The organism is Desulfocurvus thunnarius (assembly GCF_055390965.1).
In genome coordinates this window covers 451,083-507,678 of the sequence record NZ_AP042411.1, presented here as the reverse complement: position 1 = coordinate 507,678, position 56,596 = coordinate 451,083, and the positions used below count along the sequence as shown (strand labels likewise).

Below are 56,596 nucleotides of genomic sequence, written 5' to 3'. Positions count from 1 at the left end.
TGGGCGAAAGCCCCTTCGACATCGCCTGCAACCGCGAGAGCCTGGCCGGAGCGGTGAGCCAGCGGGCCTGCGTGTTCTGCGGCTCGCGTGTGGTGCTCTATCCCATTGCCGACGCCCTGCACCTGGTCCACGGGCCCATCGGTTGCGCGGCCTACACCTGGGACATTCGCGGCGCCCTGTCCTCCGGCCCGGAGCTGCACCGGCTGTCGTTTTCCACGGACATTCAGGAGCGCGACGTGATCTTCGGCGGCGAGCCCCGGCTGACCAGGGCGCTGACCGAACTCATCGACCTGCACCGGCCCAAGGCCGCCTTCGTCTACTCGACCTGCATCGTGGGCATCATCGGCGACGACATCCAGGCCGTGTGCCGCAAGGTGGAGCAGGAAAAGGGCATCCCGGTGATCCCGGTCATGTCCGAAGGCTTCAAGGGCAACAAGCGCGCGGGCTACGAGGCCGCCTGCAAGGCCATGATGCACCTGGTGGGCACCGCCGACGTGTCCGGCGTGTCCCCGGTGTCCGTGAACCTGTTCGGCGATTTCAACCTGGCCGGGGAGATCTGGATCATCCGCGACTATCTGGCGCGCATGGGCGTGGAGGTGGTGGCCAACGTCACCGGCGACGGCCGCGTGGCCGACCTGCGCCGGGCCCACGGCGCGGCCCTGAACCTCGTGCAGTGCTCCGGCGCGACCATGGACCTGGCCAGGATGATCAAGGAGCGTTACGGCAAGCCGTTCATTCGCGTCTCCTGGCTGGGCATCGAGGACATGGCCGACTCCCTCTACGCCGTGGCCGAGCATTTCAAGGACATCGACCCCCAGATCGTGACCCGGACCAAGGCCCTGGTGCGCGAGGAACTGGAAGTGCTGCTGCCCCGGTTGCGCGAAATCCGCCGCGACCTGGAGGGCAAGCGCGCCGCCGTTTACGTGGGCGGCGCCTTCAAGGCCTTCTCGCTCATCAAGGCTTTCCGGCACCTGGGCATGCGGGTGGTGGTCGTCGGCTCGCAGACCGGCACCCGCGAGGATTACGAGGAGCTGGCGACCATCACCGATCCCGGCACCATCATCGTGGACGACGCCAACCCCCTGGAACTGTCCCAGTTCATCAAGGAGAAGGACGTGGACGTGTTCGTGGGCGGCGTCAAGGAACGGCCCATCGCCTACAAGCTCGGGGTGGGCTTTTGCGACCACAACCATGAGCGCAAGGAAGCCCTGGAAGGCTTCACGGGCATGCTGAACTTCGCGCGCGAGGTCCACGCCTCGGTCATGAGCCCGGTGTGGCATTTCGTGCCCAGGCGACGCGGCGGGCCGGAGCCTTCGGGTTCCCGGCAACCGACGACCCCCACACCCCCGAACATGGACGGCACCCCGGCCCGCCGCACCGCAGGAGAGAAGTGATGAAGGACTCGCCCTACGTTTCGACGACCAACGCGTGCAAGCTGTGCACCCCCCTGGGCGCGACCCTGGCCTTCAAGGGCGTGGAGGGCTGCGTGCCCTTCCTGCACGGCTCCCAGGGCTGCGCGACCTACATGCGCCGCTACGTCATCAGCCACTACCGCGAGCCGGTGGACATCGCCTCCTCGGCTTTGGGGGAAAAGAACGCCGTGTACGGCGGCGGCCCGAACCTCAAGAAGGGCCTGCTCAACGTCATGCGCAAGTACGAACCCCAGGTCATCGGCGTGGCCACCACCTGCCTGACCGAGACCATCGGCGACGACGTGCCCATGATTCTCAAGGAATTCCGAGCCGAGTTCGGCGACCTGGACCTGCCTGACGTGGTCCAGGTGTCCACGCCGAGCTATTCGGGCACGCATATGGACGGTTTCCACGGCGCGGTGCGCGCCCTGGTGGAGCAACTGGCCGTGGAGCCCGCTCCGGCCTCGCGCACGGTGAACGTCATGCCCGGTTTCGTTTCGGCGGCGGACCTGCGCCACCTGCGCGCCCTGGTGCGCGCCTTCGGCGTGGAGCCCGTGCTGTTGCCCGACTACGCCGACACGTTGGACGGCCCGGCCCTGGAGGACTACCAGACCATCCCCTCGGGCGGCACGCCCGTGGCGGCCATCCGGACCATGGGCGGCGCCCTGGGCAGCATCGAATGCGGCCGCGTGCTGGCCGGGGCCAAGACCACGGCGGGCACGGCCCTGGCCCAGCGTTTCGGCGTGCCCCTGGCGCGGGTCGGCCTGCCCATCGGCCTGCGCGAAACCGACGCCTTCATGGCCGCCCTGGAGGCCGCCACGGGCACGCCCATGCCCAGGGAGCTGGAACTGGAGCGCGGCCGACTGGTGGACGCCTACGTGGACGGGCACAAGTACGTGTTCGGCAAGCGGGCCGTGGTCTACGGCGAGGAGGACCTCGTGATCGGCCTGACGGCGCTTTTGGCCGAGATGGGCGTGCGCCCGGTGCTGTGCGCCACGGGGGCGCGCGGCGAGGGCTTCGGCCGGGCCATCGCCGAGGTCTGCGAGGGGCTGATGCCCGAGCTGCCCCAGGTGCGCACGGGTGCGGACTTCTGGGAGATCGAGGGCGACGCCCGGGCCCTGGCGCCGGACCTGCTGGTCGGCCACTCCAAGGGCTACCGCGCCTCGGGCCGCCTGGACGCGCCCCTGGTGCGCGTGGGCTTCCCCATCCACGACCGCTTCGGCGGCCAGCGCCTGCGCCACCTGGGTTACGGCGGCACGCAGGAACTGTTCGACCGCATCGTCAACACCGTCATCGAACGCAAGCAGAGCACTTCCGACATCGGCTACGGATACATCTAGGAGCGCAGCGTCATGAGAGAACTGAACATCACCCCGCGCACCGAGCGCAACAGGGTCATGCACCCGTGTTTCAACAAGGACGTGAAGGGCGAGTGCGGGCGCGTGCATCTGCCCGTGGCCCCGCGCTGCAACGTGCTGTGCAATTTCTGCAACCGCAAGTTCGACTGCGTGAACGAGTCCCGCCCGGGGGTGACCTCGGCCGTGCTCGGCCCGGCCCAGGCCGCGCGCTACATGGAGCAGGTGCTGGAAAAGGAGCCGCGCATTACCGTGGCGGGCATCGCCGGGCCCGGTGATCCCTTCGCCAACGCCGCCGAAACCCTGGAAACCATGCGTCTCATCCGCGAGCGTTTCCCGCAGTTGCTGTTCTGCGTGTCCACCAACGGGCTGGCCCTGCCGCCGTATCTGGACGCCGTGGCCGAACTGGGCGTGACGCATATGACCGTGACGGTCAACGCGGTGGACCCGGCCATCGCCGGGGCGGTCTACAAGTGGGTGCGCGACGGCAAGGTCGTCTACCGGGGCCTGGAGGCGGGCCGTCTGATCCTGGCGCGGCAGATGGAATCCGTGCGCGGGCTCAAGGCGCGCGGCATCACCGTCAAGGTCAATACCATCGTCCTGCCCGGGGTCAACGACCACCACGTGGCCGAGATCGCGCGGGTCATGGCCGCCGAGGGGGTGGACCTGCACAACCTGATTCCCCTGCATCCCAACCCGGGCACGGCCTTCGGCCACCTGCCCGAGCCCACGGCCGCCGAAATCCGTACCCTGCGCAAGGCCGCCGGGGAGCATCTGGCCCAAATGACCCACTGCAAGCGCTGCCGCGCCGACGCCGTGGGCCTGCTCGACGACGACCGCTCGGGCGAGATGGCGGGCTGCCTGTCGGCCTGCTCGCGCCTGGAACTGCCCGCCGGGGAAACGCGGCCCTACGTGGCCGTGGCCACCCGCGAAGGCATGCTGGTCAACCAGCACCTGGGCGAGGCCCGGGAGTTCCAGGTCTGGGGCCTGCGCGGCGGGGCGCCGGTGCTGGTGGAAACGCGCCAGGCGCCGCCCGCCGGGGGCGGCCCCCGGCGCTGGGAGGCCCTGGCCGCCACCCTGCGCGACTGCCGCGCGGTGCTGTGCGCCGCCGCCGGGCCCATCCCCGCCCAGCTTCTGGCGGAATACGGCCTGACCGTGGAGGTCTGCTCCGGGTTCATCGACGACATGCTTCCGGCGGCCCTGGGCGGCGGCAGCCTCGCGCCCTTCAAGGCCCGGCGGGCCGGGGTCGGCGGCGGCTGCTGCGGCGGGCGCAGCGGCGAGGGCTGCGGCTGATCCGGGCGGTCCGGACGGCCGGGAGCGAAAAACACGATCCAAACCATGCGCCGCAAGGCGGGGAGAGCGCAATGAACAAGGCGACCCTGGAAAAAGTCTTCGAGTACGCATCCAAGCCCGTGCACGGCACCCTGTCGCGCAAGCTGCGCGGCGACATCGCCATCCAGGTCAACGAGGGCGAGGTCTACAACGACGCGACCCTGTTCATCGGCGAAGAGTTCGTCCGCGTGACCTGCGTGAAGGACGGCAAGACCACGAACACTTATTATGACTGGGACAAGATCGTCTCCGTGCGCACCATCGGCCCGGAGGGCTGATCCGCCGCGCGACGGCGGACAATCAAGCACGCCCCGCCGGAGGATCCGGCGGGGCGTGCGTCGTTTGGCGGGGTGCGGGGGAATGGTGTTCCCGTTGCCCGAAGTCCGGCCCTAGAAGCGGTATTCCAGCGTGGTCACCACGCGGTCCTGGTCGCGCCAGCGGCCGTAGTAGCTGGTGCCGGGGCCGTCGAAGATTTCCATGGCCGTGTGCCAGGTCAGGTTGTCGGTCATGCGCCAGGTGGTGCCCACGCGGTGCATGCGCGCGGAGTTGGAGAGCAGGATGTCGGCCAGGTAGTGCAGGCTCACGTCCTCGGTCAGGAACAGTTCGGCGCGCAGCACGGCGTCGTTGCGGCCCAGGCGCGCGTCGCGCGAGGAGATGAAGTAGCCGTCGGCGTTCTGGTGGTGGGTGATGCTCTCGCCCACGTATTCGGCCGTGAGGTCGAAGCGGTGCAGGCCCAGGCGCGCGGGCCAGGACTGGTTGGACCACGTGGAGCCGCCCACGTAGTGCAGGTAGCTGTCGTCCTTGCCGTCCTCGGTGTGGGAGTAGAGGGCCTCGCCGTGGAATTCCAGCTCCTTCCAGGTGGTGGAAAAGCCGCTGGCCAACTGGTCGGCCACGGGGTGCTCCACGGTGATGGCCACCTTGGAGGCGGTCTGGTTCAGGTCCGCGCGCATGACGGGGTAGATGCTCGGGCCCCGGAAGGCCGAGGCGAACAGGTCCCAGCCGCCCATGGTCGTCTTCACGCGGCCCAGGTAGCTCCACTGGTCGGGGTCGTCGGCGTCGGGAAGGTCGTAGCGGGTGGTGATGTCCGGCGTGGTGCCGCCGAAGCTGATGCCGAAGAAGTTCTCGAACAGGGTCACCAGATCGACCTGGGTCAGGCTGGAGAAGAAGTGCAGCCATTCCAGGAAGTCGTCGAACTGGCCCTGGCTGTTGCCGAAGTAGGCCGGGATGCCGCCCCAGGCGTCGCCGGAAACCCAGCGTGACTCGGGGCTGGGCGTCTTGGGCGGGGTGAAGAAGGGCATCAGGGCCACGGTCCAGGTGGTGTCGCCGTCGGGCACGTCCAGGGCCGCCTGCCACACGCCCAGGCGGCGCGGGTCCAACGGATCGTTGAAGTCCACTGGGCTGTAGCGGTTGGCCGGGGAGACCAGGGTCGAGATGCCGTTTTGCAGCACCTTGCGGCCCAGGGTCAGGTCTGCGGCGTCCAGGTCCACCACGGCGTAGAGTTCGTTGATTTCCCAGGCGTTGCGGCGGCGGTTGTCGTCCTGGAAAAAGCGGCTCACGCCCGCGTAGGTGTCCTGCTGGTTGCCCGCCTCGATCCAGCCCGAGGTCACCAGCCGCACGCGTTCCACCGTGGCGCTGGTGGCGTATTCCAGGCGGACTTCGCCGAGGTTGTCCTGGGTGTCCTTGGGCAGGCCGTCGTCGCCCGCCGTTTGCAGGAAGTGGGCCCCGCGCAGGCGCACGGTGAGGTCCAGGTTGTCGGCGAACTGGGCGGCGGCGCCCTGGGCCTGCGGGGCGGCCTGTTCCTTCTCGGCGCTGGCGGCCATGGCCGCGTCCAGGTCCTGAAGCAGGTCCACTTCGTCGGCGGCGGCGGGCAGGGCCGTCAGGGCCAGGGCCAGCAGCCATGCCGCCAGGGGCAGGGCGTGCGCGGGGCGGCGGATCGCGGGGTGTTTCATGGCCTCATCCTTGGTGTTGCAGGGATTTCTGGTAGTACATGACGTTGGCGATGGCCAGCCGGTGGCCGAGGATGCGCGCCAGGTTGCGGTGGGCCATGCTGGCCAGGCGCGGGTACAGCCGGTGCAGGCGCAGGAAGTCGGCGTGGCTGATCTCCACCAGGTGCAGGTCCGAGAAGGCGCGGGCGGAGTAGGAGCGCGGCCCGGGGTCGAGCATGGCCGTCTGGCCGAACACGTCGCCCACGCCGAACAGGGCGTAGGGCACCTCGCGCCCGGTGTCCTCCTGGATGGAGAAGGCCCGGACCTCGCCGTCCAGGATGATGTACATGGAATCGCCCTGGTCCCATTCGTTGAAGATCGTTTCCCCGGCACGGCGTTCCTGGATGCGGCCCATGAGGATGAGCTTCTTGATGTGCCACAGGCGCAGGTCGCGGAAGAACTCCGACTGGCGGATGAGCTGCGGGTCCACGTGCAGGGAGAGCATGTCCCACAGGGTGAGCAGCTTGGTGTTGGTCAGCAGCGGCCCGGTGAGCAGCAGGTCGCCCGCCAGGGCGGCGATCATCACCAGGGCCGAGAGGGCGCCGAACTGGATGATGGTCACGAACTCCGAGGCCAGCAGCACCGAGAAGCCCAGGGCCAGGGCCAGGGAGGTGGCCGTCACCGGCCGGATTTCGGCGTGGATGCAGACCTCCATGGCCCGGTGCTGGTCCTTCAGGCGCAGCATTTCCTTGTTGTAGCGGGTCATGAAGTGGATGGTGTCGTCCACGGCGATGCCGATGGCGATGGCCGCGACCATGGCCGTGCCGATGTTCAGCGGGATGCCCAGGATGCCCATGGTGCCGAACATGATGAGCACCGGGAAGATGTTGGGCAGCAGGGAGAGCAGCCCGGCCTTCATGTTCACGAACAGCACGGACATGATGAGGAAGATGATGCCCAGCAAAAGGGCGATGGACAGGGCCTGGCCCTCGGCGATGCTGTCCGCGCCGCCCAGGATGAGCATGCTTTCGCCGGTGAAGTCGCTCGTGTAGTGCGGGCCGAGGGTCTGGTCCATGAAGGTGCGCAGCCCGGCCAGGGCCTGCTTCTGGTCGTAGGACGATTGCAGGCTGTGGCGGACCAGGATGTGGAACTGGCTGAAGTCGGGGCTCACGCTGCGGCGCAGGTCCGAGTCGTGGATGAACAGCAGGTACTGGGCGACCTGGGCCTCGGTGTCGGGGATGGTGTAGTAGGCCGGGTCGCCGCCGTGCATCTCGCGGTTGATGAGCCGCAGGGAGTCGGCCAGGGAGAAGGACGTGTCGAAGTCCGGGCTGGCGGCGATGTAGTCCTGGATGGCCGCCATGGCGCGCAGGGCGTCGGGCTTCTTGAACATGCCCTCCACGCCGCTGGCCACGGCGATGGAGAAGGTCTGCACGCCGGGCAGGTGTGCGCCCATGGCCTCGGTGCGCTGGCGGATGGGCGAGGATTTCTTGAACACGCCCAGGATGTCGTTGTTCAGCCGCACGTTGACCGCGAACAGGGAAATGCCCACGGCGAACAGCAGCAGCCCGGCCACGAGCTTGCGGTCGTGGCGGTTGGCGGCGGCGCTGGCGGCGCGGCCGAGCACGTCGAAGAGGCTCAGGCTCTTCTTCCAGGGCTGGGGCTCGGCGTCCTCGTCGTCGTCGGGCCGGGCGGGCCCGGCCGGGGCCTGGGGCGAGGCGCCGCGCCCGCCCGTCAGGCGCAGGTAGGCCGGGATGAGCGCCACGGTGATCACGGGGTTGACCAGCAGCCCGAAGGCGGCGGCCATGCCGAACTGGCGCAGGATTTCGATCTTGTTCACCGTGATGGAGGCAAAGCCCAGGAAGGTCGTCAGGCTGGTGATGAGGATGACCACGCCCATCTTGGAGACCATGTAGTCGAAGGCCAGCTTGCCCGGGCCGCGCTTGTGCAGCCCCTCGCGGTATTCCGAGATCAGGTGGATGTCCTCGGTGGAGCCGATGACGATGACCAGCGAGGGCACGATGATGGTCAGGATGTTCAGCGGGATGTCGGCCAGGACCATGAAGGCCGCCATCCAGCAGATGCTCGTGCCCGCCGTGAGCAGCGGCAGGATGGCGCTGGCGGGCGAGCGGGTCATGAGCACCAGGGTCAGGATGAGCACGGCCACGGACAGCGGCACGAGGCGCATCTGGTCGTGGATCATGGTCTGGGAGATGACCGTGCGGAAGTACGGGTTGCCGAGCTGGAAGGCCTCCTCGAAACGGCCCTGGCAGGGTTCGAGGAGCTTTTCGATGGCGGCGGCCAGGGTGTCGTAGAACTGCGGGTCGTCCGGGTCGGGCTCCACGAAGACGTTGACCGAGGTGGTCGTGCCGTCGCGCGAGAGCAGGTTGCCCGCCACCAGCGTGTTTTCCAGGGCGCGGGCCCTGGCGGCCAGGGCTTCCTCGCGGTCCGCCGGGGGCTGGCGCATGAGCGGGCCGGAGCGCAGGGTGCCCGCGTCGTTGCGGAAGTCGGCCACGGAGAACAGGCTCTCCACGCGCACCACCCCGGGCAGGCTCTCCAACTGGTAGGCCAGCTCCTCGATGAGCGCCAGGCGTTCGGGGTCGAACAGGTCGGGGTCGCGCAGGCAGACGACGGTGACCTGGTCGGTGCCGAAGGTCTCCACCGTGCGCTCGTACATGGCCCGCGCCCGGGGGTCGTCGGTCATCATCCCGTCCACGGACGGGTCCAGGCGCAGGTCCTTGGCGATGAAAAGCGAGGCCGCGGTGACGACGGCCAGGGTCAGCACGACCGCCCAGGGGTGGGCGTAGGCAAAACGCATGAATCGCTGCACGGGCAAACTCCGGCTGGGCTGGCGGGGCGCTGGGGGCTATTGCAGGGCGCGGCCCTGGGTCACGTACAGCTCGGTGAACACCTCGTCGTCGATGGACGCATCCACCGCGAAGGCGGCCAGGCCCATGAGCGTCTGGTGCTTGGCGCGCAGGTTGTTCATCAGCGTCTTGCGCGCGATCCACATGTCGCCGCGCACGTTCTCCAGGTCGTGGGCGGTCTGGACCTTGACGAGCCTGCCGCGCGGGTCGTGGTATTCGATCTTGACGGTGAAGGTGATGTCCTTGCGCACGTAGAACACGCGCTTGCCGTAGCCCGACTCCCTGGCCTTGGTCTCGTTGGCGGGAACGACCTCGATGACGTGGCAGTCCTGGCCGTCCACGTCCGCCGAGCCGGTGAGGGTCATGGTGTACTGTTCCAGGTCGTCGGGCTCCATGTCCTCGTAGGTGAAGTCGGTGCCCATGAAGAAGTCGGCCTTGGAGCTGGAGGCCACGCGCTGCATCTTGCCCGTGGAGGGCATGTACAGCCATTGGCTGGCCAGCGCATCTTCGGTCTCCCAACTGAGCAGCGCCGTTCCGGCCAGGTCCGCCGGGGCGCTGAAGACCATGAGCGTGCGCGCCAGTCCATCAGTCATGGTTTTTTTCCAGGTCTTGAACTCGCGCTGCTTCTTGTTGCCCGTGTTGTCGGCCAGGATCATGACCACGGTGGACGTGGCGCTGGACGTTTCGTGCAGGTCGCGCTGGCGTTCCAGGATGGCCCGGCCGTCGGCCGCGGCGTCGGCGCGGGCCTCGGTGCAGGGCAGGGCGAACAGGAGGCAGATGAGAAGCGGGACGATGGACGCCAGGGGCATAGGCAACTCCTTGTTTTGGGGAGCCGCAGCATAAGTCAAAGACACCACGTTTTCCATCGGAAATATTGGTGCGCGGGGGATGCCCGGCCGGGGCGGTCCGGTGCGGAGGCGACGGCGGCGGGGCGTGCGGTCAGCGCGCGTTGCGCAGGCGCATGCGCTCGGCGGCCACGCGGTCTTCGAGGTCGAACTTGCGGATGCGGTAGCCGATCTGACGTTCAGTGAGGCCCAGGGTCTCGGCGGCGCGGCGCTTGATCCAGCCCGCCTCGCGCAGGGCGGAGATGATCTCGGCGCGCTCCATTTCCTTGAGGGAGGGCTTGCGCTGCTGCGGGCCGTCGTCGTGGGGCAGGGTGGCCCGGGCGGCGGGGCCCGCGTGTCCGGCCGGGGCGCCCGCGCCGGTGTCCAGGGCCAGGCGGACCAGGGTCTCGTCGATGCGGTCGCCTTCGGCCATGATCACCAGCCGTTCGACCAGGTGTTCCAGCTCGCGCACGTTGCCCGGCCAGTCGCTGGCGGTGAGGAAATCCAGCGCCCCGGGGGTCAGGAAGAGGTTGCGCCCGTACTCGTGGGCCATCTTGCGCAGGAAGTGGTTGAGCAGGCCGGGCACGTCCTCCTTGCGGCGGCGCAGGGGCGGCACGGTGATGGGGAACACGTTCAGGCGGTAGTAGAGGTCCAGGCGGAACTCGCCCTGGTCGACCAGTTCGCGCAGGTCGCGGTTGGTGGCGGCCAGGATGCGCACGTCTACGGTCTGGGTGCGGTTGCCGCCGATGCGCTCGAACTCGCGCTCCTGGATCACGCGCAGCAGCTTGGATTGCAGCGGCAGGGGCAACTCGCCGATTTCGTCCAGGAAGATGCTGCCCCGGTGGGCGTCCTCGAAACGGCCGGGCTTGGAGGACGTGGCGCCGGTAAAGGCGCCTTTTTCGTAACCGAACAACTCGGATTCCAGGAGATTTTCGGGGATGGAGGCGCAGTTGACCTTGACGAAGGGGTGGGCCTTGCGTTCGGAGAGATCGTGGATGATGCGCGCGATGAGGGTCTTGCCCGTGCCGGACTCGCCGAGCAGCAGCACGGTGGCCTTGGTGGGCGCGACCTTCTCGATCTGGCGCTCGACCTCCTGCATGGGCGTGCTGGCGCCGACGATGTACAGCCCGCGCGTCTCCTTGGAAATCTGGTACTTGAGGGTCACGTTCTCGCGGCGCAGCTCCTCCTCGCGCCGCCGCACCGTCTCGCTGATGCGGAACATCTGGGCCAGCAGGGTGGCCACCACGTTGAGGAAGTCGATGTCCTCGCGCACGTCCACGCCCTCGCCGAAAAGCCGGTCCACGCTGAGCACGCCGATGGTCTCGTTGCCCAGGATGATGGGCACGCCGGTGTAGGACACGGGGCGCGCCCCGCCGTCGCGGGCGCGGGTCTTGTTCAGGAACAGCGGCTCGTTGCAGACGTTGGGGATGTGCAGCGGGGTGGCGGTGCGGAAGATTTTCCCCGTGGCGCCCTCGTTGGTCTTGTAGACGCCCCGGCGGCGCTCCTCCTCGGTCAGCCCGTGGGAGGCCATGATGACCAGTTCGCCGGTGTCGCGGTCGAGCATGGTCACGGTGGCGCGCTCCATGGCCAGGGATGCCGACAGGATGCGCAGGGCCTCCTTGAGGGCCTGGCCGAGGTCCAGGGCCTTGTGGATGATGGTGCTGATCTCGGAGAGCACTTGCAGCTTGAGCTGGGTCAGGGACGGCGGCATGGAGCGGGCTATGCAACCGCAGTGCCGGAGTGCGCGGCGGCGGCGTCTCCCAGGAATCGGCAGCCATTATATTGATTTTATTTGTTTTATGTTGAGGCGAGGAAGCGAGGAGTTCGGGGCGGGCACTGTCCTGTGTTGACAAAAAAGGAAAACACACCTGCAGTTTAAGCAAAATTGTCGAAGCTTCTGGCTGGAATTGTCAATTTCAGCAGATGCCCGCGCCGCCCGTGACGCGCGGGGCGGCACGGGCGGCCTTTCCGGGGCGGGCGGTCAGTATTCCTGGGCCTCCAGGTCCACGCCCAGGCGTTCCCACTGGGCCTGGGCCTCGGCCCGGGCCCGCTCGGCCTCGGCCTCGGTCCAGGGGTCGAGCACCAGGGTCTCGGCCACGAGCTGCCAGATGTACTTCACCTCGTACCTGGCCTCGGGGTAGAACTTGGGGATGCGCTTCATGATCTGGTCGCGGCAGTTGGAGCAGCCGACCACCACCACGTCGGCCCCGGTGCGCCGGATCTGGTTGAACTTGTGGCGCGCCTGCCAGGCGGATTCCTTTTCGTAGGGCATGGGCCACATGCCGCCCCCGGCGCCGCAGCAGTAGTTCAGCTCGCGGTTGGGGGTCATCTCGGCGAAATCGTCCACGCACTGGCGCAGTATCCAGCGCGGCTCCTCGAAGAACCCGCGCCCGAAGTGGCGCAGCAGTTCGCGCCCGTGCTTACACGAGTCGTGCCAGGTGAAGCGCCGCCCGGCGTTGACCGACGGGTCCAGGCGGATGCGCCCGTCGCGGATGAGCTCCACCAGATAGTCGTAGAGGTAGAGGTAGCCCACGCGGTTGTTGGGGTCCTCGACCACGCAGCGTTCCATGCCCTTGCGGCAGCCGTAGGAGCCCCCGCCGCAGTCGGGCATGATCATGCGTTCGATGCCCATGCGCTGCATGTAGTCGATCTTGCGCTTGGCCAGCAGGCGGTTGGCGTCGTAGTTGCCGGTGAACAGCGCCCAGTCCACGGCCTCCCAGCCCTCGCTGGGCACGGTCCAGTTCTCGCGCGCGGCGTAGAAGATGCGCCACCACCAGAGCTGGTCCTCGAAGTCGCCGTAGACCTCCTTGGAGTTGGGGAAGAACAGTATCTTGGCCTCCTGCCGGTCCACGGGCACATAGAAGCCCGGGCAGTCGTCGTCGGCCATTTCCTGGCCCAGTTCGGCCATGCCGGTCAGGTAGTCCTCGCGGGCGATGGCCAGGTTGTTGCCGGTCTCGACGTTGTTGGCCATGCCTTTGTGCAGGCTGCCGGGCACCTTGTCGCGCTCGCGCAGGTGCTTCATGTGGCCCATGACCCCGGGGATGTCCACGCCCTGGGGGCAGGCCTGGGCGCAGCGGCCGCAGCCCGTGCACAGCCAGGGGAAGGCCGAGTCCACGACCTCGTCCACCAGGCCCAGGGCCAGCATGCGCATGACGCGGCGGGTGTCCCAGCCTTCCATGCCCGGGGTCCCGGTCACGGGGCAGCCGTTGGAGCAGGTGCCGCAGGCCGTGCAGGCGTTGAAATCGAACTTGGCCAGATAGTCGCGGACATCGGCGGGCATCGCCCGGGGAATCACGGGCGGCGGGGCCTGGGGCGCGGCGGTTTGGGGCGCTGTATCCATGGCAAGCTCCTTGGGCGCTTGGAGCCGCCGGAGGCGCGGAAGCGCTCCCCCGGCGGGCGGTTGCGGCCCGGGGGCGGCGGGTGCCCCCGGGCCGTCGGGCTAGGCCGTGGTCGGTTCGGCGGCCCGCTCCGGCTGCACGGCGGCGCCGGACTGGTCGTAGAACATGCCGCAGCGCAGGTCGAAGTGGCGGTTGATGCTCATGGTCGGGCAGCTCGCGTTCAGGGCCACCTGGGCCACCGTGGAGCCGAGGTAGGCCTCCTCGGGGTCCTTCTCCTGGCTGTGGTGGGCCATGAGAATCAGGTCGGCCCCGCGCATCCGGGCGTACTTGAGGATTTCCATGGACGGCACGCCCTCCCAGCTCTCGTAGGACACTTCGCGGATGCCTTCCAGGCGCGGTGCGAATTCCTTGAGCATCCGCTGGCGGGCTTCGGCGATGCCGGTTTCGATCTGGCGCTGGTCGGGCGCCTCCATGCCGTGGCCCACGTCCAGCGCGTGGAAGACGTGCAGGGCCGCGCCGTACTGGCGGGCGAGCTGCCCGCCGTAGCCCACGGCGCATTCGGCCTGGAAGGAGAAGTCCGTGGCCACCACGATGCTGGCGAACTGCATCCGGCCTTCGGGCACCTCGCGGGCCACGATCATCACCGGGCAGCGCGCCTTCTGGCTCACGCGCTCGATGTTCGAGCCCGCGATGCCCCACATGCGCGAGCGGCGTTGCAGGTCGTCTTCGGTGCTGCATCCCATGACGATGAGGTCCGCGTTCTTCTTGCGCGCCAGACGCAGGATTTCGGCGTGCGGGATGCCGGGCACCACGAGCACGTCGCAGCCCGGGCAGTCCGCGAGCTGGGGGGCGTAGACCTGCTCGATGGTCGCCTTGATGCGCTCCACTTCGCCCGACGGCATGAGGTGCTCGATGGCGCCCCAGCCGGGGGACGGCAGGCCGCAGACGTGAAGCAGGGTCATGTTCGCCTCGTGCTTGCGGGCGAAGGCGAAGGCGGCGTTGGCCGCGCTGCGGCAGACCTCGGACGGTGTCACAGCCAGGATGATGTCCTTGAACATGATGTTACCCCCTGTTGCAGGGTTGATCCTCGGCCTTGGCGCCCGGCGGGCCGGGCCTTGGCCGGGGGGCGGGGGTGCCTCCGCCCCCCGGCGGCCCCTTGCGGGGCGCGGTGGAGGGCCGGCCGGCCTAGCCGGCCTCCGCCGCCTGGGTCGCGGGCTGCGGCGCGGGCGGGCCGTGCCGCAGCCGGGCGAGGAATCCGGGCGGCACGGCCAGGTTCTTGCCAAGTCGCACCTGCCCGGCGTCCAGGCCCATGGCCAGACCCAGGATCTGGGGCAGATACAGCACGGCCACCGGCGCGGTCAGCCCGGCTTGCCTCTGGAACGCTTCGAGATTCATCTGACACATGGGGCAGACGGTGACCACGGCGTCGGCCCCGGCGGCGGCGCGCAGAATCTCCGCGATGCGCGGCAGGGCCGCCTCGCGGCAGGTGGTGGACAGCGAGGCCCCGCAGCAGCGGGCGCCCTTGTCCCAGGCCAGGACTTCGGCCCCCGCGGCCCGCAGCACGGCGTCCATGCTCACGGGGTGCTCGGGGTCGTCGAACGCGGCATAGGGCCGCAGGGTCTGGCAGCCGTAGTACGGGGCCAGCACCAGCCCGGCCAGCGGGCGTTCCGTCGCCCCGGCGATGCGTCCGGGCCCGATGTCGTTGGCCAGCACGTCCAGCAGGTGGCGGACCTCGACGCCGTTCTCCCAGGGCAGGTGTTCGGCGGTCAGGGCGTCCTGCACGCGGGCGTACAGCTTGTGGTCGCGCCGGGCCTCCCGGCGCGCGGCCAGCAGGTTCAGGTAGCAGGCGCTGCACGGGGCCAGCACGTCGCATCCGGGCAGGTCGCGCTCGGCCAGGGCCAGGTTGCGCGCGGGCAGGGCCATGGCCAGCAGGGCGCTCACGGCGGGGGCCGCGCTGGCGCCGCAGCAGGTCCAGCCCGGAATCTCGGCCACCCGGGCGCCCAGGCGCTCGAGCACCAGGCGGGTGGACACGTCGTACTCCATCGCGGTGCCCGTCAGGGAGCAGCCGGGGTAGTAGGCGTACTTCAGGTCCGTTGCGGTCGTCATGGGCGGGCCTCCTTGGCTTCCAGGCGGGCGGCGCGCTCGAACAGCGGGCCCAGGACGCCGTCCCACGGGCCGGAGCCCAGCTCCAGGCGCACCTTGCCCCGGCGCATGAGCCGCAGCCCCAGGGGGGTGAAGCGCAGGGCCTCGCCCGGGCCCGCCGCGCTGAAGTAGCGCATCATCATTTCCGTTTCGCGCACGCGGCCCCTGCGGTGCACGTTGCCCAGGAAGGCGCGGTAGAAGGCGCCGTGCCGGGCCAGGGCCGGGTGCCCCGAGGCCCCGGCGATGCGCTTGAGGGCGTTCATGGCCGAGGTGAGCGGCAGGCCGCGCGGGCAGCGCAGGGTGCAGGCGTAGCAGTTGGAGCACATCCAGAACGCGCCGCTGGAGAACACCGCGTCGGCGCGGCCCATGAGCACCAGCCGCCACATGCGGCGCGGGGTCATGTCCATGCTCTCGGCGTTGGGGCACGATGCGCTGCACGTGCCGCACTGCATGCAGGCCGCCAGCATGGCGCGGACCTCGCCCATGGCGCCCGCCAGGGCCGGGTCGGCCGCCTGGGTCAGGGGGATGCGGGTCATGGCGTCGCCTCCGTGGGCTGCGGGGTTTCGGCCAGGGCGGCGTCGATGACGGACAGGACCTGCCCGTCCTTGAAGCCCGCCAGCACGCTGGCGCTGTTGGGGCACACGGCGGCGCAGGAGCCGCAGCCCTGGCAGAGCAGTTCGTCGATCTCCACGCGCCCGCGCTCGAGGTCGATGCGTCGGGCCCCGTAGGCGCAGGCCGACACGCAGCGCCCGCACAGCGAGCACAGGCTGTGGCGCACCTGGGCCGTGACGCGCCCGCCGACCACGTCCTTGTGAGCCAGGATGCGCGCCGCCTTCTGCGCGGCGGCCTCGGCGGAGGCGATGGTTTCGTTCATGTTGCGCGGGCTGTGGGCCACCCCGCAGACGAAGATGCCCTGGCGCAGGAACTCCACGGGCCGCCACTTGCTTTCGGCCTCGCGGAAGAACCCGTCGGGCCCGGTCTGCAGGCTGAAGACCTCGGCCAGCTCCTCGTTGTCGCCGGGCTCCAGGCCCACGGACAGGGCCAGCAGATCGACGCTGACGCGCAGCTCGCGGCCCAGCACGGGGTCGGTGGCGGCGATGGTCGGCCTGTGGTCCTGGTCGAAGGTCACGCGCGGCTTGTCGGCGGGGGCGTAGCGGATGAACAGCACCCCCCTGGCCCGGGCCTCGGTGTAGAAGCGTTCGGTGAAGCCGTAGCTCATGATGTCGCGGTAGAACACGTAGACCGGCAGGTCGCGGTTGCGTTCCTTGAGGGTCAGGGCGTTCTTCAGGGCCGCGGCGCAGCAGATGCGCGAGCAGTAGTTGCGCGGCTCCTCGCGCGACTCCACGCACTGGATCATGGCCACCCCGGTCAGGGCGCCGGTGTCCAGGGAACCGTCGGCCAGGCGGGCTTCGAGCTCGCTTTGGCGCAGCACGGTCTTGTGGACGCGGTAGCCGTAGGAGTCGGGCACCACTTCGCGGCCGCCGGTGGCGATGATGGTCGCCCCGTGTTCGACGGTCAGGGCCGGGCCCTCGGCGGTGGCCAGGGCGGTCATGAAGCGCCCGGCGCGGCCCATGGAGAGCATGATCCGCGACTGGGTGAAGACCTTGATGTTGGGGTGGCGCATGACCTGCTCGGCCAGATCCTCCATGGTCCGGCGCGGGTCGCCGCCGCCCAGCATGGTGTGGTGCGCGGCGGCCATGCCGCCCAGGCGCGGGGCCTTTTCGCTCAGGCACACGCCGTGGCCCATGTCGGCCAGGGCCAGGGCGGCGGTCATGCCCGCCAGCCCGCCGCCGACCACCAGCGCGCGCGGGGTCACGGGCAGCCTGCCCAGCAGGGGCGAAGGCTCGGCCCCGGCGAGCTTGACGGCGGCCATGGCCAGGGCGGTGTAGATTTCGGTCTCCAGGGCCGGGCCCGGCTCCATGGCCCCGGGGAATGTCGGGGTGTAGATGTCGGTCACGTCCATGAAGGCCGGGTCCAGCCCGATCTGCGCGCCCAGCTCGCGCAGCCGGGGCACGTAGGCGTAAGGCATGCAGGCGCCGACGAGGATGCGGTTGGGCCGCAGCTCGGCCGCCAGATCCTGCACGGCCTGCCAGCCCGGGGCGGAGCAGGCGCCCTGGACGCGCGCCACGCGGATCACCGTGGACAGCCCGGCCAGACGCGCGGCCAGGGTTTCCATGTCCACCTTGGTCTCCAGGGTCGGGCACGAGTCGCACAGCACGACGAGGGTGCGCGGGGCCTCGCGGGTCACGTCGCGGTATTCGGGCACGGGCTCGGGCTCCTCCTCGCGCGGCGGGGAGTGGACCTTGAAGGTGCGCGCGGCGTTGAGGGCCGCGGCCCCGGCCTGGATGACCGAGTCGGCGATGTCGCGCGGCTCGTTGAAGGCCCCGGCGGCATACACGCCCAGGCGCGAGGTGCGCGCGGGCTGCAGGGGCGGGGCGACGGCGAAACCGTTGTCGTCCAGGGCGATGCCCGCGGCCTCGGCCAGCCGGTCGCTGCCCGCGGGCGGGCGCGCGCCCGTTGCCAGCACCGCCAGGTCGAAGACCTCGCGGCGCAGGGTGCCGTCGTCGTCCATCCAGGCGATGGGCACGCCGTCGGCCTCGGGGTCGGGCTCGATGGAATGGATGCGCGTGCGCACGAACCGCACGCCGTCGCGGGCTTCGGCCTCGTCGCGGTAGCGCTGGAAGTCCTTGCCGTAGGTGCGCACGTCCATGGCGAAGATCGTCGCCCGCGCGGCGGGGTCGAGCCTGCGGGCCAGGCGGGCCTCCTTGATGGCGAACATGCAGCAGATGCCCGAGCAGTAGTCCGCGCCGTGGGCCGGGTCGCGCGAGCCCACGCATTGCAGCCAGGCGACGTTTCGGGCCGGGCGGCCGTCGGGGCGCAGCAGGCGGCCGCCGGTGGGCCCGGTGCCCGAGCACATGCGCTCGAATTCCAGGGCCGTGACCACGCCGGGCACGAGGCCGTAGCCCCAAAGCTGCCCGGCCTGGGCGGGGTCGTAGCAGTCGAACCCGCAGGCCAGCACCACCGCGCCGACCTCCAGCTCGTGGCGCAGGTCGGACACGGCGCGGATGTAGTAGTGGTCCAGCCAGCGGACCACGGTGCGCTCCAGGGGCCGGGCCAGCCACTGGCGGGCCCCGGCCTGGACGAGCGCCTCGGCGCGGTCCTGGTCGTCCGGCCCGGCCACGAGGATCACATGCAGGTCGGGATACAGCTCCAGGCCGCGGCGCATGATCTTTTCCGGGTCCACGTCCGTCACGGCCAGGTCCAGCAGCAGGAGCGCCGTGCGTTCCTGCTCCAGGGCCTGCTGGGCCGCGGCGCCGCTTTCGGCCAGGGCCAGGGGGAAGTTCTGGTCCGCCAGCCAGGCGGCCAGGCCGGTGCGCGCGGCCTCGTCGGGCAGGGCCGCCACCACGCGGAAGTCCTTGCGCTCGGCGTACTTGAAGTCGATGGCATCGGTCGGGCAGGCCTCGAAGCACGACCAGCAGCGCGTGCAGCGGTCCAGGTCCACCACGTAGTGGTTGGGGATGGCGTGGGGCACGGGCAGGTAGATGGCCCCGCGCGAGGCCAGCCCGGAGTTGAACTCGCTCGGCACATGCACCGGGCAGACCCTGGCGCACTCGCCGCAACTGATGCAGCGGGTGGGGTCCACGAAGGTGGACCGCTGGCGCAGGGTGGCCCGGAACTTGCCGGGGTCGCCTTCCAGGGCGGCCAGCTCGGTATGCAGCAGTATGTCGATGTTCTTGTGGAACAGCCCCTTGCGGATGCAGAACTGGCTGGACGAGTCGCGGCTGGTCAGGGGCAGCATCTTGCACATGCCGCAGGCATCGGTGGGAAACTGGTGGTCGAGCTGGGCCAGGATGCCGCCGATGTTGGGCCGCCTGTCGACGAGCGCGACCTTGAGGCCGGATTCGGCCAGATCCAGGGCCGAGCGGATGCCCGCTATACCCGCGCCCACGACCAGCGCCGCGTAGTGCTTCCTCTTCATGGCGTCCTCCGTCGCGCTAGTGCGCCTCGCCCGTCATCTCGCTGAATTCGTCCTCGCGGAACACGGTCATCGGCGGCGCCTCGTCGGGGCTGCGGCCCGGCTGGTAGCCGAAGGCCCGCTGGGTCCGCTCGGCCACGGTGCGGAACAGCTCCATCACCGGCACGTCGTTGGGGCAGGCGTTGGAGCACTGCCCGCAGCCCACGCAGGCCGTGCTCATGTGCGCCAGGCGCGTGAGGTGGAAAAACACCGTGTCGGTGGGCAGCTTGACGGCCCCGCGCTTGTGGGCCCAGCCCAGGTACTGGTCGGGCTTGTAGTCGAACACGTCGGTGAGGAACACGCACTCCTTGCAGTAGCAGACCGGGCAGGCCACGCGGCAGTTGTAGCAGTTCACGCAGCCCGAGAGGTATTCGGCCAGCCCGGCCAGGGAGGCCGTGCGGGCGCGCGTGGCCTCGAACATGGCGTCGCGCGCGGCGGTGCGCCGGGCGGTCAGGGCCTCGACGGCCTCGCGGCGGCCCGGGGCGCCGAGGGCGTCGGGCAGGCCCAGGCGGGCCAGCACGCCCTCGCCGCGCGCGGTGTTGCCCAGCACGGGGATGGCCTGGTCCAGGTCGGCGCCGTGCAGGCCGAGGATGAGGTCCGCGCCCTCGGGGGTCGGGTGCTCGCAGACGAGGCAGGCCTTGGCCACGCCATGGCCGCCGGCCCGAGGCTCGCCCCCGGCCGCCGCGCGCAGGAAGTCGCCGGTCCGCTCCAGGAGGTTGCCCTCCAGGCCGAACGCCCGGAAGTCGGCGTTGGTCATCGCTCCGGGGCAGTCCACGCCCACCAGGAGCACGTTGTCCAGCCCGCCCTGGTTGAGCTTGACCAACTCGATGAAGGCGCGGATTTCGCAGGGCCGCAGCACGGCGGCCACGTGGCGGCCCGAGGTGGAGCCGCGCGTGAGCCGCGACACCAGGCGCGCCGCGTTGAGCGGAAAGGCCGGGGACAGGGGGTCGGCCTGGTCCAGGGCGGCGGGGTCGTTGATCAGGGTCGGCATGACGGTGCCCCCCGGGGCCAGGTGGGCCGGGGTCAGCACGGCGTCCACGCCGCCGCTGGCCAGCAGGGTCTTCAGGAAGCCCTGCACGGCGCGCACGGGGCCGCCCTCGCCGATGTCGATGCGTGCGATGGTTGCCATGGCGTTCTCCTTTGCGGCCTTACAGGGCCGTTACCGCGCGGGCTTCGCTGGGGCCCAGGGCCCGGATTTCCTCCACCAGTTCGGCCACGGTGCGCGCGAAGTCGTTGCCTTCGCTGGCGCCGATCCAGGTCAGCTTCAGGCGGCGCTGGTCAATGCCGAACTGGGCCAGCATCTCCTGGAGCAGCTTGACCCTCCTGCGGGCCTTGTAGTTGCCGTTGATGTAGTGGCAGTCGCCGGGGTGGCAGCCGCTGACCAGCACGGCGTCCGCTCCGGAGAGCAGGGCGCGGATGATGTATTTCGGATCGACCATGCCGGTGCACATCATGCGGATGAGCTTGACGTTGTATGGCTGGATCATGCGCGATGTGCCGGCCAGGTCGGCGGCCGTGTAGGTACACCAGTTGCAGACGAAGGCTACGATGGTCGGTTCGAATTGGCTCATGGCTCCTCCCTTGCGGTGCCGGTCTACGCCTGTGCGGCGGGGGTTTCGGGGGCGGCCTGCGCCTGGGGCGCGGGGACCGGAGGCAGGGCGTCCAGCAGGCCCTCCAGTTCGGCGAAAACCTGGCGGCCGTTGAAATGCCGGACCCGGGCCGCGCCGCTGGGGCAGTGCCCGGCGCAACTGCCGCAGCCCTTGCACATGGCCTCGTTGACCACGGCCACGCCCCGGCGGGCGTCGAACTCGATGGCCGAATAGGCGCACAGGCCCACGCAGGCCCGGCAGCCGGTGCAGATATCGGGGTCGATGCTGGAGACCGTGGGCGAGATTTCCACCGTGCCGCGCGCGGCCATGGCCAGGGCCTGGGCCGCCGCGCCCGAGGCGTGGGCCACGGCGTCGGGAATGTCGCGCGGGGCCTGGCACGTTCCGGCCAGGAAGATGCCGTCGGTGGCCGTGGACACCGGGCCGAGCTTGGGGTGCTCTTCCAGGAAAAAGCCGTCCTGGCCCTGGCTGATGCCGAAGACGCGCGCGGTTTCGGCGGCGTCGGCGCGCGGCTGCATGGCCGTGCAGAGCACCACCATGTCCACCGGCACGCGGACCAGCGTGGCCGACAGCGTGTCCTCGGCGACGACCACCAGCTTGCCGTCCTGTTCGACGACTTCCGCCGGGCGCCCCCGGATGAAGGTCACGTCCTCCTCCTGCACGCGGCGCAGGAATTCCTCGTAGCCCTTTCCGAAGCAGCGCAGGTCGATGTAGAAATTATAGACCTTGGCCTTGTGGCCGATCTTGTCCTTGATGAGATGGTCGTACTTGAGGGCGTACATGCAGCACACCCGGGAGCAGTACTCGTGGTGGTTCGCGTCGCGGCTGCCGACGCAGTGCAGGATCGCCACGCTTTGCGGCGGCTGCCCGTTCTTCATCAAAATGCGCCCGCCGGTGGGGCCGACGGCGTTGTTCATGCGCTCGAATTGCAGCGAGGTGTACACCTCCGGATAGCGTCCGTAGCCGTATTGCGTCATGGGCGTGGGGTCCAGGGTGTCGAAACCCGTGGCCAGGATGATGGAGCCGACTTCCAGCTCGAAGTCCTGGGCGGTCTGCTCGTAGTCGATGGCTCCCGAAGGGCAGATCTTCTGGCAGGCGCCGCACTTCTTGCCGGTCAGCGTGCGGCAGTGGTCGGGGTCGATGACCGGGAAGCTCGGCACGCTCTGGGGCGAATTGCGGTAGATGGCCCGGCGCGTGGTCAGGCCTTCCTCGAACTCCGAAACGACCTTGGTCGGGCACTTTTCCAGGCACATTCCGCAGCCGGTGCAGCGGTCCTCGTCCACATAGCGCGGCTTCTTGTGCACGGTGACGGTGTAGTTGCCCACGAAGCCCTCGACCTTGGTCACTTCCGACCAGGTCAGCAGGTGGATGTCGGGGTCCTGGGCCACGGCGACCATCTTCGGCGTGGAGATGCAGGCCGCGCAGTCCAGGGTCGGGAAGGTCTTGTCGAACTGGGCCATGTGCCCGCCGATGGACGGCGCGCGCTCCACAAGGTGGACCCGGTGGCCCGAGCGGGCCACGTCCAGGGCGGCCTGGATGCCCGCGATACCGCCGCCCACGACCATGACATCGGGGTGGACGCGCTCCTTGCGCGAGTAGAGATCCTCGTGCCAGTGGACGCGGGCCACGGCGGCGGCCACCAGGTGCTTGGCCTTGCGCGTGGCCTCCTGCGGGTCGCGGGTGACCCACGAGACGTGCTCGCGGATGCAGGTCATCTGGAAATGGAAGGGGTTCAGCCCGGCCCGCGCGCAGGCCTTCTGGAAGGTCTTCTCGTGCAGCCGGGGCGAGCAGGAGGCCACCACCACGCGGTTGATCCCGTGGTTCTTGATGTCCTCGATGATCATCTCCTGCCCGGGGTCGGAGCACATGAACTTGTAGTCGCGCGAAACCATCACGCCCGGCAGGCTCTTGGCGAATTCGGCCACCCCGTGGGAATCGACCTTGCCCGCGATGTTGGTGCCGCAATGGCAGACGTAGACGCCGATGCGGTTCGGCATGGCTCTTCTCCTTGCGCGCCGCCGGCGCGCCTGGACGTGTCGCTTCTGCCCACCGAAGAACAAGAAGCATACCTGCATGGGAAAGACGTTGTTTTTCAAGCTGTTGGGCTGGTGTTCCCAGGGAGGGGCGGCCCGCACCCGGCTCCTGGGCCGGGTTTGTCTTGCGCCGCAAGACGAACCCGGAGGGCGGAAAACCTGCCGGGAATGTATGGAGATACTGTTTACCCTTTATTTTCATTATGTTACGTTTAGACTGGTGGTCGGCCCGCGGCGTCTCGCGCGGCGAGACGGCGTAAAAAAGCAATGGGTCTTCGCAGGCTAGGGCGCGCGTTGCGGGGTGTCTCGCCCGGCAAGACATTGCGGGCAGACGGGGTGGGGCATCCGGAAAATCCTAGCGTCGTTCTTGCATTTGGAGCGATTTGACAATTTGCGTCAAAGCGGCCCATAGTCAGCATCGGGTTGCTCCGCCTGGCCTGTAACGGGGGGTGAGTGCCATGCAGGACGCGACGCGCCGGGCTCCGGACTGGTTCCTGCCCGCCGACGGCATTACGGCGGTTCCCACCCTGGACCCGGCCTCCAACTACGCCATGCTGATCGACCCCGACGGCACCGTGCTGGCCGCCGACGCGGCCCTGGCATCGCGGTTGGGGCTGGCCCACGGCGAACTGGTGGGCCGTTGCATCTTCGACCTGTTCGCGCCCGGGGCGGCGACCCTGCGCCGGGCCGTGGCCGAGGACGTGGCCCGCCTCGGGCTGCCGCGCTCCTACCAGGACAGGTCGTCCTCGGGGCATGTGCTCGACGTGTTGGTGCAGCCGGTGCTCGGCGCGGGCGGAGCCGTGCGGGCCCTGGCGGTGTTCGTGTGCGACGTGACCGGGCACTGGCGGCTGGCCCACGACCGGGTGCGCCTGTCCGCCGCCCTGGAACAGGCCGTGGAGGCCGTGATCCTCATCGAGAACGACTTCACCATCGGCTACGTGAACCAGGCCTTCGAGGCCATGACCGGCTATTCGTTCCGCGAGGTCCGGGGCAAACCCGTGGCCCTGCTTTACCAGGGGAGCCACCAGCAGGCGGCCTATACCGAGATTCGCGCCGCCCTGGACGAAGGCGACGCCTGGACCGGGCGGACCTTCCACACCGTCAAGGACGGGCGGATGATCCGCGTGGAGAAGACCGTTTCGCCCATCCGGGGCCGGGGCGGGGTGGTGCTCGGCTTCGTCAGCGTGTGGCGCGACGTGACCCGCGTGGTCGAGCTGGAGCGCCAGCTCCGCCAGGCCCAGAAGATGGAGGCCATCGCCACCCTGGCCGGAGGCATCGCCCACGACTTCAACAACATTCTGGGCCCGATCATCCTGCATGCCGAGCTGGGCCTGGCCCGGCTGCCCGAGGGCGACCCCGTGCGCGCCGGGCTGGGCGAGATCCTGGGCGCGGCCCACCGCGCCGGGGCCCTGGTCGGGCAGATTCTGGCCCTGTCGCGCCGGGGGGAGGCCGAGGAGCCCAGCGTGTTCGGCCTCGCGGGCATCCTGCGCGAGTGCGAGAACTTCCTGCGGCCCTCGCTGCCCGCGACCATCGCGATCCGGCTCGACCTGCGCACCCCCGACGACGCCGTGCTGGCCGACCCGACCCAGATCCACCAGGTGGTCATGAACCTGGCCACCAACGCGGCCTATGCCATGCGCCGGGCCGGAGGCACCCTGACCCTGGCCCTGGAGGCCGCCGACCGGGGCGCGCCCTGCCGGGCCATGTTCCCCGAGGCGGAAATGGAGCTCGCGGTGATGCTTACCGTGCGCGACACCGGCGAGGGCATCCCCCCCGAGCGCCTGGAGCGCATCTTCGATCCCTTCTTCACCACGCGCCAGCGCGGCGGCACGGGCCTGGGGCTGACGGTGGTCCACGGCATCGTGGTCGGGCGGCTGGGCGGGGCCGTGCAGGTGCGCAGCAGTCCCGGGGCCGGGGCGGCCTTCCATGTGCTGCTGCCGCGCGCCGAGACCCGGCGGGACGCGGCCCGCGCCGGGGCCGCCGAAACTCCGGTGGGCGGCGGCGAACTGATTCTGCTGGTGGAGGACGAGGCGCCGCTGCGCCAGAGCACGGCCATGGTGCTCCAGGGCCTGGGCTACCGGGTGGAGGCCTGCGCCGGGCCCGCCGAAGCCCTGGAATGCTTCGCCGCCGGTGGGGCGGGCTTCGCCCTGGTCCTGGCCGACGTGACCATGCCCGGCATGACCGGAACGGCCCTGATCCGCCGCCTGCGCCAGGACGACCCGGGCCTCCCGGCGCTGCTCGTTTCGGGTTACAGCGAGATCGTGACTCCCGAGCTGCTGCGCGAGCTGGGCGCGGACTACCTGCGCAAGCCCTTCACCACCCGGAGCCTGGGCACCGCCGTGCGCCGGACCCTGGGCCGCTCCCGGAGCCGCCGGGAGGGCGGCGGCGATGGCTGAAATCCTCATCGTGGACGACGACCCCATGCTCTGCGCGGCCCTGGCGGAGGTGCTGCGTTCCCTGGGCCACGCCCCCGACAGCGCGCGGACCCTGGCCCGGGGACTGGAAATGGCCGAGGCCGGAAGCTACGAGGTCGTCATTCTCGACGTGCGCCTGCCCGACGGCGACGGGCTGGAGGCCCTGCCGCGCTTCCGCTCCGCGCCCGCGGCCCCGGAGGTCATCATCCTCACCGGGGCGGGCGACGCCGACGGGGCCGAACTGGCCATCCGGGGCGGCGCCTGGAGCTACATCACCAAGCCGCCGACCCTGGGCGGCATCCGCCTGCCCGTGGAGCGCGCCATCGCCTACCGGCACACCCGCGAGGCCTCGGGCCCCGTGCCGCCCCTCAAGGACACGGGCATCCTTTCCGCCAGCCGGGCCATGGCCGCCTGCCTGGAGCGCGCCGCCCGCGCCGCGCGCACCGACGCCGGGGTGCTGCTCACCGGCGCCACGGGCACGGGCAAGGAGCTGTTCGCCCGGGCCATCCACGCCAATAGCGCGCGCGGCAGGGGGCCTTTCGTGGTCCTGGACTGCGCGGCCATTCCCGAGCACCTGGCCGAGTCCACGCTGTTCGGGCACGAGCGCGGGGCCTTCACCGGCGCGGACCGCAGGCACGAGGGGCTCATCCGTCAGGCCGACAGGGGCACGCTGTTCCTGGACGAGGTGGGCGAACTGCCCCTGGCGATCCAGAAGGCGCTGTTGCGGGTGCTCCAGGAGCGGCGCTTTCTGCCCGTGGGCGGTTCGGCCCTGGTGGAGAGCGACTTCCGGCTGGTGGCGGCCACCAACCGCGATCTGGAGGCCATGACCCGCCAGGGCGAGTTCCGCGAGGACCTGCTCTTCCGGCTGCGGACCATCTCCATCGTCCTGCCGCCGCTGCGCGAGCGCGAAGGCGACGCCCTGCTGCTGGCCGGGTGCTTCCTGGAGCGCTTCTGCCGCCGCCTGGGCATCGTGGTCAAGGGCATGGCCACGGATTTCATGGACGCCGTGGGCCGCTACCACTGGCCGGGCAACGTGCGCGAGCTGATGGGGGCTGTGGAAAACGCCCTGGCCTCGGCGGAGGGCGAGCCCAACCTGCTGGCCCGCCACCTGCCGACCAACATCCGCGCGGCCCTGGCCCGGGCCACCCTGGGCGAGGGCGCCCCGGGCGCAGCGGGCGGCCCCCCGGGCCTGGGCGGCGCGGAGCTGCCGACCCTGGCGGCGTTTCGCCAGAGCCGGCTGGACGAGGCCGAACGTTTCTACCTGGTGGAACTGCTGCGCGTCACCGGCGGGGACGTGCGCCGGGCCTGTGCCGTGGCGGACCTGTCGCGCGCCCGGCTGTACGCGCTGCTCAAGCGGTACGGCCTGCGGCGGCGCCCGGGCTGAGGCCGGGCCGCGGCGCCGGAAAGCTTCGGGGTTGACGAAAACCGTTTCCTATATCAGAAGCTATACTGACCGAGCCTCTCCGCCCGGTTCGGCGCCCTTTCGCCAGGGGCGCCACGTCTGCGTCCGGCCGCAAGGCCGCTTGTCCGTAACAAGGGAGGTTGCATGTCCACCACGCGTCTTTCGTTTTCGCGTTCCCGCCCGGCTTCGGCACGGTGCGCCCCGCGCCGCCGGGCGTGGCTGTCCGCCGTCGTGTTCCTGGCCTTGCTGGCCCTGGGGCTGCCCGCTCCGGCTCCGGCGGCCCATCCGTCCCGCCCCGCGCCGACCAAGGCGGAACTGGCCGCCGGAGCCACGCTGTTCACGGCCCATTGCGGCCCGTGCCACAGCGTGGGCGAGGGCGGCATCGACATCATGCCGCTCACCGCGCACCTGACCCGCCTGGGCCTGGAGGCCTACATCGAGGGCCAGGGCCTGGTCTTCGACCACATGCCCGCGTTCACGGGCACCCGCGAGGAGCGCGACGCCATCGCCGCCTACGTGGTGGCCGGGCTGCACGGGCGGGTCGAGCCCGCCGAGGCGGCCGCGTCCCTGCCCCAGCTTCCCGTGACCATCCCGCCCTTCGACCCCGCCAAGGACGAATACGTCCTGCTGACCTGGAATACCCTGGGCATGAAGTGCATCACCGACTGCGACGCGATGTACTCCTACCTGCCGCCCGGCAACGCCCTGGGCGCGGTGGTCATCCGGCGCGGGGCCAAGCCGCGGATGCTGGGCGACGACGCCGTGGCCCTGAGCTACGAGGCCCCCGAGGGTTTCCGCCAGCCCTCGCGCCACGTGCGCTACTGGGACTTCGCGGCATCCATCTCCGGCAAGGCGCTGCCCGCCGACACCTCCACCGCCGGGGCCACCCTGCAGGGGCCCATGAAGTGGAACGCCAAGACCAAGGTCTTCGACGCCGTGGGCATTCCGGTGGTGCCGTATTCCGACGACGGCTCCGTGAACCCGTACCCGCTGTTCACCGTGCGCGCGACCGACAAGGCCACGGGCAAGGAACTGGCCGCCACCCAGGCGGTGGTTCCCGTGGGCACGGAGATGAGTTGCTGGCGCTGCCACGGCGGCACCTGGGGCCGCTCCGAAGGCACCGGCGTCTCGCTGGAGACGGCCCGCGCCATCCTCACCGTGCACGACAAGCGCAACGGCACGGAGCTGCTGGCCGGGGCCGATGCGGGCAAGCCCGTGCTCTGCCAGAGCTGCCACCCCGACCCGCTGTTCAATGCCAACGTCCGGCCGGAACTGCTCAGCCTGCCCGCCGCCTTGCACGGCTTCCACGTCAATTACCTGAAGGGCCGGGGCGCGGAGACGTGCTCCTACTGCCACCCCGACAGCACCGCCGGGCTGACCCGCTGCCTGCGCGACAGCCACGGCAAGGCCGGGATGACCTGCACGCCCTGCCACGGCTACCTTGAGGACCACGCCCTCTCGCTGCTCAAGAAGGAAAACGAAAAGGGCAACGCGCGCGCACCGCTGCTCATGCGCGCCGTGAGCCCGCGCCTGCTGCCCGACGTGGCGGCCATCAACGCGCGCACCCCGTGGCTTCAGGAGCCCGACTGCCTGACTTGTCACACCGACGGCTACACCCGCCCCGGCGCGGACGCAGTGGCCTTCAACACCTGGACCGCCGACTCCGGAGGCCTGTACCGCGCGCGCAAGGAGCACACGGGCAACGTGCCGTGCATCGCCTGCCACAACAGCCCCCACGCCACGCACCCCTCGGCCAACCCGCTGGGGGCCGACCGCGACGCGGTGCAGCCCCTGCAATACCAGAAGCTCAACGCCGCCATCGGCGCCCGGGGCAACTGCGTGGTCTGCCACGGGCCGGATGCCGGGCTGACCCCGGAGATGTCGCCGCACCACCCCATGCGCTGATCGCCCGGAAGGCGCGGGAACCGAAGCGCCCCGTCGCCGCAAGGCGGCGGGGCGCTCTCGTTTTCGCTTGCGGGGAACAGCGGGCGGGAAGCGCGAAGGAGGGCGGCGCGGCTCAGGGCGCGGGAGCCAGCAGCCCCAGGGCCCGGGCGGCGGCGCCCAGTTCGGCGTTGGAGCCCAGGTGCAGCTTGGCCAGGGCCCGCGCGCGGTAGGTGCCGACCGTCTTGACGCTGACGCCCATGGCCCGGGCGATGTCCGTCAACCGGGCGCCCCGGGCCAGGGCCCGGGCGGTGTCCAGCTCGCGGGGCGAAAGCAGGGCGCGGGCCGGCTGGGGGCGCGGCACGGCCAGCCGCGCGGCCAGCACGTTGCCCAGCCCGGGGCTGACGTAGCGCCTGCCCGCGAGCACGGCGCGCACGGCATCCAGGAAATCCTTCTCGCTTGCGCCCTTGGAGACGAATCCGCGCGCGCCGCCGCGCAGGGCGCGCGGCGCGTGGGCCTGCTCGGGCAACAGGCTGAAGGCCAGCACCGGCACCCGGGAATGCCGCGTGACGATGCCGCGCAGCATTTCATCGCCTCCGGCCAGCCCCGGCTCCAGGATCACCAGGTCCGGCGGGTTCAGGGTCAGGCGCGTTTCGGCCTCGCTCAGGGTGCCCGTCACCGTGCAGGAGCAGCCGGGAAACCCTTCGGCCAGCACGGCGGCGGCGCCCCGGAAAACGATGGGCTGGTCGTCGATGAACAGGATGTCCATGGGCTTGTTCACCTGTGGAAAAGATTACCGTGCCGGGCCCCGGGCGCTTCCGGTTCCAGCAAACGGAAGTGATGTCGGTCTGTTTTCTCCGGTTGGGGCTTTCCCCCACGCTGCCAGAATATTCTTACATAGTCTAGGGGAATGTCCTGGTCGGCTTGGGCGCATTTGAGCGGAAGACCCTATTGACCCCCCAACCCCTCTTCCTCTAGGTAGAATCTGGCGTTTTTCACGGCATCTAGAAAATCTCTAGAAGTGTCTCGAAAACGTCTCCGGCTTGTGCTTCTGTAAGCGCTTCGGAGCGGAGACACCCGCGACGGGAGAGGGAAGGAGACATCATGGCCGCACGGGGCGGAAATTCCACGGACAAGCTGCTGCGCATCATTCGCGGTGCGGAGGGGGCCGGTGCGTCCGGAGCCGGGGCTTCGGGCCGGACCGGGAAGGGGGGGGCGCCCGCCGCCTCCGCCGGGCCCGGCCGCCGGAGCCGCGCCGTGCTGCGCCAGTTGACGGCGCCGCGCAGCGCGGCGCGCAAGGGGGGCGTCGTGGGCGTGGACATCGCGCCCACCGGCCTGCGGCTGGCCAAGATGGCCCACGGGGCCGACGGGCCGCGCCTGCTGGGTTGCCGCGAGGTGCCCTTCGGGCCGAAGATGGGGCCGGACAGCCCGGATTTCCCGGCCTTCCTCGGCCGCCAGTTGAACGAATTCCTCCAGGGCGACAAGGGCCTGGAGCTGTGGTCCCTGGCCTCCAGCGCCCAGGCCGAGCTGCTGCACGTGAACATCCCCCGCGTGCCGCCGTCGCGGGTGTCCGACACCGTGTACTGGACGGCGCAGAAGGAGCGGCCCTTCGACCCCGCCCAGTTCGTCATGGACTACGAGATCCAGGGCGACGTGGACGACAAGGGCATCGCCAAGCGCCGGGCCCTGGTGTACCTCGTGCCCGCCGCCGAGGTGGCCCGGGTCACCGCCCTGTTCGCCTCGGCCGGGCACAGGCTCGCGGGGCTGACCATCTCGCCCCTGGCGTTGCAGACCATCTTCCGCCGCAACTGGACCCCCGGGGCCGACCGGCCCTGCGCCAACGTGTTCATCGGCCGCAACTGGTCGCGGATCGACATTTTCACCGGGGGCGAGTTGGTCCTGAGCCGCGGCGTGAACACCGGCCTGAGCAGCCTGGCCGACGCCCTGGCCGAGGGCTACAACGAGCGCCTGCGCCTGCGGGCCGAGGCGGCGGCCCGCCCCGCGCCGCCCGCGCCTTCCGGGCCCCTTGCGCCCGAGTCGGCCATGGAGTTGGACCTCGACCTGGAAATCCTTCCGGAGCAGGACCGGCCCGCCGGAACTCCGACTCTGGAGCTGGAACTGGAGCCCGCCCCGGCCATGCCCCTGCCCGAACCTGCCGCGCCCCCGGCGCGCATGGACGCCGAGACCGCGCGTCAGGTGCTCTCCGCGCGACTCCTGGGCGGTGAACCGGATCCGGCCCTGCCCGGGGCCGAACTGGACGAGGCCGAGGTCGTGGAACTGGCGGGTTCCGCCGTGCACCGCCTGGGCCGCCAGCTCGACCGGACCTTCCACCATTTTTCCGAGCTGCACGGCGGCGCGGTGGTGGAGCACATGCTCTTTTCAGGCGTGGTTTCTTCCAGCCAGGCCCTGCTGGACGCCCTGGCCCGCGACCTGGGCATTCCGGCGGAACTGCTGGACCCCCTGGCCTCGGACGCCTGCCGCGTCGGCGCCGCCGGGTTGCCAGGGGCCCGGGCCGACCGCCTGGCCCTGAACCTGGTCACCGGGCTGGCCCTGTCCGATTCCACCGACACGCCCAACCTGCTGCACACCTACAAGGCCAAGGACCGCGCGCTCCAGGTCGTGCGGCAGGGCAATGCGGTTTACGCCGTGTTCCTGGCGCTGGTGCTGGCCCTGGCGGGGGTCTGGTTCTGGCAGGACGGCGTGGCCCGGGGCAAGCGGGCCGAACTGGGCCAGTTGCGCGGGCGCATCGCGGCCTTCCAGCCGGTGGTGGACCAGAACCTGCTGCTGAATCTGGCAGGCGACCTGGGCCGCAAGCGCCTGCGCCTGAAGGACCTCTCCCGGCGCTATGAGGGGCTGGCCCTGTTCAATGAGCTTTCGGCCCTGCTGCCCGAGTCCGTCCTGTTGCGCAACGTGAGCGTCGAGCTGCCCGGCCCGGCCGCCGCGCAGGCCAAGGCCCCGGCGGCCAAGGGCGCCCCGGCCCCGGCCCAGGCGGGCTTCGTGGTCCTCGACGGGCAGGTGGCGGGCGATCCGGAGATGTACGACGCCCGGCTGGCGGCGTTTCTGATCAGGCTCGAGGGCTCCCCGCTGTTCGAGGGGGCGGTGATCCACGAACGCCAGGTGCTGCGGCCCGCCGCCGGCGGCGAGGTGCTGCGTTTCGTGGTCCACGTGCGGGTGCGCAAGGAGGGGGCGGCATGAGCGGGAAACCCGTGCGCCTGGATGGCCAGGTGGCCGTGAAGATCGCCATCTGTCTGGCCGCGCTGGGGGTCTTCTTCTGGCTGCTGGTGCAGCCGAAGATGGCCGAGGTCACGCGGCTGGACGCCGAAATCGTCGAGGCCCGGGAGGTCATTTCCCGGCAGGGCAAGCTGTTCCCGCTCTATGCGGCCATTTACGCCGACCTGGCCCAGGCGGACCTGACGCCCTTCCCCGAGTTGCGAGGCGGGCTGCTGGGGCTGGAGGACATCCCGCGCATTCCGGACCTGCTGGGCTCCCTGGCCCGGGCCCATGGCCTGGAGGTGCGCTCGGTGACCCCGGCTCCCGAGTCGCTGGACGTGGAGGCGGGCACCCTGCGCACCCAGTGCGTGCTGCTGGGCGACCTGGACGGCATGCGCCGCTTCTTGGCCGAGCTCGGCGGGGTGGAGTGGGTGCAGGGCATGCAGGCCCTGCGCTTCGAAGATTCCGGCGGCCGGACCCTGGCCACCTTGACGACGGTGGTCCGGCTGGCCGGACAGCGCGCCACCGTGGCCGGGAGGAACTAGCCCATGCCCAAGCGTCAAGTTGTGCTGCTCGCGGTCATGGCCCTGGCCCTGGCCTATGCGGGCTATGACTACCTGCTGGCCGACAAGGGCGAGGACCTTCAGGCCCGCGCCGCCGAGCACGCCCGGCGCGTGGACGCCGTGGCCGCCTCGGTGCGCGACGTGGTCGCCAAGGACCGGCTGACGCCCATCGAGGCCTACCGCCTGACCCTGGTCGCCGCCGGGCAGAGCATCGACCCGCTGGTGCGCGCGCGCCCCGGCGCGGGCGGACCCGAAAAGGTGGACGAGGTGCTCGAAGCCGGAGGCCGCTTCCTGTACAGCGGCATGGTGGCCCTGGGCGCCCAGCGTCTGGCCGTGGTCAACGACTCCGAATACCGCACCGGCGAACTGGTCGGGGAAACCGGGTTCACCCTGCTGGACATCCGCCCCGAGTCCGTGGTGCTCCAGGGCCGCAATCCGCAGACGGGTGTGCTGGAGAACGTGGTCGTGCCCATCGAGGAAGACATCATCAAGTTCGTCGAGGAAGGCGATGCGAAACAATAAGCGTATTTTCGGCGGGTTCTCCGCAGTGGCGGCCCTGGCCCTGGCTTTGGCCCTGGCCCTGGGCGGCTGCTCGAACAAGACCAAGCCCCAGGACGATCCCTTCTTCGAGAAATGGCGCGCCATGGCCGAGCAGTCCCAGGGCCACACGCCCACCCAGCAGCCCCTGGACGTGACCGAGGAACAGGCCGCCCAGACCTCCGAGGCCCGGCCCGAGCGCGACCTGCCCGACATGGTGGTCGGCAGTCTGGACATGCGCAACGCCAATATCGTGGCCGTGCTGCGGGCGCTGGGGCGCATCGCCGGGCAGAGCATCATGGTCAGCCCCAAGGTCGAGGGGCTCATCAACGTGAGCGTCAAGGACGTGCCCTGGAGCCAGGTTTTCCGGGGCATCGTGCGCACCCACGGGCTGACCTACGAGTGGGAAGGCGACATCCTGCGCGTCATGACCCTGGCGGACATGGAGGAATCCGTGCGCCTGGATGAACTGCGCAACCGTCAGGCCCTGAACAGCGCCACGGTCAGAATCCGCTACGCCGACGCCGCCAAGCTGCGCGAAACCCTGGCCCAGTTGCTGACCAAGGATTCCGACGGCAAGGCCCGGGGCTCCGTCGAACTGGTGGAGCACACCAATTCCCTGGTCATCAACGCCGTGCCCGGCGACCTGCGCAAGATGAGCCAGCTTATCGAGCAGACGGACAAGCCCAGCAAGCAGATCCGCATCAAGGCCTTCATCGTGGAAACCACGGGCGAGACCGCGCGCAGCCTGGGCGTCTTGTGGGGCGGCGCGTACAAGCGCGCCTCCGTGGGCGGCGATGGCGACTCGCTGTGGGTCACCCCCGGCGGCACCGGCGGCACCGGCGACCCCATCTCCGGCTCCACCGGCACCACCTCCGGCTACACCCCGACGGTGGGCGGCACCACGGGCCTGTCCAACCAGGGCGCCTTCTCCAACATGCTGCCCGACCTGGGCGAGAGCGGGCGCGGCGGCTCCCTGGCGCTCATGTTCGGCACCCTGGGCGGCAATATCCTCGAAGCCCAGCTTGCCGCCCTCCAGGAGGACAACAAGCTGAACATCCTGTCCAGCCCGTCCATTACCACTCTGGACAACCAGACCGCCGTGACCGAGAACGGCGAGGAAGTGCCCTTCATCACCCTGGACGAAGCGGGCAACACCGACGTGGAGTGGAAGGAGGCGCTGATGCGCCTGGAGATCACCCCGCACCTCATCGACACCCAGCACATGCGCCTGAACATCCTGGTCAACAAGGACGAGGTGGACTTCACGCGCAGCGTCTCCGGCAACCCGTTGATCATCAAGAAGAAAACAGAGACTTCGCTCATCTCGCGCGACGGCGAGACCATCGTCATCTCCGGGCTGACGCGCAAGCGCCTCTCGGCGGACGACGCGGGCATCCCCGGCTTGCAGGACGTGCCCGGCCTGGGCCACCTGTTCAAGTCCACCAGCAAGAGCAATTCCCTGGAGGAAGTGCTGATCTTCATCACGCCCACGGTGCTCGGCGAGTGGCAGCCCGATTTCCGTCAGAAGAGCCTGGAGGAAATCGAGCAGGAGCTGGAGCGCAAGCACGAGGAAGAGGCCGGGGAGGACGCCCGGGGCTAGGCCGCCATGCGCTACTACGAGCTATTCGACCTGCGTGGGGAGCCGTTCTCCAACTCGCCGGACCCGGACTTCTTCCACGAGTCGCCCGGGCACCGGGCGGCCCTGCACGGACTGGAAATCGCCTTGCGCCTGCGCCGGGGGCTGAACGTGGTCCTCGGCGAGGTGGGCACGGGCAAGACCACCCTGTGCCGCAGGCTGCTGCGCGAACTGGCCGCCGACCCGGGCATGGAGACGCACCTGCTGCTCGACCCGGCCTGCGCCGACACCGCCGAGTTCCTGGGCGTGCTGCGCGGGATGCTCTGCGGCGCGCCCCCGGCCTCCGGCGACTCGCCCTGGCGCCTCAAGGAGGACATCAAGGACGCCCTGTTCCGCAAAGGGGTCGATCAGGGCCTGACGGTGGTCCTGGTGGTGGACGAGGCCCAGAAGCTGGCCCCCGGCGCCCTGGAGGCCCTGCGCGAACTCTTGAACTACGAGACCAACGAGAGCAAGCTGTTGCAGATCGTCCTGCTGGGGCAGAACGAATTCCAGGCCGCCCTGGACGCGGCGCCGAACCTGGCCGACCGGGTCAACGCCCTGTTCCGCCTGGGGCCCCTGGGCCCGGCGGGCACGCGGGCCCTGGTGCGCCACCGGCTGCGCTGCGCCGGAGCCGCGCCCGGCGCGCCGGAGCCGTTCACCCCCGGCGGCTACCTCGCGCTGCACCTGGCCTCGGGCGGTTTTCCGCGCCGGATCATCCGTCTGGCGCACAAGGTTTTGCTGGCACTCATCGTGCAAGACCGCAGGCGGGCGGGCTGGCGGCTGGTGCGCGCCGTGGCGCACCAGGAGCGCCCCGCCGCCCGGCGGCTGGCTTCGGCCCTGGCTGCCGGGGCGGCGGCGCTGGCCCTGGCCGTGGCGGGCGCCGCCGCGTGGCTGCCGGTTCCGGCCCTGCGGGCGGTGTTGCCCGGGGCTCAGGCCGCCGTGGCTCCGGCACCGCCTGCGGTGCCGGTTCCCGAAGGAGCCTCGGGGTCCGGTGCCGCCGGTTTTCCTGAGGCCGTGGTGTCCGCCCCGGTGCCCCCGGCCGCCCCGGTGGCTCCGGCGGCGGAGCAGGGCGCGCCGTTGCTGGGCAGCCTGGAGGTCGGCCCCGGCGAGAGTCTTTCCCAGGTGATCCACGGGGTCTACGGGCGGTATACCCCCGCGCTGCTCGGGCAGGTGCTGGCCGTGAATCCCGACCTGACGGACCCGGAGTCGGTGCGGGCGGGCCAGCGGCTCGTGCTGCCCCTGCCGGACGGCCGCGGGCAGCGCTTCTGGGTGCAACTGGAAGAGCGTCCGACTTTGGACGCGGCCTGGGCCGCACGCCGCGCGGCGCGTCGGATGGGCCTGGACGCCCGGGTGCTGCCCTGGCGCGGCGACGACGGCACCGCGCGCTTCGCCGTGGCCCTGGGCGGGCCATGGGCCGCGCGCGAGGAGGCCCAGGCGGCCCTGGAAGCCGCCGGAAGCGGCGCCCCGCTGACCCTGGGCCACGGCTTGGCCATGCTTTCCCCGCGCTAGGCGGGAACTACGGATACGAGGCGGATATGCAGGCGACACGGAAGAAGAAACTGGGCGAGATGCTGGTGGAGGCCGGACTGCTGGGTCAGGAGGAACTGACGCGCATCCTGGCCGAGCAGCGCGGCAGCGGCATGCGCCTTGGGGAATATCTGGTCAACCGGGCCATTCTCAAGGAATCCCAGATCATCGATCTGGTCAGCCGTCAGCTCGGCATCGATACCTACAGCTCCGAGAAATATTCCTACGACGTGTACCTGGAGTCGCTGCTGCCCGCCGAGCTGGCCCAGCGTCACCGCGTGGTGCCCGTGGCGCGCAAGGGCCGCCTGCTTACCGTGGCCACCCCCGACCCCATGGATATCGCCGCCCTGGACGCCGTGGAAATCCACACCGGCCTGGAAGTGGAGCCGGTGATGTGCACCGAAAAGGACTTCGAGGGCCTGACCTACGCGCTCTACGGCGTGGCCAACGACCTGGGCGGGGTCATGGACGGCATGGAGGACCTCGCGGCCGGCGGCGAAGCCAGCACCGAGGACATGGAGCAGGCCGCCGACGTGGCGGTGGCCTCCCTGCAGGACATGGCCGAGGAAGCCCCGGTGGTCCGGCTGGTCAACTCCATCCTGACCCAGGCCGTGCGCGAGGGCGCCTCGGACGTGCACATCAGCCCGGAGAAGGACCACGTGCAGTTGCGCTTCCGCGTGGACGGCCGCCTGCGCGAGGTGCCCGCCCCGCCGCGCAACTATTTCCTGCCCATCGTCTCGCGCATCAAGATCCTGGCGAACATGGACATCGCCGTGGCCATGGTGCCCCAGGACGGACGCTTCACCTTCAACGTCGAGGGCCGCGAGGTGCACGTGCGCGCCTCGACCCTGCCGACCATCCACGGCGAGAACCTGATCCTGCGCCTGCTCATGCGCTCGGGCACGGCCCTGACCCTCGACGACCTGGGCATGCCCGACGAGGAGCGCGCCAAGATCGAGGCGGCCATCGTCAAGCCCTACGGCATGATCCTGACCACGGGGCCCACGGGCAGCGGCAAGAGCACCACGCTCTACGCCGTGCTGCGCAAGCTGAACACGCCGGACATCAACATCGTGACCCTGGAGGACCCGGTGGAATACCGGGTGCCCAAGATCCGGCAGGTGCAGCTCAACCGCAAGGCGGGCATGACCTTCGCCAGCGGCCTGCGCTCCATCCTGCGTCAGGACCCCGACGTGATCATGGTCGGCGAAATCCGCGACCAGGAAACGGCGCGCATCGCCGTGCAGGCGGCCATGACCGGCCACCGCCTGCTCTCCACCCTGCATACCAACGACGCGGCGGGCGCCGTGACGCGGCTCATCGAGATGGGCGTGGAGCCGTTTTTGGTGGCCTCCACGCTGCTGGTGTCCATCGCCCAGCGGCTGGTGCGCCGGGTCTGCCCGCATTGCCGCGAGGTGGACGACAGCCGCCCGGCGGGCCTGCGCCTGCTGGGCCTGCCCGAAGACGGCACCTACTACCGCGCCGTGGGCTGCCGCCTGTGCGGCGGCACGGGCTACAGCGGCCGGGTCGGGCTCTACGAGATTCTGGAGATCGATCAGGCCACCCAGGCGCTCATCCTGGCGCGGGCCGCCGCCCCGGAGATCGCCCGGGCGGCCATGGACGCCGGGAAGCTGTGTCTGTTGCGCGACGACGCGGCCCGCAAGGTCGCCCAGGGCGTGACCACCGTGGCCGAGGCGCTGACGGCGGTGCTGGTCTAGATTTTTTTGCTGAAACAGGACGAGACGGATGCCCAACTACAAATACAAGGCCATGAGCGAGACCGGGGCCCCGGTGAGCGGGGTCGTGGCGGCGGCGGACGAGGCCCAGGCCATGCAGATGCTGGCCGCGAGGGGGCTCATCCCCCAGGCCGTGCGCGCGGGCGGCTCCGACGCCGCCGAGGGCGGCGGGGGCGTCAGGTTTTTGCAATCGGTCAAGCCCCAGGAGCTGATCCTGTTCACCAAGCAGGTGCGGACCATGGTCCATGCGGGCATCTCCATCGTCAACGTCTTTCGCATCATGGAGCAGCAGTCGGGAAATCCGCTCATGCGCCGCACGGTGAGCGCCGTGGTCGAGGAGCTCAAGCAGGGCACAACGCTCTACGACGCCTTCGCGCGCCACCCCAAGGTCTTCAACGAGCTGTACTGCGCCATGCTGCGAGCGGGCGAGATCAGCGGCAACCTCGTCAACGTCTTCGACCGGCTGATCTATCTCATCGACCACGAATACAAGGTCCGCAAGCAGATCATCTCGGCCCTGACCTATCCGGCCATCGTGCTGGTCATGCTCGTGGGCGCCTTTTTGTTCCTTTTGTCCTTCGTGGTGCCCAAGTTCGCCATGCTTTTCGAGCGGGCGGGCATCGACCTGCCCGTGCCCACGGAAATCTGCATCGCCATGTACAAGGGCCTTTCGGCCTACTGGCCGATGATGCTGCTGGGCACGGTGGCCGTGGTCGGCGGCGCGTACCTCTACGTGCGCACGCCGGTCGGGCGGCTGAACAAGGACCGGCTGACCCTGGCCCTGCCCCTGGTGGGCCCGGTGTTTCAGAAGGCGGCCATGTCGCGGTTCGCCAGCATCTTCGGGCTGCTGCAATCCAGCGGCGTGTCCGTGCTGGCATCGCTGGACATCATTTCGCGGACCATCGGCAACGCGGCCATCTCGCGCGTGTTCGACGGGCTGGGCGAGAAGCTGCGCGAGGGCCGGGGCATCTCGGCGCCCCTGCGCAGCAGCGATTATTTCCCGCCCATGGTGGTCAACATGATCGCCGTGGGCGAGGAGTCGGGCAACCTGGAAGACATGCTCACCGAGGTTGCCGCGCACTACGACTACGAGGTGGAATACCAGGTGGGCCGCATGGCCGAGATGATCGGCCCGCTGCTCATGGTGGCCCTGTCGGCGGTGGTCGGCTTTTTCGCGCTGGCCATTTTCATGCCGATGTGGGATTTGACCAAGATGGCGCACTAGGCCCGGCCTCCCGGGCCAAAGGCATTTGGCTTTTTCAACCCAACAACCGTTCCGGAGGAACACAGTCATGCAGACCACTTCCCGCACCCTGAAGCGTCAGGGCTTCACCCTCGTCGAAATCATCGCCGTGCTGGTGATTCTCGGCATCCTGGCCGCCGTGGCCGTGCCCAAGTACATCGACCTGCAGAGCGAGGCGGCCGACAAGGCCGTCGACGCGGTCATCGCCGAACTGAACGCCCGCGACAGCCTGCTCTGGGGCAAGGGGAAACTCACGGGGACCGCGTATACGTTTGCTGCGGCCGACTTCGCCGTGGGTGACGACTTCACCTGGACGGACGGCCCCGAAGCCGACGGCGGGTCGATTCGCCTGACTTCGCAGACGACCATGACGCCGGTCGACCTGACGAGAGCGCTTCCCACCGGCGCCACCGCCACCGAAAGCCCCTATGTGTGGAGCCGCTAGCGCGGCGGCCGGGGTTCCGGCGGTCTCCGGGAGGGGCTTCCCCCTCCCGGAGGCCTGCCGGGTGTCGTCACAACCGTGGAAAGTGTTGAAAAAATGAGACGCAAGGCAAATGCGGCGGCAGGCTTCACGCTGGTGGAAATGTTGGCCGTGCTGGTGCTGCTCGGCATTCTTGCCGTCGTGGTGCTGCCCCGCTACGGTGCGCTTCAGGACGAAGCGGCCCTGCGCGCCGTGGATGCCGGGGTGGCCGAGTTGAACACCCGCGAGAAGATGGCCTGGAGCAGGCAGCGCATCGGCAACTCCGTGCCGGGGAGCGATTCCGCCATGGACGCCGCGGTGCGCACCGAAGTGGATACGACCCTGGGAGCCCGGTATACCTGGGCCTCCGCTCCCGGCGCCGACGGCGGCACGCTGGAGTTCGAGGGCCAGAGCGTGGCCCTTGCGCGCAGTGCCGCAACCCTGGCCGAACCCGCCGTCTGGAGCCGCTAGCCGTGACCGCCCTGCGCCGCCTCCCGCCGCGCCCCCGGCGCGCCCCGGGTTTCACCCCGGGTTTCACCCTGGTGGAAACCGTCATGGTGCTCATCCTGCTGGGCATCCTGGCCGTGGCCGCCCTGAGCACCATGGGCGGAGAGGACCGCACGCTGCCCCAGGAATTTTCCGTGCTCAAGACGCACATCCGCTTCGCCCAGGCCCAGGCCATGGGCCTGAACACGCCCTACGGCATCCGCTGGCAGGACGGGGCCTACTGGCTGTTCACCGGGGCGGACGCGGACACGCCCGTGCGCCTGCCCGGGCAGGACGCCGACACCGTGACCCTGCACTGCGCCCTGAACCCGGCGGCCTTCACCCTGGCCTTCAACGGCCGGGGCCAGACGTTCACCTCCGCCGCCCTCGGCGATGCCAACGCCCTGGGCGCCAACCGGGCCGTGACCCTGAGCCTTGACGGCCAGAGCATGAGCTTCACGGTCACCGCGCACACGGGGTACATCCCATGACAGCCGCCGTCCGCCGTTTTTTTGCCGCCCGCGGCCCCCGGCGCACCCCGGGTTTCACCCCGGGTTTCACCCTGATCGAACTCATCATCATTTTCGTGATCGGCGCCGTGCTGGCCGTGATGGTCACCACCCTGGCCCGCGAAACCATGCCCCACTTCGGCAACGAGACGGTGATCCAGGTCGACCGCCAATACGACCTGCTGCGCGAGATCGAGGACCTCCAGTCCGCCTACCGCAGGCAGATCGAGGCCGGAACCCTGGACCTGGACGCCCTGCTGGCCGGGTGGACGGCCACGGGCGACGTGTCCTTCACCGTAAGCAGCGAGACCGTCTCGGACTCCGGCGGCTCGTTCACCTTTTCCACGCCCGTCCGCAAGGTGCGTTTCACCTGCGGCGATTACGTGATGTATTCCTACTTCGCCGAGTAGCCGCCATGCGCACGCGTCCGGGCTTCACCCTCATCGAGATCATCCTGGCCATGAGCATCCTGGCCTTCGTGGGCGTGATGTTCCTCTCGGCCCTGACCTACACGGCCACGAGCTGGATCGCCGCCGCCGAGTCCGTCGAACTGGCCCAGAAGGCCCGCCTGGGCCTCACGCGCATCTTCGTGGAGCTTCAGGAACTGCGTGGGATGGACGCCAGCCAGCGCGCGAGCAACGACGGCGACAATTTCTATTTCCTGGATGTGGACGGCCAGGCCCTGGCCCTGCGCCACGTGGGCGGCACCATCCTGCTCGGCGGGCGGGTGCTGCTGGACGGCGTGGCCGCCGACGGCGACATCCTGACCTACAGCCGCGCCGACGGCAGCGCCTGGAATCCCGTCTCCGGCGACCTGACCGACCTTTACGAGATCGGCGTCAGCGTGGTTTTCGATTCGCAGTACCTGGACGCCCAGCGGGCCTTCACCACCACCGTCAATCCGCTGTACACGGGCGTGGCCCGTGCCCCGAGGCTGCAATGAGCCGACTTCGCGCGCTTTTCGCCCCGGCGTCGCGCCCCGGCGCGGCCATCGTGCCGCTCATCGTGACCCTGCTGCTGCTGGCCGGGGTGGGCCTGTCGGTCCACGACCTTTTGAGCACCAACGTGCTGGAGCCGCCCGGCGCCGTGCCCGGCCGCGCCGCGCTCTACGCCGCCGAGGCGGGCATCCGCCTGGCCGCTGCGGAATACAACGCCCAGAGCGCCTCCGACGACCGAGCGGAACTGTTCGAGAACATCGACGGCCGCGAGTTCATCCTGGACGCGGACACCAACACGCGCTTCAGCGTGGACGTGTACTCCTACGGCTTCAGGCCCCTTTCGCACAACACCGCCACGCGGACCATCACCGCCCGGGCCGTGCGCCGCGTGCCCCTGGCGGACATGACCGACCTTTCCTCGGGGGCCATCGCCTTCCCTGCGGGCAGCCAGATCAGCGTGCGCGACGAGATCGGCAACGACACCCCCGCCACGCTGGCTTCCGGCGCGACCATCAGCACCGCCGACGACGGCAGCCAGATCGTGACCTTCACCTATCAGCCCCTGACCGGCGGGGCCGTGCTCGGCGCCAGCGCGGACCTGGACTTCGTGAACATCGCCCACGCCACGGACGGCTCGCCCTCGGGCAGCGCCGCCAGCCTGGGCGGCCTGCCCGCCGCCATGGCCAACTTCCCCCCGGAAAACGGGCGCATCTACATCCCCGAGGCGGACAAGACCTACACCTACCGCCAGCGCGTGGTGGAAAGCGGCGGCAGCGTGACCCTCAAGGGCCTGGAAGCCGTGGACGGTTCCTTCGCTGCCGGCGATTTCCAGAACGCCACGGTCATCCTGCGCACGGCCTACGCCCTGCGCTCCACGGGCAGCGTGGGCACGGGCACCTACGCAGCCCAAAAGACCCTGGCCTACTACGACTCGCCCCTGGACGACGGCCAGAACCTGGACCCAACCGAACGCGTGGCCGACCCCAACAAGGTCATTGAAACGACCATGAACGACCTGACGGCCTTCAACAGCGCCGACAAGACCGTGCGCCTGGACGGGCGCAACAGGACCGTTCTGGAAATCAAGTCCTACCAGTCCACCCAGGGCACGCACATCAACTACGCGGCCATCCACAGCCTGGAACGCGACAGCAGCGGCCCCTGGGGCCACGTGGTGCGCCTGAACAAGGACCCCCTGTTCAAGTGGCGCTGGAAGCAGGACACCCGCCTGTCCTACGACGTGCAGACCAAGATTTCCTCGGGCTGGAAGCTGCCCTTCGCCCTGGCCGGGCTCTCCCTGCGGCTGACCGAAACGGGCACCAGCGGGCAGTACGACTTCTACGGCGTGTCGTTCCTCAAGTTCTACGGCAGCGGCCCCCTGCCCAGCCGACGCTACTGGGGCACGTGGTACACCGTGCAGGGCGACCATATCCCCAGCGGGGTCAAGCCCTCGGGCCAGGGCACGACCATCCACACCTGGAACACGCCCCCGGAGCTGGTGGATTCCGACGACTATCCGCTGGAGATCAGCGAGTCCGACCGGGTGCTGCTGGTGTTCTGGCGCAACAGGGGCGGGGTCAGCACCTGGCTGGCCTACAAGGTGCTGGGCTACAAGAACAGCAACGCATCCATCGTGGGCGAATGGGGCATGTACCCCAAGCAGCAGGACATCGACGGGCGCATCGTCAGCGACAACACCACCGTGGTGGTGCGCGCCGAGGAGCAGTTCGTCAACGGCGAGAAGGTCAACCGCTTCAAGGTGTTCTACGGCGACGGCTCCAACAGGAGCGGCCAGACCAGCCGCACCGGCGACGCCCTGGCCTACAACATCATCACCGGCGCCTCCAACGCCGCCTCGCGCGACCGGGGCCGCCTGCGCTACCTGCCGGAATGGGATCGCAACCGGACCCATTCCTATCCGCTGTACCCCGTGCTCAGCATCGGCAACTGGACCGCCAGCGCGGACTATTTTTCCTTCATCATGGACGCGCCGTCCTACACGCTGCACCAGTGCAAGTGGGACGCCATCAACACCACGGCCATCGCGGCCGACCCGGACGCGGACATCCGCCTGCTCTCCGACGGCGGCACCATCCGCACCCGCGAGTTCCTGACGCCGGACAGCGACACCTGGCCCGCCGATCCCAACAACTGGCCCACCAACCGGCCCGAGGTCGGCCTGCACGCCTACGGCAGGCTCACCGTCTCCGACGCGGGCAACAACGCCGTGACCTTCGACGACCTGGCCCTGGGGTTCCTGCTCTACGAGGACACCCCGACGCCCCTGGTGGACTGAGGAGGAAGCCATGCGACGCCTGACATGCCTTGCCCTGGCCGCCGCGCTGTGTGCGGCACTGCTGGCCCCGGCTCCGGCCCGGGCCCTTCTGGCCCTCGACCCCGAGACCGCCGGGACTGCGACCCGGCCCGGGCAGGGCGCCCAGGGGCCGGTGCATGTCGCGCCGCAGGGGCAGGGCCATGCGCCCGAGGCCCCGGCCCCCGGGCCGGATACGCCCGGCACGCGGGACAAGGCGCCGCAGCCCGCTCCGGCTCCGGCGCCCGCAAGTCCGCCTCCGCCAGGGGCAAACTGACGCCCGGCCCCACGCCGCGCTTGACAATCCTCGCCCGACCTGAAACCACAAAGGCGGTCGGGCCGCTGCCCGATCTTTCGGCATCGCTCCAATTGGGCAACCCTGCGAGGCTCCCGTGGCTCTGAACCGACGCGACACCGGCGGTATGGCCCGCCGTCTGGCGGTGATCTTCTCCTTGGCCTGGTTGGCGTTTTGCGTGCTGGTGGCCCTGGGGTTGGCCGAGCGCCTGTGCGCCACCTCGGGCTGTGAACTCTACGGCGAATGGACGCTGTGGGGCGTGTCCCTGTGGTGGTGGGGCGCGGGCGCCTTCGCCCTGCTGGCGGTCGCGGCCCTGGCCTCGGCACCGGCGGCCCTGGCCCTGGCCGGATTCATCGTCCTGCTCGACGCCGGGCTGCTGGCGGCCATGACTTTCATGGCCCCGTGCACCAACTGCCTCATCGCCGGGGGCGGATTCTTCCTGGTCTGGCTCTGCCTGCTGTGGGCCGTGCGCCCCAAGGGCTCGGCCACCCTGCTGGCCGTGCTCTGGGTCGCCACCCTGTCGCCCAACCTGGTGGCCCTGGCGGGCGACGGCGGCGGGTGGGCCATCTATGGCGACACCGAAAACGCCGCCACGCGCGTGTACTTTTCCCCGAGTTGCCCGGCCTGCCGCCGGGCGGTGTTTACCCTGGGGGCGCTTTCGCCCTCGGGCGTGGCCTACATCCCCGTGTCCGAAGTCCCGCAGGACGTGGACCGGCTCATCTCCCTGCACCAGGACATCCTCGCGGGCGCGCCCTTCCTGGAGGCCTTCCGCCGCGCCGTGGCGCCGGACTTCCAGCCCGGGGACCACGGCTTCTGGCGCCGCCTGCGCTACCGTGCGCTGCTGGCCCACAACCACGCCGTGTTCCGGCGCATGGGCGGGAGCGCCGTGCCCTACGTCGCCACAGTGGGCCTGCGCCCGCTGCCGGGGCTGTCCGGGCCCGTGCCGCTCTTGCAGCCCCCGGGCGAACCCCGGCCAGCGCCCGTTCCGGCCCCGGCGCCCGACGCCGCGCCGGAGCAGCCCGCGTCCGCGCCCGACGGGGCCGCCGCCCCCGAGGCAGCGCCCGACGGGACCTCCGCCCCCGAGGCATCGCCCGCCGCGCCATGAGCGACTTCGAGGCCCTGGTTCAGTCCTGCGTGCAGCAGGGCGTGTCGGACATGCACATCACCGGCGGGCACCCCGTGGTGCTGCGCAAGGACGGCACCGTGGCGCCGCAGCGCAAGATCGTCCTGCGCCATGGCGAGGTGGACGAACTGGCGCGTTCGCTCATGACCCGCCAGCAGGCCCGGACCCTGCGCCGCCAGTGGTCCGTGGACTTCGCCATTTCCGTTGCCGGCACACGCCTGCGTATCAATATTTTCGCCACCACGCGCGGGCTGTCTCTGGCCGTGCGTTTTCTGCCCGGCGAGGCGCCCGAGATCGAGATGCTCAACCTGCATCCGTCCCTGGCGGAGTTCTGTCGCGCTCCGTCGGGGCTGGTGCTGGTCTGCGGGGCCACGGGCAGCGGCAAGACCACGACCATCGCCGCGCTGCTCGGCGAGATCAACCGCAACCGCGCCGCCCATGTGGTGACCCTGGAAGACCCGGTGGAATACCGCTTCCGCTCGGTGAAGTCGTTCATCGAGCAGCGCGAGCTGGGTTCCAGCTTCCAGAGCTTCGAGCAGGGGCTCGTGGACGTGTTGCGCCAGGCGCCGGACGTGATTTTCGTGGGCGAGCTGCGCCGCGCGGAGATCATCCGCCTGACCCTGGACGCCGCCGAATCCGGGCACCTGGTTTTCGCCACGCTGCACGCCAACTCGGTGGAGGAGGCGCTGTACCGCATGCTCAACGCCTTCCCGGCCGACGCCCAGGAATTCGCGCGCTCCCAGTTGTCGTCGGCGCTGTGCGGGGTGGTGGTCCAGCGGCTGGCCCTGCGCCAGGAGCTGGGCTTCCGCGTGCCCGATCTGGCCGTGCTGCGCGCGGGCAAGGCCGTGCGCAGCATCATCCGCGAGAACCGCCTGAGCCAGCTCGAAAACACCATGGAACTGGGCCGCGAGGCGGGCATGTTCACCTTCGGCACCTACGCCGAAGAGATGCAGGCCCGGCGCAAGGCCTACGTGCACCCCTCGCGGACCCTGCGCCCCGGGCAGGAGGCCGCCCGCGAGGCGCTCTACGAATCCCCGCTCATCGATCCCCTGGCGACGGTGCATCCGGCCTTGGACGGCTCCGGCGCCCCGGGGGCGCCCTCCGGCCTCGAGGCCGGGGCGGCACCCGCAGCCCTGACCCTCGAGAACGACGACGCCCTGTCCGAGGTCATCCGCCAGATCACCGATCGCGGGCCGCAGCCCGGGGAGTGACCCCGGCGGGGTCGAGGGCGTGGAATTTGTGGTTTCGCACGCCCCGGGCCGCTGGGCCCGGGGCGTTTCGTTTCCCGCAACGGGCCGGGGGCGGACGTTCCGGCCGGGCCGCTACTTCTGGGCCGCGAACCAGTCGGCCACGGCCTGCATGTCCTCGTCGGTCATGCCCCTGGCCTTGTTTTCCATGATCTTGTTGAAGCGGGTGCCGTCGCGGAAAGCTCTGAGGGCGGCGACGATTTCGGCCGGGTCGGCGCCGTGGAACTCGGTGCCGTGGCATTTGCAGCCTTTGGCCAGGGCCTCGCCCCGGGCGGCGTCGGCCGCGTCGGCGGCGGGCAGGGTGGGCGCGGCGGCGGCGCACAGGGTCAGCACGGCGGCGGCGAAGAGCGCGGCAAGGCGCGGCATGGAACCTCCGGTGGTTTCACGTGCCGGGAGGGGTGCGCCGCCCTGGCCCTTGCCAAGGTCGCGCGGGGTCTGGCACAGTCCTGTTTTCCGCAAACCCTAGCAGGGCACGGGGGCCAGAGGCAATGGGCTATCTCGACATGCAGGCCTGCCTGCGCGACCTGGAACGGCGCGGGCAACTGGTGCGCATCCGCCAGGAGCTGGACGCGCGTCTGGAAATCGGCGCCGTGCAGCGCCGCGTATTCGCCGCCGGGGGGCCGGCGCTGCTCTTCGAGAACGTGCGCGGCTGCCGGTTCCCCATGGTCGGCAACGTGTTCGGGACCATGGAGCGCCTGCGCTTCATCTTCCGCGACACCCTGCGGACCCTGGAGCGCCTTTTCGCCCTCAAGGTGGACCCGCTGGACGCCCTGCGCCGCCCCTGGCGCTATGCGGGGGTGCCCCTGGCCCTGGCCCGGGCCCTGCCGCGCACGGTGCGCTCCGGCCCGGCTCTGGCCGTGCGCGCCCAGGTGGCCGACCTGCCCATGCTCGTGTCCTGGCCCATGGACGGCGGGGCCTACGTGACCCTGCCCCAGGTCTATTCCGAAAGCCCGGCCCGGCCCGGCTATGCGGCCTCCAACCTGGGCATGTATCGCGTGCAGCTTTCAGGCAACGCCTATGTGCCCGACCGCGAGGTCGGCCTGCACTACCAGATCCATCGCGGCCTGGGCCACCACCACGCCGAGGCCCTGGCCCGGGGCCGGCGCCTGCCGGTGAACGTCTTCGTGGGCGGCCCTCCGGCCATGACCCTGGCCGCCGTGATGCCCCTGCCCGACGGCATGCCCGAGGTCTTTTTCGCCGGTGTGCTCGGCGGGCGGCGGCTGCCCATGCTGCGCCAGCCCGGTGCCCTGCCCGTGCCCGCCCACGCCGATTTCTGCATTCAGGGCCATATCGTGCCCGGCACGGGCAAGCCCGAGGGCCCCTTCGGCGACCACCTGGGCTACTACAGCCTGACCCACGATTTTCCCGTGCTGGAGGTGGACGCCGTGTTCCACCGGCCCGACGCCGTGTGGCCCTTCACCACCGTGGGCCGCCCCCCGCAGGAGGACACGGTGTTCGGGGCCTTCATCCACGAGTTGACCGCCGCGCTGGTGCCCACGGTGTTTTCGGGAGTCCACGAGGTCCACGCCGTGGATGCCGCCGGGGTCCACCCGCTGCTGCTGGCCGTGGGCAGCGAGCGCTACGTGCCCTACGCCGAGCGCCGCACGCCCCAGGAACTGCTGACCAACGGCATGGCCCTGCTGGGCTCGACCCAGACGGCCCTGTCCAAATACGTGCTCATCGCCGCCCGCGAGGACGACGCGCGCCTGTCGGCCCACGACGTGCCCGCCTTTTTCCGGCACATGCTGGAACGCGTGGACCTCGGGCGCGACCTGCACTTCATCACTCGCACGACCATGGACACCCTGGATTATTCGGGCATCAGCCTGAATCAGGGCTCCAAGCTGCTGTGGGCGTCGTGCGGCCCGGCGCGGCGGATCCTGGCCACGGAGCTTCCCGCCGGGCTGGCCCTGCCCGAGGGCTTCGGCGACCCGCATCTGGCCGCCCCGGGCATCCTCGTGCTGCGCGGCCCGGCTCACGACCAGGGCCGCGACGCCCACGATCCGCGTCTGGAAGCCCTGGCCCGGGCCCTGGAGGGCGCCCCCGGCCTGGAGGGTCTGCCCCTGGTCGTCTGCGCCGACGACGCGGCCTTCGCCGCCCGCACCTGGGACAACCTGCTCTGGGTGGCCTTCACCCGGTCGGACCCCGCCACGGACATTTACGGCGCCGGGGCCTTCACCCACTGCAAGCACTGGGGCTGCGCCGGGCCGCTGGTGCTCGACGCGCGGCTCAAGACCTACCACGCCCCACCCCTGGAACCCGACCCCGAGGTCGAGCGGCGGGTGGACGCCCTGGGCGCCCCGGGCGGCCCGCTGGCGGGCATCATCTAGGCCGCCGCCCTGCAACGCGGGGCGGGCCGCCGCCGCGCGCGACGAAAACGCCCCGCCCAGCCCGCGGGCACGATGCGGGTGCCCGTGAAACCCCACGCGGGCCGGGGCTTGCGCCCGGGCCGTGGCGGGCGTAGAACCGGGCTTTGCCGTTCCGCCGTTTCCCACTTGCAAAGGAGACTTTTTGCCCATGCGCCGATTCCTGCCCCTGCTGCTCGTGTTCGCTGCCCTGACCCTTGCCGCCTGCGCCCCGCGCACGGGCGGTCCGGCCCTCAAGGAGCGCATCCGCGAGGCCGTGCGTGAAAATCCGGAAATGGTCCTCGAGGCCCTGGCTCAGGACAAGGTGGCCCTGCTGGAGCTTGTGGAGCAGGGCGCCCGCGAACGGCGCGACCGGGCCATGCGCGACAAATGGCGCCAGCAGTTGGACGCGCCCCTGGAACCGGCCCTGGACCCCGCCCGCCCCTGGGACGGCGCGCCCGACGCGGCGGTGACCGTGGTCTCCTATTCCGACTTTTTGTGCGGCTACTGCGCCCGGGGCTCGCGGACCGTCGACGCCCTGGTGCGCAAGTATCCCGGCAGGGTCCGCCACCTGACAAAGCACGCGCCCATGTCCGAGCACGGCGAGTACGCCGCCCGGCTCTACGAGGCCCTGGGCCTGCAACAGGGGGAACTGGCGCTGGAATTCGCCCGGCAGGCCTTTGCCGGGCAGGCGGCGATCGCCGCCGCGCCGCAGCCTCAGGAGGCCTTTCTGGCGCTGGCGCTGGCCCTGCCCGGGGTGGACGCCGCGCGCCTGACGGCCGACATGGAGAGCGAGGCCGTGCGCACCCGCGTGCGCGACGATGCCCGCGAGTTCCTGGACTGGGGCTTCTCCGGGGTGCCGGTCTACCTGTTCAACGGCGTGGCCCTGGAGGGCGCCGTGTCCGAGCAGACCATGGAAGAGGTGCTGGAGCTGGTCCAGGGCGGCAAGTAGCCGCCCCGGGTCCGGCCGCCCGGTCTGCCCGGGGGAACGAAGGCCCGCAGCCGTGGTGACGGCTGCGGGCCTTCGTTTTGGCGCGGCGGGCGTCCGGGGTCAGGGCCGGTCCAGGGCATAGTCGCGGCAGATGGCCTCGAAGGCGTCCATGTCCGCCTCGCGGCGCCCGCGCATGAACGCGCCCAGGAGCACCGCGCCGATGCCCGCGCGCCACATGCGCCCGCGCCGGACCCCGGCCCAGGGGCGGCGCAGCAGGCGCCTGAGCAACGGCGCGCCCTGGCGTCCGGCGCCCTGCACCATGTCCGGTTCCGGCCTGGGTTGCGCATCTGGCGATGCGTCCGCCTCCGGGGCCGGGCTTTCGGCAAAGAAACCCGCCGGGGCGCCCAGGGTGCCGTAGAAGGCGTCGGCGTATTGGGCCAGGGTGCGGTTGCCCAGCAGGGCGTCGGTCGGGCCCAGGCGGTCGAGCACCAGGTCGCAACCGGTGCGCGGGGCGGCCAGCGTCAGGCGGAAATGGCCCGGGGTAAAGGAGAAGGCGCGCAGTTCCAGGCCGCCGGGCACCAGGGCCGTGACGCCGAAGGCGGCCCAGGGTACGAGGCCCTCCGGCGGGTGGTCGCCCAGGCTTTCCAGCACGGCCAGGGCCGTGGCCGCGGCCGCGTCTTTCTCGGGCAGGGGGCCGCCGGTGGGCAGGATGAAGCGCGCGTTGGCCGTGAGGCCCGTGTCCGGGTGGTGCATCAGGGCGCCCAGGCCGCCGCCCTCCTTGCCGCGCCAGGCAAAGGGCAGCCGCACGGAACCCGGCCCCTGCGGGGAGGATGCGGCGGCCCACCCCGGGGGCAGGGTGTCGGGAGCCCGGTCCAGGGTCGCGCCCGGGCCCAGGGCCGCGGCCAGGCGCGCCCAGTGGGCCTCGGGGTCGAAAGGCTCCCGGGAGCGGCGCCAGCGCAGGTCCAGCTCCTGGCCGTCGCGGCCTTCCAGGCGCAGGGCGCAGGCCTGGAATTCGGCCGCCGCCCAGTCGCGCGGCACCTGGACGCTCACGCCGTTCCACGCCAGGGTCTTGGGAGGCGCCTGGGGCTCGGTCATGGGGCGGCGGGGGCGTGCTGCGGCGCGGTTCTCGACATGGTGGCGAGGATAGCCCCGGGTCCCGGGATTGTCCAGATATCCTGGCAAGGCCGGAACTTTCATGGTATGGAATTGGCGGACCCCTCGAAGAAGATCGCGTCTTCCGCCTACCGCAAAGGGCCTTGGGGAGGGCAGGGAGGGCGCGGATTTTCCGGATTCAGATGGAAATACGCGTCCCTGCATTCCCCCTGCGCGGGTCGGAGAATACCCTACCGCAGCGATAGGATTTTCATGTATTTGAGCGTGTTGCGCCCATTTCGCTGGACAGGAACCGCTTGGGCGAATTATGGGGGTCGGGATATATCCGGTTCGGAGGGCGGGCTTTCCGGGCCGTGGTGGAGTGACCCCGTCATGCGTGCCTGGCACGAAAGGAGGGCAGCGGTGGAGACATCGGGATGGAACTGGGAGCCGGGCGAGCGCCTTGTTGCGGACCTCGGCGCCAATAAGGACAAGTACGAGTGGGTCGAGGAACCTCAGGTGAGCCCCGACGGCGAAACCTACGCCGCGGTGGCCAACGTCCAGGGCGAGTTCACGGCCTGCGTGAACGACGAGGCCTGGGAAAACACCTTCGAGCGTGTCTGGAACCTCGGCTTCGCCCCCGACGGCAGGCTGACGGCCTGCGCCTCGGAGATGGGCGAGTGGAAGTTCGTCGTGGACGGCGAGCCCTGGGAGGACAGCTTCGGCTACGTCTGGGAGCCGCAGTTCAGCGCCGACGGCGCGGTCATCGCCGCCGCCATCCAGAACGACGGCAGCTACGGCATGGCCGTTGACGGCACGCCCTGGGAAACGCTGTACGAGAACGCCACGGCCTTCACGCTCAGCGCGGACGGCGCGCACAGCGCCGCCGCCGTGCAGGCCAAGGAACTGGGGCAGGCGGACATCAAGCGCTACCAGGAAGGCCTGTACACCGTGGCCATCGACGGCGAGGCCTGGGAGACCCTGTTCACCAACGTTTTCGGCGTGACCCTCTCGCCGGACGGCAGCCGCGCCGCCGCAGAGGTGCGCACCAACCTGTACGACTTCACCGTGGCCGTGGACGGCACGCCGTGGGCCGCACGCTTCCAGGGCGTGTGGAAGCCGGTGTTCGACCCGCGCAACGGCTCCATCGTCGCCCCGGTGCGCCAGGGCGGCAAGTGGTCGCTGGCGCGCGACGGGCATCTGATCTGGAGCCAGTACGTCCAGTGCTGGCACGCCGCCTTCAGCGCCGACGGCGCGCGTCTGGCGGCCATCGTCAGCCCGCAGTTCGGCCGCTGGACCGTGGCCGTGGACGACAAGCCCTGGGGCCTGACCTTCGGCGAGATGGTCACCGACCTGACGCTGTCGGCCGACGGCGCCCGCGCGGCCGCCCTGGGCAAGGACGGCGGCAAGTGGGCCGTCATGGTCGACGGCAAGGCCTGGGCGGGCCGCTACGACATGGCCTGGGCCCCGGTGTTCAGCGCCGACGGCGCCCACGTTGCGGTCAAGGTCGAAAAGGGCGGCAAGTACACCGTGGCTGTTGACGGCAAGGAGTACTCCCGCGCCGGTGAGGCCTGCTTCGATCCGGCGTTCAGCCCCGACGGCAGCCTCGTCCTCGTCAAGATGATCGAAAACGGCAAGTACCACCGCCGCGTGGTGCCCGTGGCCGATTTCAAATAGGGGGGAGACATGCACGCATTCTACGCCCTTGTGAGCGGCCCCCTCGTCTGGGTGGCCTTCGCCCTGTTCCTGGGCGGCAGCATCTGGAAAATCGCCTCGCTCCTGGCCGAAACCAAGGCCAAGGACACCTACGTCGTCGAGTACTGGAGCTGGCGCCACGCGTTCGCGAGCTTCCTGCACTGGCTGGTGCCCTTCATGAGCACCAACTCGCGCCGCCAGCCGGTGATGACCATCGTCACCTTCCTGTTCCACGTGGGCATCGTCCTCGTGCCGCTGTTCACCCTGGGGCACCTGGTGCTGCTGGAGGAGAGCGCGCTCGGCGTGAGCTGGGCCGCGCTGCCCGACAGCGCGGTGGACGCCGCCGCATGGATCGTGGTGCTCGGCTGCGTCTACTTCGCATGGCGCCGCCTGACTCTGCCCGAGGTCCGCTTCGTGACCAGCGCCGCCGACTTCGGCATTCTGCTCGTCGTGGCCGCGCCGTTCATCACGGGCATCCTGGCCTACCACGGCTGGGGCGACAACCTGCTCATGACCAGCCTGCACATGCTTTGCGGCGAGATCATGCTCGCGGCCATTCCCTTCACGCGGCTGTCGCACATGCTGACCTTCTGGTACACCCGGGGCTACACCGCCTCCGAGTTCGGCGCCGTGCGCAACGTGTACGACTGGTAGGCCCGCCCGAACCCGCGAACGCATTGCCAAGGAGATCCTACAATGGCTGAAATCGCCGAAAACACCCAAGCCGCAGCGAAGGCCATGACCTACGTGGAGCGCGTGGCGGCCAAGTCGGCCCAGGACAAGGCCGACGGGAAATATGACCAGTTCGCGTCCATCAAGGACGTGGGCGTGGACGACGGCGTCGCGCGGCTGACGCCCGAACGCATCGAGAAGACCATCAACCAGGTGCTGCGCGGCGAGTGCGGCGCCCGGATGCGGGCCTACGTGCAGACCTGCGTGCATTGCGGCCTGTGCTCCGACGCCTGCCATCACTACCTCTCCAACGACAAGGATCCCAAGTATTCCCCGGTGGGCAAGGTCAAGCGCACCGTGTGGAACATGCTGGAGAAGCAGGGCAAGCTGACGCCCCAGGAGTGCCGTGAGGCCGTGGTCGTGGCGCACACCGAGTGCAACCTGTGCCGCCGCTGCCAGCAGTTCTGCCCCTTCGGCATCGACGTGGCCTACATGATCCAGACCGTGCGGCGCATCTGCCACAAGCTGGGCATCACTCCGCAGTACATCCAGGACACCTGCCACTCCCACGCCTCCACCAACAACCAGATGTGGGTCAAGGACGACGAGTGGACGGACACCCTGCAGTGGCAGGAGGACGAGGCCCGCGACGAGATTCCGACCATCCGCATCCCCATCGGCAAGGTCGGGGCGGATTTCATGTACTCGGTCATCGCGCCGGAGCCCAAGTTCCGCACGCACCTCATCTATCAGGCCGCGGTGATCTTCGATCAGGCCGGATGCGACTGGACCATGCCCGCCACCCCGGGCTGGGACAACTCCGACATGGCCATGTTCACCGGCGACTTCGAGACCATGGGCCGCGTGAAGAAGGTGCACTACGAGGCCGCCCAGAAGCTGCGCGTGAAGAAGATCGTCATGGGCGAATGCGGCCACGCCTTCCGCAGCGTCTACGACGTGGGCAACCGCTGGCTGGGCTGGAAGATGCCTCCGGTGCCCATGGTCCACTCCATCGAGTTCTTCTATGAGTTGGTCAAGGCCGGGCGGGTGAAACCGCGCGAGCTGTTCCCCGAGCGGGTGACCTTCCACGACCCGTGCAACACCGTGCGCGGGCGCGGCCTGCACGAGATGGGCCGCTACGTGGCGAGCGCCTTCACCCAGGGCGTGGTGGAAATGGCGCCCAACAAGGTCTTCAACATCTGCTGCAACGCGGGCGGCGGCGTCATCAACTGCGGGCCGCCGTGGAAGACCAAGCGGGTGCTCTCCAACCGTTACAAGGCCGAGCAACTGGCGCGCATGAAGGACCAGGGCATCAATACCATCATCTCGCCCTGCCACAACTGCCACGGCGGCCTGGAGGACATCATCCACCACTACGGGCTGGAGATGAAGCTCATGTTCCTGGGCGACCTGCTCTTCAAGTACATGGAGAAGCCCGGGGCGGCGGAGTAGCCTAACCGACAACGCCCCGGCAACGGGGCGGGGAGGACCACCATATGCATCCCAAACACGTTCTTGCGGCCCTGGCCCTTGCGGTCCTTGCCGCCGTGGCCCTGGTGGCGGCGCCTGTCGCCTGGAGCCAGGACGACATCGTGGAGCTCAAGGCCGAGGCCTTCGGGACGCACCTGCGCCCGGCGGCGGTCTTCAACCACGACGAGCACAACGAGAAGGCCGAGCTGGACGACTGCGCCCGCTGCCACCACGTCTACGAGGACGGCAAGCTCGTGGAAGGCGAGGACTCCGTGGGCACCCCGTGCAGCGACTGCCACGGCCTGAAGGCTTCCGGCAGCCAGCCGGGCCTGCGCGAGGCCTACCACCGCCAGTGCAAGGAGTGCCACGACGCGCGCTCGGCCGGGCCCATGGCCTGCGGCCAGTGCCACGTGGGCAGCTAGGAAAACGAAGCATCCGGGGCGTTCCAGGGGGCTGCGTGGCCTCTTGGAACGCCCTTTTTTTTCAGCAGGTTGCCTCTGGGCGGCCGGGGCCGGGAAAATTCTTGGCCCCAAGGTTGAAAACCGTTGACAAGAGGGGGCGCTGCCGATAGACACAGTGCTCCCGACTGTGGGAGCGCGGGCGGGTAGCTCAGCTGGGAGAGCATCGGCCTTACAAGCCGAGGGTCACAGGTTCGAGCCCTGTTCCGCCCACCACAGAGGTCCGGGATCACGCGGAGCCGTAGTTAAGTTGGTTATAACGCCGGCCTGTCACGCCGGAGGCCGAGGGTTCGAGTCCCTTCGGCTCCGCCACTTGAAAGACCAGGGGCTTGCACGCAAGCCCCTTCTTGATGCCCCAAACTGAGAGCGGGATTTGGGGCGATCATCGCCCAGGGGTGACGGCTTCCAGGGGGAGCCCGTGGTCATGCGGCCACAGCCCGAAGGAACCTCTCGCGCCCCGGCGCGACGTTCAGCCCGCCATGTTCATATCGCGGAGCCGTAGTTAAGTTGGTTATAACGCCGGCCTGTCACGCCGGAGGCCGAGGGTTCGAGTCCCTTCGGCTCCGCCACCGACACTGACCGCCCCTGCGGGGCGAAATCGACCCAAGCCCGGAAGCGCAAGCTTCCGGGCTTTTTGTCGTGGTCCGCTACGCGGCGGCGCTTTTCCGGCAGCGAAGCTGAACGCGGCGCGCCGGTGGCTCCCGAGGCCGGACGGGACGTTTTGAAGAACTGTTTCCACTTCTCCTGGCCTCGAATTGCCGGGGGTGTGGAGACATTCCCGTTGCATTTCAAATCTGCTTTTAGTGAAGTGGGTTAACTGATTTTGTATAAACAAAAAAGAGATGCTTTACTCGCATTTTTATTTTATTTATGACAAGCGATGCTCGGATTCAGTGCAGGATGCGGCATGGTGCCGCCCCTGGCTGTAGAGCCTGAAATGGAGGCTGTCATGGGGAAATACGTAATCAGGAAGACGACGGACGATCAGTACATGTTCAATCTCAAGGCCGGGAATGGGGAGATCATTCTCACCAGTGAGCGGTACACGACCAAGGCGGCGTGTAAAAACGGGATTGCTTCGGTTCAGGCCAATTCTCCTTTTGAGGAAAGGTATGAAATTCGCGAATCTTCATTGAAGGAGCCGTATTTTGTGCTCAAGGCGGCCAATAATCAGATTATCGGCGTGAGCGAGATGTATTCGTCCATGGCGGCGTGCAGGAATGGCATCAAGTCCGTCCAGGCCAACGGCTCCACCGAGACGATTGAGGAGGAATAAGCCCCGCGCCAAAGGGGTTTGCCTCCGAGGGCCCCAAACGCCACAAGGCCCGGGAGCGCAAACTCCCGGGCCTTGTGGCGTTTGGGGCCCGGCCCGGCCTTAGCGGCCGTGGCCCAGGCGGAAGGAGATGCGGGCGCTGTAGTCCAGGATCAGGCGGCTGAAGCGGGGGATGTCGTGCTCGATGCGCGCGCTGGGGCCGGTGACGCTCACCGAGGCCACGACCTTGCCCGAATAGTCGCGGATGGGTCCGGCCACGCAGGAGATGCCGGTGTTGTTCTCCTGGCGGTCCACGGCGTAGCCCTTTTCGCGG

General features: G+C 69.8%; 46 protein-coding genes and 3 tRNA genes (2 of these 49 only partly in view). 33 read left to right on the top strand and 16 right to left on the bottom strand.

Annotated features, from left to right (window positions below):
• The 4 genes from nifE to ACZ5KV_RS02220 form a co-directional block, all read left to right on the top strand.
• A protein-coding gene (gene nifE / locus ACZ5KV_RS02235; protein WP_464240718.1) for a nitrogenase iron-molybdenum cofactor biosynthesis protein NifE crosses the window boundary here: on the top strand, nt 1-1,394 show its 3' portion. Its footprint begins 46 nt before the window's first position; the window shows 1,394 of its 1,440 coding nt (coding positions 47-1,440); its start codon lies off the left edge, out of view; its stop codon occupies nt 1,392-1,394.
• Nucleotides 1,394-2,752, top strand: a complete 1,359-nt coding sequence (locus ACZ5KV_RS02230; protein WP_464240717.1) for a nitrogenase component 1 — start codon at nt 1,394-1,396, stop codon at nt 2,750-2,752. The genes nifE and ACZ5KV_RS02230 overlap by 1 nt, the downstream gene beginning before the upstream one ends.
• Nucleotides 2,753-2,764: 12 nt before the next feature.
• Nucleotides 2,765-4,060 carry a radical SAM protein gene (locus ACZ5KV_RS02225; RefSeq protein WP_464240716.1) on the top strand — a complete coding sequence of 432 codons (1,296 nt, stop codon included), beginning with the start codon at nt 2,765-2,767 and terminating at the stop codon, nt 4,058-4,060.
• 71 nt (nt 4,061-4,131) lie between these two features.
• On the top strand, nt 4,132-4,377 hold the full coding sequence (locus ACZ5KV_RS02220; protein ID WP_464240715.1) for a hypothetical protein: 246 nt from the start codon (nt 4,132-4,134) through the stop codon (nt 4,375-4,377).
• 111 nt (nt 4,378-4,488) lie between these two features.
• Here ACZ5KV_RS02220 and ACZ5KV_RS02215 read toward each other — a convergent pair whose 3' ends face one another.
• From ACZ5KV_RS02215 to ACZ5KV_RS02160, 12 genes are all read right to left on the bottom strand, one after another.
• Nucleotides 4,489-6,048, bottom strand: coding sequence for a hypothetical protein (locus ACZ5KV_RS02215; RefSeq protein ID WP_464240714.1), 1,560 nt, complete (start codon nt 6,046-6,048; stop codon nt 4,489-4,491).
• A 4-nt stretch (nt 6,049-6,052) separates the two neighbouring features.
• The gene (locus ACZ5KV_RS02210; protein ID WP_464240713.1) at nt 6,053-8,851 is read right to left on the bottom strand and encodes an MMPL family transporter; all 2,799 of its coding nucleotides are present in this window, start codon (nt 8,849-8,851) and stop codon (nt 6,053-6,055) included.
• Between the two features lie 36 nt (nt 8,852-8,887).
• Nucleotides 8,888-9,697, bottom strand: coding sequence for an outer membrane lipoprotein-sorting protein (locus tag ACZ5KV_RS02205; protein ID WP_464240712.1), 810 nt, complete (start codon nt 9,695-9,697; stop codon nt 8,888-8,890).
• 130 nt (nt 9,698-9,827) lie between these two features.
• Nucleotides 9,828-11,423: a sigma 54-interacting transcriptional regulator gene (locus ACZ5KV_RS02200; RefSeq protein WP_464240711.1), complete on the bottom strand. Its 1,596-nt coding sequence runs from the start codon at nt 11,421-11,423 to the stop codon at nt 9,828-9,830.
• A 270-nt stretch (nt 11,424-11,693) separates the two neighbouring features.
• Nucleotides 11,694-13,052: a (Fe-S)-binding protein gene (locus ACZ5KV_RS02195; RefSeq protein WP_464240710.1), complete on the bottom strand. Its 1,359-nt coding sequence runs from the start codon at nt 13,050-13,052 to the stop codon at nt 11,694-11,696.
• 99 nt (nt 13,053-13,151) lie between these two features.
• Nucleotides 13,152-14,108, bottom strand: coding sequence for a universal stress protein (locus ACZ5KV_RS02190; protein ID WP_464240709.1), 957 nt, complete (start codon nt 14,106-14,108; stop codon nt 13,152-13,154).
• A 127-nt stretch (nt 14,109-14,235) separates the two neighbouring features.
• Nucleotides 14,236-15,156, bottom strand: coding sequence for a CoB--CoM heterodisulfide reductase iron-sulfur subunit B family protein (locus tag ACZ5KV_RS02185; protein ID WP_464240708.1), 921 nt, complete (start codon nt 15,154-15,156; stop codon nt 14,236-14,238).
• The gene (locus ACZ5KV_RS02180; protein WP_464240707.1) at nt 15,153-15,728 is read right to left on the bottom strand and encodes a 4Fe-4S dicluster domain-containing protein; all 576 of its coding nucleotides are present in this window, start codon (nt 15,726-15,728) and stop codon (nt 15,153-15,155) included. Before ACZ5KV_RS02180 ends, ACZ5KV_RS02185 begins: the two co-directional genes overlap by 4 nt.
• Nucleotides 15,725-19,171, bottom strand: a complete 3,447-nt coding sequence (locus ACZ5KV_RS02175; RefSeq protein WP_464240706.1) for an FAD-dependent oxidoreductase — start codon at nt 19,169-19,171, stop codon at nt 15,725-15,727. The genes ACZ5KV_RS02180 and ACZ5KV_RS02175 overlap by 4 nt, the downstream gene beginning before the upstream one ends.
• A gap of 16 nt (nt 19,172-19,187) precedes the next feature.
• Nucleotides 19,188-20,336, bottom strand: a complete 1,149-nt coding sequence (locus ACZ5KV_RS02170; protein ID WP_464240705.1) for a 4Fe-4S dicluster domain-containing protein — start codon at nt 20,334-20,336, stop codon at nt 19,188-19,190.
• 19 nt (nt 20,337-20,355) lie between these two features.
• Nucleotides 20,356-20,778: a hydrogenase iron-sulfur subunit gene (locus ACZ5KV_RS02165; protein WP_464240704.1), complete on the bottom strand. Its 423-nt coding sequence runs from the start codon at nt 20,776-20,778 to the stop codon at nt 20,356-20,358.
• 23 nt (nt 20,779-20,801) lie between these two features.
• The gene (locus ACZ5KV_RS02160; protein WP_464240703.1) at nt 20,802-22,811 is read right to left on the bottom strand and encodes an FAD-dependent oxidoreductase; all 2,010 of its coding nucleotides are present in this window, start codon (nt 22,809-22,811) and stop codon (nt 20,802-20,804) included.
• A 494-nt stretch (nt 22,812-23,305) separates the two neighbouring features.
• Here ACZ5KV_RS02160 and ACZ5KV_RS02155 point away from each other — a divergent pair, with 494 nt between their 5' ends.
• The 3 genes from ACZ5KV_RS02155 (at nt 23,306) to ACZ5KV_RS02145 (ending at nt 28,568) form a co-directional block, all read left to right on the top strand.
• The gene (locus ACZ5KV_RS02155; RefSeq protein WP_464240702.1) at nt 23,306-25,243 is read left to right on the top strand and encodes a hybrid sensor histidine kinase/response regulator; all 1,938 of its coding nucleotides are present in this window, start codon (nt 23,306-23,308) and stop codon (nt 25,241-25,243) included.
• Nucleotides 25,236-26,645: a sigma-54-dependent transcriptional regulator gene (locus ACZ5KV_RS02150; protein WP_464240701.1), complete on the top strand. Its 1,410-nt coding sequence runs from the start codon at nt 25,236-25,238 to the stop codon at nt 26,643-26,645. Before ACZ5KV_RS02155 ends, ACZ5KV_RS02150 begins: the two co-directional genes overlap by 8 nt.
• Before the next feature lie 162 nt (nt 26,646-26,807).
• Nucleotides 26,808-28,568, top strand: a complete 1,761-nt coding sequence (locus ACZ5KV_RS02145) for a c-type cytochrome (protein ID WP_464240700.1) — start codon at nt 26,808-26,810, stop codon at nt 28,566-28,568.
• 112 nt (nt 28,569-28,680) lie between these two features.
• Here the strand turns inward: ACZ5KV_RS02145 and ACZ5KV_RS02140 are convergent, their stop codons facing one another.
• A complete protein-coding gene (locus ACZ5KV_RS02140) occupies nt 28,681-29,313 on the bottom strand; it encodes a response regulator (RefSeq protein WP_464240699.1) in 633 nt (210 codons plus the stop codon).
• 488 nt (nt 29,314-29,801) lie between these two features.
• On the opposite strand from ACZ5KV_RS02140, the gene ACZ5KV_RS02135 reads away from it, so the two are divergent.
• The 16 genes from ACZ5KV_RS02135 to ACZ5KV_RS02060 all read left to right on the top strand — a co-directional run bounded on the left by ACZ5KV_RS02135 (nt 29,802) and on the right by ACZ5KV_RS02060 (nt 46,311).
• Nucleotides 29,802-31,739: a hypothetical protein gene (locus ACZ5KV_RS02135; RefSeq protein ID WP_464240698.1), complete on the top strand. Its 1,938-nt coding sequence runs from the start codon at nt 29,802-29,804 to the stop codon at nt 31,737-31,739.
• The gene (locus tag ACZ5KV_RS02130; RefSeq protein WP_464240697.1) at nt 31,736-32,299 is read left to right on the top strand and encodes a hypothetical protein; all 564 of its coding nucleotides are present in this window, start codon (nt 31,736-31,738) and stop codon (nt 32,297-32,299) included. Before ACZ5KV_RS02135 ends, ACZ5KV_RS02130 begins: the two co-directional genes overlap by 4 nt.
• Before the next feature lie 3 nt (nt 32,300-32,302).
• On the top strand, nt 32,303-32,839 hold the full coding sequence (locus tag ACZ5KV_RS02125) for a hypothetical protein (protein WP_464240696.1): 537 nt from the start codon (nt 32,303-32,305) through the stop codon (nt 32,837-32,839).
• A complete protein-coding gene (locus tag ACZ5KV_RS02120) occupies nt 32,826-34,457 on the top strand; it encodes a secretin N-terminal domain-containing protein (protein ID WP_464240695.1) in 1,632 nt (543 codons plus the stop codon). The genes ACZ5KV_RS02125 and ACZ5KV_RS02120 overlap by 14 nt, the downstream gene beginning before the upstream one ends.
• Before the next feature lie 6 nt (nt 34,458-34,463).
• A complete protein-coding gene (locus tag ACZ5KV_RS02115; protein WP_464240694.1) occupies nt 34,464-35,981 on the top strand; it encodes an ExeA family protein in 1,518 nt (505 codons plus the stop codon).
• A gap of 26 nt (nt 35,982-36,007) precedes the next feature.
• Nucleotides 36,008-37,717: a GspE/PulE family protein gene (locus ACZ5KV_RS02110; RefSeq protein WP_464240693.1), complete on the top strand. Its 1,710-nt coding sequence runs from the start codon at nt 36,008-36,010 to the stop codon at nt 37,715-37,717.
• 28 nt (nt 37,718-37,745) lie between these two features.
• The gene (locus ACZ5KV_RS02105) at nt 37,746-38,960 is read left to right on the top strand and encodes a type II secretion system F family protein (protein ID WP_464240692.1); all 1,215 of its coding nucleotides are present in this window, start codon (nt 37,746-37,748) and stop codon (nt 38,958-38,960) included.
• 67 nt (nt 38,961-39,027) lie between these two features.
• Nucleotides 39,028-39,423, top strand: a complete 396-nt coding sequence (locus tag ACZ5KV_RS02100; RefSeq protein WP_464240691.1) for a prepilin-type N-terminal cleavage/methylation domain-containing protein — start codon at nt 39,028-39,030, stop codon at nt 39,421-39,423.
• A gap of 93 nt (nt 39,424-39,516) precedes the next feature.
• Nucleotides 39,517-39,909: a type II secretion system protein gene (locus tag ACZ5KV_RS02095; RefSeq protein WP_464240690.1), complete on the top strand. Its 393-nt coding sequence runs from the start codon at nt 39,517-39,519 to the stop codon at nt 39,907-39,909.
• Between the two features lie 2 nt (nt 39,910-39,911).
• The gene (locus tag ACZ5KV_RS02090; protein WP_464240689.1) at nt 39,912-40,415 is read left to right on the top strand and encodes a GspH/FimT family pseudopilin; all 504 of its coding nucleotides are present in this window, start codon (nt 39,912-39,914) and stop codon (nt 40,413-40,415) included.
• Nucleotides 40,412-40,843: a PulJ/GspJ family protein gene (locus tag ACZ5KV_RS02085; protein ID WP_464240688.1), complete on the top strand. Its 432-nt coding sequence runs from the start codon at nt 40,412-40,414 to the stop codon at nt 40,841-40,843. The genes ACZ5KV_RS02090 and ACZ5KV_RS02085 overlap by 4 nt, the downstream gene beginning before the upstream one ends.
• A 5-nt stretch (nt 40,844-40,848) precedes the next feature.
• Nucleotides 40,849-41,376: a PulJ/GspJ family protein gene (locus ACZ5KV_RS02080; protein ID WP_464240687.1), complete on the top strand. Its 528-nt coding sequence runs from the start codon at nt 40,849-40,851 to the stop codon at nt 41,374-41,376.
• A complete protein-coding gene (locus ACZ5KV_RS02075) occupies nt 41,373-43,667 on the top strand; it encodes a hypothetical protein (RefSeq protein ID WP_464240686.1) in 2,295 nt (764 codons plus the stop codon). The genes ACZ5KV_RS02080 and ACZ5KV_RS02075 overlap by 4 nt, the downstream gene beginning before the upstream one ends.
• 10 nt (nt 43,668-43,677) lie before the next feature.
• Complete coding sequence (locus tag ACZ5KV_RS02070; RefSeq protein ID WP_464240685.1) at nt 43,678-43,959, top strand: hypothetical protein; 282 nt, start codon at nt 43,678-43,680, stop codon at nt 43,957-43,959.
• A 115-nt stretch (nt 43,960-44,074) separates the two neighbouring features.
• Complete coding sequence (locus ACZ5KV_RS02065) at nt 44,075-45,082, top strand: hypothetical protein (RefSeq protein ID WP_464240684.1); 1,008 nt, start codon at nt 44,075-44,077, stop codon at nt 45,080-45,082.
• On the top strand, nt 45,079-46,311 hold the full coding sequence (locus ACZ5KV_RS02060; RefSeq protein WP_464240683.1) for a type IV pilus twitching motility protein PilT: 1,233 nt from the start codon (nt 45,079-45,081) through the stop codon (nt 46,309-46,311). Before ACZ5KV_RS02065 ends, ACZ5KV_RS02060 begins: the two co-directional genes overlap by 4 nt.
• A 111-nt stretch (nt 46,312-46,422) precedes the next feature.
• Here the strand turns inward: ACZ5KV_RS02060 and ACZ5KV_RS02055 are convergent, their stop codons facing one another.
• The gene (locus ACZ5KV_RS02055) at nt 46,423-46,713 is read right to left on the bottom strand and encodes a c-type cytochrome (protein ID WP_464240682.1); all 291 of its coding nucleotides are present in this window, start codon (nt 46,711-46,713) and stop codon (nt 46,423-46,425) included.
• A 122-nt stretch (nt 46,714-46,835) separates the two neighbouring features.
• Here ACZ5KV_RS02055 and ACZ5KV_RS02050 point away from each other — a divergent pair, with 122 nt between their 5' ends.
• Nucleotides 46,836-48,677 (top strand): UbiD family decarboxylase, encoded by a 1,842-nt coding sequence (locus ACZ5KV_RS02050; RefSeq protein ID WP_464240681.1) that lies wholly within the window; start codon nt 46,836-46,838, stop codon nt 48,675-48,677.
• Nucleotides 48,678-48,864: 187 nt separating this feature from the next.
• Nucleotides 48,865-49,644, top strand: a complete 780-nt coding sequence (locus tag ACZ5KV_RS02045) for a DsbA family protein (RefSeq protein WP_464240680.1) — start codon at nt 48,865-48,867, stop codon at nt 49,642-49,644.
• A 99-nt stretch (nt 49,645-49,743) separates the two neighbouring features.
• On the opposite strand, the gene ACZ5KV_RS02040 is transcribed toward ACZ5KV_RS02045, so the two are convergent.
• Nucleotides 49,744-50,718 (bottom strand): hypothetical protein, encoded by a 975-nt coding sequence (locus tag ACZ5KV_RS02040; protein ID WP_464240679.1) that lies wholly within the window; start codon nt 50,716-50,718, stop codon nt 49,744-49,746.
• 420 nt (nt 50,719-51,138) lie between these two features.
• Here ACZ5KV_RS02040 and tmcD point away from each other — a divergent pair, with 420 nt between their 5' ends.
• From tmcD to ACZ5KV_RS02000, 8 genes are all read left to right on the top strand, one after another.
• Nucleotides 51,139-52,392 carry an electron transfer complex subunit TmcD gene (gene tmcD, locus ACZ5KV_RS02035; protein ID WP_464240678.1) on the top strand — a complete coding sequence of 418 codons (1,254 nt, stop codon included), beginning with the start codon at nt 51,139-51,141 and terminating at the stop codon, nt 52,390-52,392.
• Nucleotides 52,393-52,401: 9 nt separating this feature from the next.
• A complete protein-coding gene (tmcC, locus tag ACZ5KV_RS02030; RefSeq protein WP_464240677.1) occupies nt 52,402-53,064 on the top strand; it encodes a TmcC family electron transfer complex membrane anchor subunit in 663 nt (220 codons plus the stop codon).
• Between the two features lie 42 nt (nt 53,065-53,106).
• The gene (gene tmcB / locus ACZ5KV_RS02025) at nt 53,107-54,534 is read left to right on the top strand and encodes an electron transfer complex ferredoxin TmcB (RefSeq protein ID WP_464240676.1); all 1,428 of its coding nucleotides are present in this window, start codon (nt 53,107-53,109) and stop codon (nt 54,532-54,534) included.
• A 44-nt stretch (nt 54,535-54,578) separates the two neighbouring features.
• Complete coding sequence (gene tmcA, locus ACZ5KV_RS02020; protein ID WP_464240675.1) at nt 54,579-54,974, top strand: acidic tetraheme cytochrome c3 TmcA; 396 nt, start codon at nt 54,579-54,581, stop codon at nt 54,972-54,974.
• A gap of 176 nt (nt 54,975-55,150) precedes the next feature.
• Nucleotides 55,151-55,226 (top strand) — tRNA-Val (locus ACZ5KV_RS02015).
• Nucleotides 55,227-55,245: 19 nt separating this feature from the next.
• A tRNA-Asp gene (locus ACZ5KV_RS02010) sits at nt 55,246-55,322 on the top strand.
• 180 nt (nt 55,323-55,502) lie between these two features.
• Nucleotides 55,503-55,579: transfer RNA gene (locus ACZ5KV_RS02005), tRNA-Asp, on the top strand.
• 338 nt (nt 55,580-55,917) lie between these two features.
• Nucleotides 55,918-56,286, top strand: a complete 369-nt coding sequence (locus ACZ5KV_RS02000; RefSeq protein WP_464240674.1) for a YegP family protein — start codon at nt 55,918-55,920, stop codon at nt 56,284-56,286.
• 99 nt (nt 56,287-56,385) lie between these two features.
• Here the strand turns inward: ACZ5KV_RS02000 and ACZ5KV_RS01995 are convergent, their stop codons facing one another.
• On the bottom strand, nt 56,386-56,596 hold the final stretch of the coding sequence (locus ACZ5KV_RS01995; protein ID WP_464240673.1) for an IclR family transcriptional regulator. The gene runs 575 nt beyond the window's last position; 211 of the gene's 786 nt are visible here — the last part of the coding sequence; its start codon lies off the right edge, out of view; it ends in the stop codon at nt 56,386-56,388.

What these genes read in the sequence shown, in the direction of transcription:
- ACZ5KV_RS02115 (WP_464240694.1), top strand. Translation starts at nt 34,464, where the DNA reads ATGCGCTACTACGAGCTATTCGACCTGCGTGGGGAGCCGTTCTCCAAC.
- ACZ5KV_RS02155 (WP_464240702.1), top strand. Translation starts at nt 23,306, where the DNA reads ATGCAGGACGCGACGCGCCGGGCTCCGGACTGGTTCCTGCCCGCCGAC.
- ACZ5KV_RS02165 (WP_464240704.1), bottom strand. Translation starts at nt 20,778, where the DNA reads ATGAGCCAATTCGAACCGACCATCGTAGCCTTCGTCTGCAACTGGTGT.
- ACZ5KV_RS02150 (WP_464240701.1), top strand. Translation starts at nt 25,236, where the DNA reads ATGGCTGAAATCCTCATCGTGGACGACGACCCCATGCTCTGCGCGGCC.
- ACZ5KV_RS02180 (WP_464240707.1), bottom strand. Translation starts at nt 15,728, where the DNA reads ATGACCCGCATCCCCCTGACCCAGGCGGCCGACCCGGCCCTGGCGGGC.
- ACZ5KV_RS02120 (WP_464240695.1), top strand. Translation starts at nt 32,826, where the DNA reads ATGCGAAACAATAAGCGTATTTTCGGCGGGTTCTCCGCAGTGGCGGCC.
- ACZ5KV_RS02200 (WP_464240711.1), bottom strand. Translation starts at nt 11,423, where the DNA reads ATGCCGCCGTCCCTGACCCAGCTCAAGCTGCAAGTGCTCTCCGAGATC.
- ACZ5KV_RS02205 (WP_464240712.1), bottom strand. Translation starts at nt 9,697, where the DNA reads ATGCCCCTGGCGTCCATCGTCCCGCTTCTCATCTGCCTCCTGTTCGCC.
- ACZ5KV_RS02040 (WP_464240679.1), bottom strand. Translation starts at nt 50,718, where the DNA reads ATGACCGAGCCCCAGGCGCCTCCCAAGACCCTGGCGTGGAACGGCGTG.
- ACZ5KV_RS02185 (WP_464240708.1), bottom strand. Translation starts at nt 15,156, where the DNA reads ATGACGACCGCAACGGACCTGAAGTACGCCTACTACCCCGGCTGCTCC.
- ACZ5KV_RS02045 (WP_464240680.1), top strand. Translation starts at nt 48,865, where the DNA reads ATGCGCCGATTCCTGCCCCTGCTGCTCGTGTTCGCTGCCCTGACCCTT.
- ACZ5KV_RS02095 (WP_464240690.1), top strand. Translation starts at nt 39,517, where the DNA reads ATGAGACGCAAGGCAAATGCGGCGGCAGGCTTCACGCTGGTGGAAATG.
- ACZ5KV_RS02075 (WP_464240686.1), top strand. Translation starts at nt 41,373, where the DNA reads ATGAGCCGACTTCGCGCGCTTTTCGCCCCGGCGTCGCGCCCCGGCGCG.
- ACZ5KV_RS02215 (WP_464240714.1), bottom strand. Translation starts at nt 6,048, where the DNA reads ATGAAACACCCCGCGATCCGCCGCCCCGCGCACGCCCTGCCCCTGGCG.
- ACZ5KV_RS02190 (WP_464240709.1), bottom strand. Translation starts at nt 14,108, where the DNA reads ATGTTCAAGGACATCATCCTGGCTGTGACACCGTCCGAGGTCTGCCGC.
- ACZ5KV_RS02060 (WP_464240683.1), top strand. Translation starts at nt 45,079, where the DNA reads ATGAGCGACTTCGAGGCCCTGGTTCAGTCCTGCGTGCAGCAGGGCGTG.
- ACZ5KV_RS02055 (WP_464240682.1), bottom strand. Translation starts at nt 46,713, where the DNA reads ATGCCGCGCCTTGCCGCGCTCTTCGCCGCCGCCGTGCTGACCCTGTGC.
- ACZ5KV_RS02230 (WP_464240717.1), top strand. Translation starts at nt 1,394, where the DNA reads ATGAAGGACTCGCCCTACGTTTCGACGACCAACGCGTGCAAGCTGTGC.
- ACZ5KV_RS02070 (WP_464240685.1), top strand. Translation starts at nt 43,678, where the DNA reads ATGCGACGCCTGACATGCCTTGCCCTGGCCGCCGCGCTGTGTGCGGCA.
- ACZ5KV_RS02220 (WP_464240715.1), top strand. Translation starts at nt 4,132, where the DNA reads ATGAACAAGGCGACCCTGGAAAAAGTCTTCGAGTACGCATCCAAGCCC.
- ACZ5KV_RS02160 (WP_464240703.1), bottom strand. Translation starts at nt 22,811, where the DNA reads ATGCCGAACCGCATCGGCGTCTACGTCTGCCATTGCGGCACCAACATC.
- ACZ5KV_RS02195 (WP_464240710.1), bottom strand. Translation starts at nt 13,052, where the DNA reads ATGGATACAGCGCCCCAAACCGCCGCGCCCCAGGCCCCGCCGCCCGTG.
- ACZ5KV_RS02000 (WP_464240674.1), top strand. Translation starts at nt 55,918, where the DNA reads ATGGTGCCGCCCCTGGCTGTAGAGCCTGAAATGGAGGCTGTCATGGGG.
- ACZ5KV_RS02125 (WP_464240696.1), top strand. Translation starts at nt 32,303, where the DNA reads ATGCCCAAGCGTCAAGTTGTGCTGCTCGCGGTCATGGCCCTGGCCCTG.
- ACZ5KV_RS02105 (WP_464240692.1), top strand. Translation starts at nt 37,746, where the DNA reads ATGCCCAACTACAAATACAAGGCCATGAGCGAGACCGGGGCCCCGGTG.
- tmcB (WP_464240676.1), top strand. Translation starts at nt 53,107, where the DNA reads ATGGCTGAAATCGCCGAAAACACCCAAGCCGCAGCGAAGGCCATGACC.
- ACZ5KV_RS02145 (WP_464240700.1), top strand. Translation starts at nt 26,808, where the DNA reads ATGTCCACCACGCGTCTTTCGTTTTCGCGTTCCCGCCCGGCTTCGGCA.
- ACZ5KV_RS02100 (WP_464240691.1), top strand. Translation starts at nt 39,028, where the DNA reads ATGCAGACCACTTCCCGCACCCTGAAGCGTCAGGGCTTCACCCTCGTC.
- ACZ5KV_RS02225 (WP_464240716.1), top strand. Translation starts at nt 2,765, where the DNA reads ATGAGAGAACTGAACATCACCCCGCGCACCGAGCGCAACAGGGTCATG.
- ACZ5KV_RS02170 (WP_464240705.1), bottom strand. Translation starts at nt 20,336, where the DNA reads ATGGCAACCATCGCACGCATCGACATCGGCGAGGGCGGCCCCGTGCGC.
- ACZ5KV_RS02175 (WP_464240706.1), bottom strand. Translation starts at nt 19,171, where the DNA reads ATGAAGAGGAAGCACTACGCGGCGCTGGTCGTGGGCGCGGGTATAGCG.
- tmcC (WP_464240677.1), top strand. Translation starts at nt 52,402, where the DNA reads ATGCACGCATTCTACGCCCTTGTGAGCGGCCCCCTCGTCTGGGTGGCC.
- ACZ5KV_RS02085 (WP_464240688.1), top strand. Translation starts at nt 40,412, where the DNA reads ATGACAGCCGCCGTCCGCCGTTTTTTTGCCGCCCGCGGCCCCCGGCGC.
- ACZ5KV_RS02140 (WP_464240699.1), bottom strand. Translation starts at nt 29,313, where the DNA reads ATGGACATCCTGTTCATCGACGACCAGCCCATCGTTTTCCGGGGCGCC.
- tmcA (WP_464240675.1), top strand. Translation starts at nt 54,579, where the DNA reads ATGCATCCCAAACACGTTCTTGCGGCCCTGGCCCTTGCGGTCCTTGCC.
- ACZ5KV_RS02110 (WP_464240693.1), top strand. Translation starts at nt 36,008, where the DNA reads ATGCAGGCGACACGGAAGAAGAAACTGGGCGAGATGCTGGTGGAGGCC.
- ACZ5KV_RS02050 (WP_464240681.1), top strand. Translation starts at nt 46,836, where the DNA reads ATGGGCTATCTCGACATGCAGGCCTGCCTGCGCGACCTGGAACGGCGC.
- ACZ5KV_RS02130 (WP_464240697.1), top strand. Translation starts at nt 31,736, where the DNA reads ATGAGCGGGAAACCCGTGCGCCTGGATGGCCAGGTGGCCGTGAAGATC.
- ACZ5KV_RS02080 (WP_464240687.1), top strand. Translation starts at nt 40,849, where the DNA reads ATGCGCACGCGTCCGGGCTTCACCCTCATCGAGATCATCCTGGCCATG.